This window comes from Galbitalea sp. SE-J8, assembly GCF_030345695.1.
Taxonomy (GTDB): Bacteria; Actinomycetota; Actinomycetes; order Actinomycetales; family Microbacteriaceae; genus JAUASV01.
Genome location: NZ_JAUASV010000008.1, coordinates 56,805 through 114,475, shown reverse-complemented (window position 1 = coordinate 114,475; position 57,671 = coordinate 56,805). Strand labels below are relative to the sequence as shown.

Sequence of the window (57,671 nt, the reverse complement as noted above, 5' to 3'; positions counted from 1 at the left end):
CGGTCGCATCCGCCCTCGTCCTCGGCGGCATCGCCGCGCCCGCGAGCGCCGCCACGGAACAGCCGATCGCCGGGTTCATCAACCCGGCGACCACCGCCGTCGCCGTTCCGGCACTCGGGGCGGCGACGCTGCCGTTCAGCACGAACGCGTTCGATCCGCGCTACGGCGGCGACCTCGACCTCACGATCGTCGCGAACGGGGCCACGTACGCCCGGCCCTACGCCGCCGACGTCGACACCGCCGGGAACGGCACCCTCGACATCATCAAGTCGCTCAGCTACGCGGTGTTCGACTACGGCAGCGTGCCCGCCGGCACATACACCCTCACGCTCACGAGTGCGGGCGAGCAGTACTACAACGACGACTACTCGGTGAAGACGATCGTGGGCGCGGCGCAGAGTGCGCCCGTCACGGTCACGGTCTCGAAGGTCACGACGACGATCACCGGCTGGAAGACCAAGGCCAAGTCGGCGAAGTACCGCAAGCGCATCCGGGTCAGTTCGCCGACGGTCCACGGTCTCGGACCGGACGCGAAGATCGTCATCCAGTACAGGAAGAAGGGCGCGAAGAAATGGAAGGCCGACGAGTCGTCCACGACGCCCTCCTACGCCCCGCTGACGTACAAGCTCCGAACGCAGCCCTTCAACGGCGTGCACGTCAAGGGCAAGATCAGGCCTCTCAAGCGCGGCACCTACTACTTCCGCATCCTGATCAAGCCGAGCCCGTATGTGACCGGCGCGGCTACGAAGCAGATCAAGCTCACCTGGAGGTGATGTCGCCGCCGCGTTCACTCCCCTGAAACATTCGTTCCGTAGAATGACCTTGCCGGAACAAATGACTCAGAGGATGCCGTGACCCCGTCGATCGCCGCCCTGCCCATCGACCCGCCCGCGCGCCTGCTCATGGGCCCGGGGCCGATCTCCGCCGACCCGCGCGTGCTGCGCGCGATGAGCGCCCGGCTCGTCGGCCAGTTCGATCCGTGGATGACGGATGCGATGAGCGAGACCCAGGCGCTCTACCGCGACGTCTTCCAGACCGCGAACGACGCCACGCTGCTCATCGACGGCACGAGCCGGGCCGGCATCGAGGCCGCGCTCGTGAGCCTCATCGAGCCGGGGGACCGCGTGCTCGTGCCCGTGTTCGGCCGCTTCGGGCACCTGCTGCGCGAGATCGCCGAGCGCTGCGGCGCCGACGTCCATGTCGTCGAGCGCGAGTGGGGCACGGTCTTCACCGCGAGCGAGATCGAGGCCGCGATACGCGAGACGACGCCGAAGATCCTCGCGATCGTGCACGGCGACACCTCGACGACGCTCGCACAGCCGCTCGACGAGCTCGGCGCGATCTGCGAGAGGCATGGCGTCATCCTGTACACGGATGTCACGGCGAGCCTCGGCGGCAACACCTTCCGCACCGACGCGTGGGGCGTCGACGTCGCGACCGCCGGTCTGCAGAAGTGCCTCGGCGGCCCCTCCGGGTCGAGCCCGATCACGATCTCGGACCGCGCCCGCGCCCTCATCGAGGCGCGCACGAGCATCGAGGCCGGCATCCGGGCGGACGGGGAGGAGACGCAGGAGCGCCGCATCCGCTCCAACTACTTCGACCTCGCGCAGATCCTCGAGTACTGGGGGCCGCGCCGGCTCAACCACCACACCGAGGCCACGACGATGCTCTACGGCGCGCGGGAGTGCGCGCGCCTGCTCGTCGAGGAGGGCATCGACGCGGCCGTCGCGCGGCACGCGCTGCACGGCTCCGCGATGGCCGCGGGGCTCACCGCGATGGGCCTCGAACTGTACGGCGACCGGAGCGTCAGGATGAACAACGTCGTCGGCGTCGTCGTGCCCGACGGCATCCCGGCCGACGGCGCCCGCACCGCGATGCTCGACGACTTCGCGATCGAGATCGGCACGTCGTTCGGTCCGCTGCACGGCAAGGTCTGGCGCATCGGCACGATGGGCTACAACGCGCGGAAGGATGCCGTGCTCACCACGCTCGCGGCCCTCGAGAACGTGCTCGCTCGCGGCGGGTTCGCGCTGACCGCGGGGGCGGGAGTCGCCGGCGCACTGGAGGTGTACGCCGCGTGAACCCTTCGACAGGCCCAGGGAGCTCGGCAGGCTCGGGGAGCGGGAGCGGGAGCGGGAGCGTCGGCTCGGGGAGCGGGAGTGTCGGCTCGGGGAGCGGCACGCCGGCGTTCGACGCCGACTGGATCATGGCCGCGGCCGACGAGCTCGCGACCCACTCGCGCAGCGCGACCGGCATCGACCGGCAGTACCTGACGCGCGAGCACGCCGCCGTGAACACGATCGCGGCCGGCTGGATGCGTGCGGCCGGCATGGAGACCTGGCAGGATGCCGCCGGCAACCAGTGCGGACGGCTCGAGGGCCGCGAGCCGGGCCTGCCCGCGCTCATCCTCGGCTCGCACCTCGACTCGGTGCCCGGCGCGGGGCGCTACGACGGCATCCTGGGCGTGCTCACCGCGATCGCCGCGGTCGCACGGCTGACCGCGGGCGAGCTGCCGTTCGCGGTCGAGGTCGTCGCGTTCGGCGACGAGGAGGGCACGCGCTACGGCCGCACCCTGCTCGGCTCGTTCGCGCTCGCCGGATCCTGGCAGCCGGCCTGGGCCGACGAGCTCGTCGACGCGACCGGCCTCGCGCTGCGCGCCGCGGCGACCGAGTTCGGCCTCGACCCCGACGCGATCGGCGAGGCGGCCCGCGAGCCTCACCAGGTGGTCGGCTACCTCGAGGTGCACATCGAGCAGGGTCCGATCCTCGAGCAGGAGGACCGGCGCCTCGCGGTCGTCACCTCGATCGCGGGCGCCCGCCGGATGATCTTCACGCTCACCGGCGACGCCCGGCACTGCGCGACGCCGTGGGCGCTGCGTCGCGACTCGCTCGTCGGCGCGTCCGAGGCGATCGTCGCGATCGAGCGCATCGGCAGGGAGCGCGACTCGCCCGTGACGGTCGGCCACATCCGCGTCGAACCGGATGCCGTCAACGTCATCCCGGGCGTCACCGAGTTCAGCCTCGACATCCGTGACGCCGAGGACGGGTCGCGCGACGCGACGCTCGCCGTCATCCGGGAGGAGATCGACCGGATCGCGGCCGCGCGCGGACTCGCCGTCGACGTGCGAGAGACCCACGCGGCATCCGCGACGCACTGCGCGCCGCACCTGCAGCGCGCGTTCGAGGCCGGCATCCGCGCGACCGGCGACGACGACCCGCGCTTCCTGTACAGCATCGCCGGCCACGACGCGATGGCCGTCGCGGCGCTCACGGACGTCGGGATGCTGTTCGTGCGCTGCGCGGGAGGCATCAGCCACAGCCCCGACGAGTCCGTACGCACGGATGACGTGGCCGCGGGGCTCGATGCGCTCGAGGTCGCGGTGCGCGCGCTCGCGGCCGAGCACGAGGGCGCGGGCGCGGCATCGTGACCGGGGCGACCGGGGTGCCGGGCGTCGGGGCGCCGGGGGTGCCCGGCGCTGGGGGGCCCGGGGTGCCGGGGGCCGCGGGCGCCGCGTCGGACCGCGTGGGCGCCGAGCCGGACGCGGGCGGGGACGGCGACGGCACGACCCGATCGCAGCTGAGCCTCGCGCAGCGGATCGACGCCGCATACCTCGACCTCACGCCGCAGGAGCAGCGCGCCGCCGACTTCATGCGCGTGCACCTGGCGGACCTCGCGGTGTACAACGCGACCGAGGTCGCTCGACTCTCGGGGGTGTCGAAGGCCACCGTGTCGCGGTTGTACCGCCGCCTGGGCTTCGAGAGCTCGGAGGACCTGCGCGAGCACGTGCGGTCCCTGCGCGCCGTGGGCACCCCCATCCCGAGCGAAGCGACCACGCCGCATGCGAGCCACCTGGAGCAGGAGGTCGCGAACCTGCGCGCCGCGCTCATCGGCATCGACGTCGTGGCGCCCGCGCGGACGATCGCGCGCGCCGGGCGAGTGCTCGTGATGGGGTTCCGCAACAGCTACCCGATGGCGCTGCACCTGCGGCAGCAGCTCGTGCAGGCGCGGCCCGCGGTCGAGATCCTGCCGCCGCCCGGGCAGAGCGTCGGCGAGGAGATCCCGGGACTGCAGGAGTCCGACGTCGTGTGCCTCATCGGGTTCCGTCGCCGGCCCGAGCCCTTCGGTCGGCTCGTCGCGGCGATCGCCGACAGTCCCGCGTCGCTTGTGCTGTTCACCGACCCGTCCGGGCGCAAGTACGCCCGCCTCGCCGAGCACCACATCGAGTGCCCGCTCGACACCGTCTCGGCGTTCGACTCGTACGCCGCGCCCGCGTCGATCATCGGGCTGCTCGCCTCGCACGTGCTCGCGGAGAACCTCCGCGACGGCGGACGGCGCATCGCGGCGATCAACGCCGTGTACCGGGAGATCGACGAGCTCGAAGGAGTCTGAGCGCGCGTCGGCCCGGGCCGCAGCTTTCGGGGCGTGGCGTTCGGGGTGTGCGGGGCGTGGTGTTCGGGGTGTGCGGGGCGTGGCGTTCGGGGTTGTGCGCGGCGCTGCGTTCGGGGTGTGCGGGGTGCTGGGTTCGCGGGTGCGCGGGGTGCTGCGTTCGGGGTTGTGCGCGGTGCTGGGTTCGGGGGTGCGCGGCGCTGCGTTCACGGAAATGCAGGATCGCGTGGGCTTCACCCGGGCGGGCATCCGCAGAATCACAGGGCTTCATTGCAGTGAGCAGGGCGGGGCTCCTGCATTTCCGTGGTCGGCGGGGTGTGCGGCGCTGGGTTCGGGGGTGTGTGGGGTGCTGGGTTCGGGGGTGCGCGGCGCTGCGTTCACGGAAATGCAGGATCGCGTGGGCTTCACCCGGGCGGGCATCCGCAGAATCACAGGGCTTTGTCGAAGCGAGCAGGGCGGGGCTCCTGCATTTCCGTGGTCCGCGGGGTGCGCGGCGCTGGGTTCGGGGTGTGCGGCGTGCCGCGTTCGGGGGTGTGCACAGCGCTGGGTTCGCGGGTGCGCGGCGCTGCGTTCACGGAAATGCAGGATCGCGTGGGCTTCACCCGGGCGGGCATCCGCAGAATCACAGGGCTTCGTCGAAGCGAGCAGGGCGGGGCTCCTGCATTTCCGTGGTCCGCGGGGTGTGTGATCGGCGGGGTGGGCTTCCGGTGGGATGTGTGGTCGGTGGGCGTGTGGTCGGTGGGGCGTGTGGTCGGTGGGCGTGTGGTCGGTGGGGCGTGGGGTCGGTGGGGGCTGCGGTCGGTGGGGTCCGCGTTACTCGGGACCGGCATCCGTGCGGATCAGGGGAAGCCGATCGATCATGATGCTGGCGGGCCGTCGTCGTCGCGGCCGTGCCAGAGGTCGCCGCATTCGACGCGCTCGGCGCCGTTCGCCTCGAGGTAGCGCTTCGCGCCGCGGTCGCCGCTCACCGTGTCTGCGATCGGGAGTCGGTGGTCGGCCCCGATGACGACCGGATGCCCGGGCCGCCCGCCGTAGACGGCCTGCACGAGAGCGGCCCTCGGCATCCGCTCGCGCGCCGCCGCCGCGATGGCGCGCTCGATGACGGTGTGCGGCATGTCCGGGTAGTCGACGAGGGTGACGACGGTGGCGTCGCTCGGGCCGGCGTTCTCGGCGGTGAGGTCCGTGTTCTCGGCGGTGGGGCCGGCGTTCTCGGCGGTGAGGGCATCGCTCGCGGCGAGCGGTCTCGAGCTATCGATCTGGTCGACCGAGTGGTCCCAATGCGGAGCACTCGCGGCCGCGGCGCGCAGGCCCGCGCGCAGGGACGCCGCCAGTCCCTCCGACCAGTCGTCGGCGACGACGATCCGGGCGCCGGCGGGCACGAGCGGGCGGGCCGCGTCGGCGGAGGCGCCGAGCACGACGATGACGTCGCGGCATCCGCTCTCGCGCAGCAGGGCGACCGTACGGGCGAGCACACCGGGGCGCAGCGCCTTCGGACCGCCCGCGCGCGTGCCCGCGCCGGCCGCGAGGATGAGGCCCGAGAAGCGCACGTCTAGAGTGAATCACGTGAGCCCAGACCCGATCGCGATCACCCCGGAGCGGGCGCGCGTCGCGCTCGCCGTCGAGCGCTGGGTCGCCGATGTCGAGGGGGAGTACCCCTCGCTCGACGCCGCGCTCCTCGCGGCCCGCAGCGCAGCGCCGCTGACCGAGTCCGAGATCGACGAGGCCGTCGCGCACCATCCGCGGATCGGCGAGAAGCCCACCGGTGCGGGCGCGTCCGCCCAGTTCAGCCGCCGTGAGCAGGCCTCCGCCGCGGACGCCGACGACGCGATCGTCAACGCCGCGATCGCCGCCGGCAACCGTGTCTACGAGGAGCGCTTCGGACGCGTGTTCATCATCCGAGCGGCCGGACGCAGCCGCGCCGAGATCCTCGCCGAGCTCGAACGCCGCCTCGCCCTCGACCCCGCCGACGAGCTGCCGATCGTGGGGGAGCAGCTCGTCGAGATCGCGCTGCTGCGGCTCGAGAGCTCGCTCGCCGAGGCCGTCGCGAGCGGAGCGACGGCATGAGTCACGTCACGACGCACGTGCTCGATGCCGCATCCGGTCGCCCCGCGGCGGGAGTCGCGGTCGTGCTCGTCGACGACGCCGGACGGTCGCTCGCCCAGGGCGTGACGGATGCCGACGGTCGCGTCGCGCAGTTCGGTCCCGATCGGCTCGAACCCGGCGTGTACCGCGTGGTGTTCGACACGGACGGGTACTTCGGGGACACGCCGCACTTCCACCCGTACGTGGCCATCGACTTCCGCGTGAGAGGACCGGAGCATTACCACGTGCCGCTGCTGCTCAGCCCGTTCGCGTACTCCACGTACCGCGGCTCGTAGCCAGCGAGGTGCCGATGGCTGAGGAGGCGCGCCGGCGCCGTCTCGAAGCCTGACTCGGTGCCCGTCTCGATGCCCGTCTCGATGCCTGTCTCGGGGTGGGTTCGGTGCCTGTCTCGGTGCCTGTCTCGGTGCCTGTCTCGGGGTGGCTTCGAGGGGTGGCTTCGAGGCGTGGGTTCGAGGCGCGGCTTCGAGACGTGGCGCAGCGAACGGCCCGGCACCGCGCGGCGCGGCGCGGTCGAGCGCCGATGCGCGCGGCGCGGCACGGTCGAGCGCCGACATCACGGAAATGCAGGAGCGCGGCGCGGCGCACGCGCGCCCAGCCCCGGTATCACGCGAGCGTCTCTGCGGTGAGGCTCGGGTGCTCCTGCATTTCCGTGATCCAGGGACGGGTTTCCGCGCTGGGGCCGCGCAGGGCGGCACGCCCGGAGGAGCGGTGCCGGCGTCACACCCCGCTGGTCGAGGAGCGCCCGAGCGCAGCGAGGACGCGTCTCGAAACCACACGCCCGCCGGAACGATCCGTGGTGGTCTCGAGCGCCGACATCACGGAAATGCAGGAGCGCAGCGCGGCGCGCGCGCGCCCAGCCCCGGTATCACGCGAGCGTCTCTGCGGTGATGCTCGGATGCTCCGGCATTTCCGTGATCGCGGGAGGGGGTTCCGCGGTGGGGCGCCGCTGGGCGGCGCGCCCGGAGGAGCGGTGCCGGCGTCACGCCCCGCTGGTCGAGGAGCGCCCGAGCGCAGCGAACGGCCCGGCACCGCGCGGCCCGGCACCGCGCGGCCCGGCACCGCGCGGCGCGGCGCGGCGCAGCGAACGGCCCGGCACCGCGCGGCCCGGCACGGTCGAGCGCCGATACGGCGCGGCGGGGTCGAGCGCCGATACGCGCGGCGCGGCACGGTCGAGCGCCGACACGGTCGAGCGCCGACATCACGGAAATGCAGGAGCGCAGCGCGGCGCGCGCGAGCCCAGCCCCGGTATCACGCGAGCGTCTCTGCGGTGATGCTCGGATGCTCCTGCATTTCCGTGATCGCGGGAAGGGGTTCCGCGATGGGGCTCGCTGTGCTCGCGCGCTCCTCGGCCAGCGGAGCAGCGGAGCAGCGGAGCCGCGGCGCCGCGCGTCAGGCGCGCACGCGGCCAGCCGCGAGCTCCTCGACGAGCGGCACGATGCCGGGCGCGCCCGGGAAGACGGCGATCTCGCGGGCGATGCGCTGCGCGTTCGAGCGGTAGGAGGCATCCGTCAGCACCTCGTCCACGGCGACGCGCACCCGCTCGGGCGTCGCGACCTGCGTCCTGAGGTTCACCCCGACGCCGGACCAGGCGATGCGGGCGCTCACCTCGACCTTGTCCTCGGTCTGCCCGGCGACGACGAGCGGCACACCCTGCTCGAGCGCGTAGTGCACGCCGCCGTACCCGCCGTTCGTCACCATCACGTCGACGCGCGGCAACAGCCGGTCGTAGGGCAGGAACTCGGTGATGCGCAGGTTCGCGGGCACCGGCTCGAGCGCGTCGGTGACGAGGCGGATGTCGCGGCGTCCGGTCGAGGCGACCACGATCACGTCGTCCCGGTCGGCGAGCGCCTGCACGGTCGGGATGACGAGGTCGCCGAAGCTCGCGGTCGCGACGGTGCCCTGGGTGACGTGCACGACGGTCTTGCCGTCGAGGTCGCCCCACCACTCGGGCAGACCGGCGGTCGACGGCGCGACGCTGCGGGCGGTCGCGACCGGCCCGAGGAAGCGCACGCTGCGGCTCAGTGTCGGGCGGGGGTACTCGAAGCCCGGCACGGTGAACTGCGCGATCGCGTCGGCGGTCGATGACGCGTTCATGAAGAACGTGCCGGTGCCGTCGACGCCGACCGCGCGCATCGCGGCGTCGACGTCCCGCTGCAGGGCGCCGAACACGATCCGCTGCGCGATGACGCGCAGGACCGCGTTGCGGATGCGGCCGCCGACCCCCGGCCTCGGTGCGACACCGAGCCCGGCGGGCGCGACATCCGGGTCGTCGGCGTACAGCGGGAAGATGCCGAGCGAGACGACCGGCACGCGCTCGGCGCGCGGACGCCGGGCGTACGCGGTCGCGCCGAGGAACAGGATCTCGTTCGCGACGACGTCCACGTCGTGCTCGGCGATCGCGGCGTCGAGCGCGGCGAGCTGTGCCGGCACGGGCGGCAGGAACAGGTTCCGCACGTCGAACATGAACGCCTTCGGGCCGACGAGCCCGACACGGCCGGGGTGCAGCTCGTCGATGCGCTCGTCGTCGAAGTCGGCCCCGGCGGGCAGCGGCAGGAACTCGGCGCCGGCGGCGCGCACGGTGTCGGCGAACTTCGCTCCGGTGAGGAACAGCACGCGGTGGCCGGCATCCGTCAGGGCGCGAGCGACCTGGCCGAGCGGCGCGATGTGCGCGTGCACGGGCGTGCTCGCGATGAGGATGGTGCGGGCGGTGGGCATGGGGTCTTCCTAACGATGGGAACGGATGTCGAGGGCGCGTCGCCATTGGAGCGCACGCCACAGTATTCACCCGTATGGCATACTGGTCAACATGGAATCCGGAGCGGACCGATGAGCACCGACGACAAGCGGCCCTACCGGTCGGCCCTGCGCGAGGAGCACGCGGCCGCGACGCGCGCCCGCGTGCTCGACGCCGCGGCGGAGTGCTTCACCGAGACCGGATACCAGGGCACGTCGCTCGCCGCGATCGCCCGGCGGGCCGGCGTCTCGGTCGACACCGTGCAGGCGACCGGGGCCAAACGCGACCTGCTGCTCGGCGCGTTCGAGCGCACCTTCGTGGGCGTCGAGACCCGCGACATCACGCGGGGCGACACGCACGTCGCGCGACTCATCGGCATCGAGGACCCGCGGGAGATGCTCGCCGCGATGAACGCCGAGACGGTCGCGGCCACCGGACGGGTGCGCGCGCTGTGGTGGGCGTTCCGCGGCGCGGCGGCCTCCGACGAGGGCGTGCAGGAGATCCTCCACGGCCTGCTCGAGCGCCGGCACCGCGACTTCCGGGCGTTCGTCGACGTGCTGCGCGGCAAGGGCGTCGTTATCCCCGACGGCGAGCGCGTCGCGGTCGAGGCCGAGCTCGCGCTCGCGCCCGAGACCTATGCCCACTTCGTCGACGACCACGGCTGGACCCAGGAGCGCTACCGCGACTGGGCCGTCGAGCGGGTCGCCGCGCTCGTGTTCGCGCCCGGCTCCTAGCGCAGGGTCCAGAGCGGGGCGACGCCGAGGCCCGCCGCGACGCGCGCCGTCAGGGCGGCGGCGACCGCCGCATCCGCGTCCGCGCGCACCGGGTCGCCGAGCGCCGCCGCGAGCCGCGACGTGAGCGCGGCGGTCGGTCCGAGCACGACCGTTCCGGTGCCGAGGATCGAGATCGCGTCGCGCTGGCTGGCGAGCAGCTCGTCGATGCGCGCGTGAAACGGCAGGTCGAGGGCCAGGGCGACCTCGGCGGCCGAGACCCACTCCCACTCGCTCGCCCAGTGCCGCTGCGGGAACGCGACGGAGAGCCCCCAGCGCGCGATCGCCGCTCGCGCGCCGCGCTCGTCCCCGGACTCGGCGAGGGCGGATGCCGCCGCCCACCGCAGCAGGTGCTGCGAGTCCCGCTCGGCGCGGTCCACGAGCGCGCCGACCATCGTGTCGACGCGTCCGGTGAGCCGCGCGATCTGCAGGCTCTGCGTGAGCCAGGTGATCTCGGTGCCCCACAGCGTCGTTCGGCGGAACTCCGCCGCCGCACGCTCGCCGAGGTCCGTGGCGGCGTCGAGGTCGCCGCGCACGATCGCCATCGCGGCGCGCACGGAGTGCACCTGCGCGGTCAGCTCCGGGTAGCCCAGGCGCGGCGCGATCCACCAGGCGCGCGCGATGTCCTCGTCGCAGCGCTCCACGTCGCCGTGCCGCAGCGAGAGGTAGGCGCGCTGGATGAGCGCGATCGTCTCCTCGTGCGGCGGCAGCCCCGGCACGGCGAGGGTCTGCTCCGCGGCCTCGAGGCGCTCGGGCTCGTGGCCGGGGAAGAACGACGCGACCATGCGGTTGTTGAGCGTGCGGGAGAGCAGCGCGGGATCTCCCGTGCCGCGCGCGAGCTCGACCGCCCTCGCGGAGACCTCGAGGCACTGGTCGGCATCGCCCGTGAAGAACAGCTCGACGGCGAGCGTGCCCAGCAGCCGGGCGCGCTGGGCATCGGACAGCTCGCCGGCGAGGAAGCCCCGGATCTCGCCGATCGTCTCCGGGTCGACGTCGCCGTAGTGCCGCCAGTTCCACAGCGCGACGCTGCCCAGCAGGCTGATCGTGCGGCGCACGAGCTCGTCGTCGCCGATGCGCCGGGCGAGCGCGAGCGCCTGCTTCACCGCGGTCAGCGCGCCCTCGACGTCGCCCGACGACCGGCGCTCGGACGCGAGCCGCATGGTCACCTTCCAGCGCCGGCGCCGCAGCTCCTCGCCCGGGCGCAGGCAGGCGAGGGCACGGCCGCGGTGCACGGCGGCCGCCGCGAACGCGAGTCGCGCGATCGCCGCATCCGCCGCGTCCATGCACGCGCCGAACGCCTCGTCGGAGGGTTCGCCGGCGGCCGCCTCGAACAGGTGGTCGGCGAGCCGCTCGCGGTGCGGGTCGAGGTGCTCGGCGTGCACCCGGCGGATCGCGGCCGCGAGGTCGGCGTGCAGCCGTGGCCGGTCGCCGAACGGCACGGATGCCACGATCGCGTCCCGCACGAGGTCGTGCGCGAAGAACAGCGCCGCGGCGTCCGCGCGCAGGATGCCCTCGTCGAGCGCCGGCTGCAGGGCGGCGGCCGCGTCGACCGCGGTGAGCCCGGACGCCGCCGCGATGACCGCGACGTCGACGGCGCGCGCATCCGTGGCCGCGGCGCGCAGCAGCGTCGTCGTGACGGCTGGCATCGCCGCGAGGCGCTGGCCGACGAGGTCGGTGACGGTCGCGGGCACGCCGTCGCCCGCGGCGGCGATGAGTTCGGCGAGGTAGAACGGGTTGCCGCCGGAGCGCTCCAGCAGCTCGGCCGCGTCGCGCTCGCCCGCGCCCGACTCGGCCGCGATCGCGCTCACCGCGTCGAGGCCGAGGGGCAGCAGCAGGCGGCGGTCGACGACATCCTCCCGCGCCATTCCGGCGAGCAGCGAGTCGATCGAGGCCCGCCGCGCGTGTCCGGTGCGCACGGTCACGATGACCGCGATGCGCCGTGCACGGATGTTCTGCACGAGCAGCGCGAGCGTCTCCAGCGCGCCCTCGTCGGCCCACTGCAGGTCGTCGACGACGAGCAGGAGCGGCTCGCGCCGGGTCGCCTCGAGCACGGCCGCGACGATCGCCTCGTGCAGCCGGAAGCGCCGCGTCGCGTCGTCGGCGTCGCCCGCGAGCGAGCGGATGATCGCGGCGCCCGCGCGCGGCTCGGCGTCGTGTGCGCGGGACAGGTCGGCGAGCGCGAGCTCCCACACCCAGAGCGGCGGCGTGCCCGGGCCGTCGCTCGCGCGGGCCCAGACCACGCGGATGCCGCGATCCCGCGCGAGGTCGGCCGCGTACTCGGCGACCCGCGTCTTGCCGATGCCGGGCTCGCCCTCCAGCACGACCGCGCGGCCGAGCTGGGCGATCGCAGCGCGCACGAGGGCCACCTCGCCGTCGCGGCCGATCGGCGCCGGGTGCTCGAGCGCCGGGTCGTCGAGCGCGATGAGCTCGGAGCGCAGCGCCTGCAGGTCCGGGCCCGGGTCGAGGCCGAGCTCGTGTCGCACGGCCCGACGCGCGTCGTCGAGAGCGGCGAGCGCCTCGTCCCGGCGTCGCGCGGCGGCGAGCGCGCGGGCCAGCACGAGCACGGATGCCTCGTCGAGCGGCTGCTCGTCGACGAGCTCCCGCGCCGCCTCCGCGGCCTCCACGACCCGGCCGATGCCGAGCAGGGCCGCGGCGCGCAGGGATCGCGCCCGACGGTGCATCCGGGTGAGGCGCTCGGCCTCGCGGTCGAGGAGCGGGGTGTCCGCGGCGCCCTCGAACGGGGAGCCGCGCCACAGCGCGAGCGCGGCCCGGGCGCTGCCGACCGCGGCGATCCAGCGGGCGTCCGCGGCATCCGTCTCGGCGGTCGCGACGAGCGCCTCGAAGCGGGAGGCGTCCGTGCGTGCGCCCGCGAGCAGGTAGCCGGGCGCGCGGGCGACGACCGCTGCGGCGCCCGCGCCGAGCGCCTTGCGCAGCCGGGAGACGAGCACGTAGACCGCGCCGAGGCCCGTGGCAGGCGGCTCGTGGGGCCACAGCTCGTCGAGCAGCCGGTCGGCGCTCACGACGAGTCCGTCGCCGAGGGCGAGCACGGCGAGCAGTGCGGCCACCCGGCCGGACTGCACGGGGACGCCGCCGACCTCGACCGGGCCGAGCAGGCGCACGTCGAGCGGCACGACATCGGTGTCGGCCACGCAGCCCCCTTTCACGCACCTTGCACGGATCGATCGGCCGGGCGCTCGCCCGTGAAAGGGCGGTGGAAGGCGCCCCTGGGAGAACTGTTCCGCACGAACCGTGCACCCATTGTGCAAGACCCGCACCCGTATCGAGAAAGCGAACCTCATGTCCTCCCCCGTCTTCCCCGACACCACGACCGGCGCCGTCGCCCACGACCGCCTCCGCGCGCTCGGCGTCGCGTCGCTGCTCGTCCCCGGCGACGCCGGATACCCGGCCGCGATCGCCGGCTTCAACCTGCGTGTCGCGCACCGCCCCGACCTCGTCGTCGCCGCGTCGAGCGCCGCCGACATCGCCCACGCCGTGCGGGTTGCGGGCGAGCTCGACCTGTCCGTCACGGTGCTCGGCCTCGGCCACGGCATCCAGCGCGTCGTCGACGGCGGCATCCTGATCACCACGACCGGCCTCGCGAGCGTCACGGTCGACCCGGGGCAGCGCACGGCGCGCGTCGGCGCCGGCACGCAGTGGCAGGCGGTGCTCGACGCCGCGACCCCGCACGGGCTCGCGCCGCTGTGCGGCTCGTCACCCCTCGTCGGCGTCGTCGGCTACCTGCTCGGCGGCGGCGTCGGGCCGGTCGCCCGCAGCTACGGCTTCGCGGCCGACCACGTGCGCGAGCTCGAGGTCGTGACCGGCACGGGCGACATCGTGCGCGCCGACCCCACGACCGATCCGGAGCTGTTCTGGGCGCTCCGCGGCGGCAAGCACGGACTCGGCATCGTGACCGAGGTCGTGCTCGACCTCGTGCCGCTCGCGACGGTGTTCGCGGGCGGGCTGTTCTTCCCCGCCTCGCAGGCCCGCGCCGTGCTGCAGACCTGGGCGGAGTGGTCGGCGACCGTGTCGGACTCGGTCACGACATCCGTCGCCGTGCTGCGCCTGCCGCCGCTGCCGCACCTGCCCGAGCCGCTGCGCGGACAGACCGTCGTGCACGTGCGCGTCGCCATCGTGACGGATGACGCGGACGCCGCCGAGCGCATCGTCGCCCCGCTGCGCGCCGTCGGCCCGCGCCTCATCGACGCGGTCACCGAGCTGCCCTACGCGCAGATCGCGATGGTGCACCAGGACCCGACCGAGCCCATGCCGATCGTCGAGGGCGGAGCGCTGCTCTCGGACCTCGACGCGGATGCCGTGGACGCTCTGCTCGCGGCCGCCGGCCCGCAGGCGGACGTGCCGCTCGTGATGGTCGAGCTGCGCCGGCTCGGCGGTGCGCTCGGTCGCGAGCCGCGGCATCCGAACGCCGTTCCCGGACGCGACGCCGCGTACAGCGTGTTCGTCATCGGCGCGCCGGTTCCCGAGCTGTTCCCGGTGCTGCCGGGCATCATCCGCGGCGTGCTCGCGGCGCTCACCCCGTGGCGCTCCCCGCGTTCGCTGCCGAACTTCCTCGGTTCGGCGAACGTCGCCGCCGACTACCGGGGCGCGTGGGACCCGGAGACCCGGGCTCGTCTCGACGCGGTGCGCGCGGCCGTCGACCCGCGCGGCGTGTTCGGATTCGACCCCGAGGGGGTGAACTGATGACCCACGACCTCACGACGTTCGCCTCGCCGGACGACTTCGAGTACCTCGCGCTCCTGGAGTTCGAGCGCGCCGAGGCGCGCCGCATCGCCCGTCGCGTGCAGTTCGCACGACAGCTCGCGCGGGAGAGCGTCCGGCAGCAGGTCGCGTACTCGGGCCTCGAACGCGGCCCGCTCGCGATCCGCTGAGCCGCCGCTCGCGATCCGCTGAGCCGCCGCTCGGGCTCCGCCGAGGCGCCGCTCGGGCTCATGCCCGAAGGGAGCGTCGCGTCTCGAGACCGCTGCCTCCTTCGCTGGTCGAGGAGCGCCGCGACCTTCGCGAGACCGCTGCCTCTTTCGCTGGTCGAGGAGCGCCGCGACCGAAGGGAGCGTCGCGTCTCGAGACCACGGTTCGCCGAAGGATCCGGGGGCGGACTCGCCGCGCCCCCCGACCCGCTCCGGGAGCGGCCCTCAGTAGTCGGTGCGGGCGCCGTGCGCGTTCCAGGCCTCGAACGGGGCCGCGGCATTGGCGGGCCGCACGCCCTCGATCGGCAGGTGCCAGGTCTCGCGCGGGGCGGCGAACAGGTCGTAGAACGCGCGGTCGTCGAAGCCGCCGACCGCGGCGTCGTGCCGGTCGGCGGCGTACACCACGCGGTCCAGGCGGGCCCAGAGCGACGCCGCCATGCACAGCGGGCACGGCTCGCACGACGTGTAGAGCGTGTAGCCCGCGAGCGAGAAGTCGCCGATCGCCTGGCACGCGGCGCGGATCGCCATGACCTCCGCGTGCGCGGTCGGGTCGAGGTTCGGCGTGACGCGGTTCTGGCCCTCGGCGACGAGCACGCCGTCCTTCACGATGACCGCGCCGAACGGGCCGCCGCCCTGCGCGACGTTCTCGACCGCGAGCTCGATGGCGCGGGCGAGCCAGCGCGCGTCCCGCTCGTCGGCTGAGCCGGTCGCTGCCGGGCGTGCGCCGTCCGCAGCGGATGCGGCGGCATCCGTCGTCATCACGCCGCTCCGAGCGAGGGCGTCCAGGCCGCGCCGGCATCCGGGGCGTCGTCGCGCGACACGGTCGCCTCGATGAGTCCGTACGGGCGGTCGTCGGCGTGGAACACCTCGTTGACGCTGTCGATGCCCCAGCGGCCGAGGTTGTAGTCGAAGTGGTGCTTGTTGGGCGCCTGGAACCGGATCTCGACGATCTCCGGCACCGCCTCGAGCACCGCGGTGCCCATGTGGAACAGCGTCTGCTGCAGCGCGAGCGACTGGAGCGTCGCGAACTGCTTCACGAGCTCGCGCTTGACGATCGGGTAGACCGCCTCCCAGTCCACGTCGACCGTGCCGAAGCGCCACTTCGCGATGAGCGAGGTCGCCATCACGCGGTCGTCCGTCGGCTGGAGCGTCGTGTACTCGTCGACGAGGAAGTCGTGGAACTCGCTGCCCGTGGACTTGAGCAGCACGAGGTCCTTGAGGCCCCCGATGACGTACTCGCCCGTCGCGTCGACGGTGATCGCGGCGGTGCGCACCTCCTGGCCCTTGCGCAGGAAGGTGTGATCGTGCTCGGAGCCGTCGACGATCGCGCGCTCCCAGGCGTACTCCTCGATCTCGATGCGGGCGCCCTCGACGGGCTCGACGTCGTGCACGAAGTGCCGGGCGAGCGCGAGTCCGTAGGCCTCCGGCGAGTCGATGCCGACCGTCTTCGCGTAGATGTAGGCGGTGTTCTTCTGCGTGTCGGTCGGCAGCACCATCGACTGGTCGCCCTCGAGGTAGGCGGGGTCGAACGGTCCGCGCAGCGCCGTGGTCACGTTGAGGTCGCGGATCTCGTGCCGCGGGGTGTCGCGGTAGATGCGCACGACCCGGTTCTCGCCTTTGCCGTACTGGTTGCCGCTGAGGATGATCGCCATGCCGCCATCGTCGCACCGGCGCGTGACGCGGATGTTTCAGACCACGCCCGCGGACGACGGATGCCGCCGGCGCGAGGTCTCCCGTCGCGCCGGCGGCCCGTGGCCCACGTGAGGACGATCTGCGCGCATGAGGACGGTCCGCGTCGTCCTCACGCGCGCAGATCGTCCTCACACGCGGAAATGGGGGCGGGCGGGCGGGGCTACCTCACCCGCTTCGACGCGCTCGTCCTCGACGCCGTGGCGTACCCCAGCCGTTTGCCGGTCACGGTGACCGTGAGCTTCCGGTGGCGGTCGGCCTTCGTGAGGGTGTAGCCCGCGCGGGTGGCCTTCGCGATGGCGACGCCGTTGCGGTACCAGCGGTAGCTCAGCGTCACCTTCGCGCCCCAGCTTCCGGTCTTCACCGTGAGCTTCTTGCCGACCTTCGCGGTGCCCGCGATCTTCGGCTTCGGCGTCCTGGGCAGCGCCTTGAGCAGCGTCACCGCCGGGCTCACGACGGACGCGGCGGGCAGCCCCGCGGCAGTGCCGGTCACGCGCACGGAGATCGATCGTCCGGCGTCGGCGGCCTTCAGCCGGTAGCTCGCGCCGACGGCGCCCGCGATCGGCTTCCCGCCGCGGAGCCACTGGTAGGCGAGCGTCACGGTCGCGGTGCCCCAGGAGCCGGTGCGGGCCGTGAGCGTCGAACCGACCTTCGGGGTGCCGCTGACCGCGACCGGCGACGGCGTGATCGTGACGCCCGTCGCCGCGGCGCTGCCGACCGACGACACGTTGCCCGCGGCATCCGTCGCCCGGAAGCTCACGACGGCACTGCCCGCGGGCACGGCGACGGGCCCGCTGTACGCGGTCCACGCGCCCGAGCCGACGGCGTATTCGATCGAGGCGAGACCGGAGGTGGCGTCGGTCGCGCTCACCGACACGGCGGCGGATGCGGTGTTCGCGCCGCTCACGGACGCCGTGACCTGCGGCGCGGTGCCGTCGACCCGGCCCGACCAGGACACGATCGCCGAGTCGTTGCCCGAGTCGTCGGTCGCCCGCACGTCGAGCGTGTGCTCGCCGTCGGAGAGCACGATGGGAGCGGAGGAGGCCGTCCAGGCGCCGCCGTCGAGGCGGTAGCGCACCGAGGGGGCGGGCCGGAAGTCGTCCGTCGCGCCGGGCGTGACGGTGACGCCCCGGTACCAGCCGTTCGGGCCGTCGGGCGCGGGCTTCGACGCGGTGATCGTCGCGGTCGGCGCCGTCGTGTCCACCGGGGCGTAGGCGATGAGCTGCTGGGCCGCGCCGGAGACCGTCGCCGCCGCGCCCTGGTCGTTGACGATGTGACGGATGCCGCCGTCGCCGTTGAGCAGGACCGAGCTGATCGACTGGAACCGCACCCTCCTCGAGACGGGAGCCTGCACACCGCTCTCGGCGAAGATGTCCACGCCCTCGTTGAAGAACGAGTAGACGCCGAGGCCGATGGCCCGGTGATCGGTGACCGAGTCGGCCACCCGGTACGACGCGTAGCCTGCGCGGTCGCCGTCGTTCCAGCTCGCCTGGTCGGGAACGTCGTAGGGGATCTCGCTCTGGTAGAACACGGTGCGGCCGCGTTCGCCGTTCCAGATCACCTGGTTCTTCTGGTAGTGCTCGACGAACAGCCCGAGGGCCGTGACGTCGTCGCCGTTGACCACGACGCCGGTGTCGGCGGTGTTCTGCGCCCAGCCGACGCCCGTGCCGTGGTCGGCGCGCCAGGCCCAGATGTCGTCGAGGATGACGTGGTCGCTGTTGATCTCGAAGCTCACACTCGCGCGCCCGGCGTGCGGTCCGCCGATGCGCACGAACATGTCGGTGAGCGTCGTCGGATTCGTGGCGTGCGACGCCGCGGAACCCACCTCGCCGATCTGCACGAGGTTCGGCGAGGTCACCGCTCCGGCGTCGATCGTGAGACCGGACAGCTGCACCCCCGAGACGTCGTCGACCGTGATGGCCGAGGTGCCGGCGGTCGGCACGAGGGTGGCCATGCCGAGGCCGAGCACGACCGTGTTCGGCTCGGTCACGCGGATCGGCGCGTCGAGGGAGTACACGCCCGGCGTGACGAGCAGGTTCTTGCCGATGGCGAGCGCGTGGTTGATGGTCGCCGCGGTGTCGCCCGGGTGCGCGAGGTAGAACTCGTCGATCGGGATGCTGCGGCCGTCAGCACTCCAGTCGGCACCGCGCGCGCCGGTGCGCAACGCCGGCGCGAACACCGAGTACGCGCCCGTGCCGTCGACGGTGAGGAACGGTGCCGAACGGCTCACGTCGGTGGAGCCGACCGTGGTGATCCGGCCGGTGCCGCCTGTGACGGGCTGTCCGAAGTCGGTGGCGCGAGCGCCCTCGACGCCGGAGAACACCTCGTTCCACACGCCGTTGTCCGACGAGCCGATGCTGCTGTCGCGCGTGAACCACTGCTGCTGCGAGCCGAAGGTGAGCGCGTCGTCGACCACCGAGTCGCCGAGGTAGCCGCCGCTCGAGTATCCGCCGAAGCGCGGCATGAGGGTGAGGCTGCCGGCGACGTGCACGCGGCGCAGGGGCGAGGCTTGGGAGACGGCCCAGCGCAGGGTGTTCGGGTCGGTCGTGCCCTCGGGCTCCATGATGCCGTCGGGGTCCGACTCGCTCGGATAGCAGACGCCCGCGACGCCGGTGTCCCCGGGGACCGGGCGCTGGATCGGGTTGATGGCGAGGTTGCTCATCGAGCGCCAGAAGTTGGTGAGCGCGGTGTCGGCCTCGCCGCCGCCGTCCCAGGGGCACGACGTCGCAGGCGGACGGCCCTCGGCGTGGATCGCGCCGTTGATGACGACGTCGTCGGGCGACGAGCCGAGACCGGCGATCTGCGTGTAGTAGCCGACCTGCGCGTTGATGATGCCCGTCGCGGTGGACGGATCGGCGGCGCCCGCGGCACTGCCGTAGACGCCGGGCGAGAACAGGAATGCGTGCCGGTTCATGCTGAACTCGCTCTCGTTCGAGGCGGCGGCGAGCGCGGCGTTGATGTCGTCGACCGACTGGTCGGGGGTGAAGATCACGACGTTGGGGCCGAAGTCCGGTTCCGGATCGGCGGCGAGGGCCGGGGACATCCCCGAGCCGACGAGAGCTGCGGCGACGGCCGCGGCGGATACTGCGATCGCTCGCGACCGGGCGGCCGGGCGACGTGCGTCTCGATGCACGAGTTCTCCTTCGAACATGGATCGACGACGCCTCATCGTCGAGACGCCGTGGCCGCACTGTAGCCGACTTTCTTACTGGACAGTAAGTAATTTCGAGCAGACCGCATCCGCCGGCACGGTCGTGGCCCGTGTGAGGACGATCTGCGCGCGTGAGGACGGTCCGCGTCGTCCTCACGCGCGCAGATCGTCCTCACACGGGGAAATGGGGGCGGGGCGGGGCGGGGTCAGGCCAGCGGCGACGGCCGCGGCGCGAGCACGGCCGAGACGATCGCCTCGATCGCGAACTCGCTCGCCGCGCCGAGGTCGACCGCGGTCGGGTCGAGCAGCCACTGCACCTGCAGGCCGTCCATGACCGCGAGGATGCTCGCCGAGCCGTGCGCGATGAGCGCGGTCTCGGTCACGCCGCGCTCCGCGCACACCTCGGCGAACGCGGCCGCGACGTCGGCGCGCAGCTGGCGGTAGCGGTTCTCGAAGTAGGCGCGGGCCGGGTGGCCGTCGGTGACCGATTCGCCCGAGAGCACGGCGTAGGCCTGCACGATGCCCGCGCGCTGGGCGTTCGCGAACGCGGTGCGCACGAGGTGCCGGAAGAGCTCGATGCCGCCCGGGATGTGCTGGTCGATGAGGTCCTGCACGTCGGTCTCGTCGCGGTAGGTCAGCACCTCGAGCAACAGTGCGTCCTTCGAGCCGAAGTGGTGCAGCACGCCCGCGTGGGTCATGTCGACCTGCTCGGCGATCTCGGCGAGCGGCCCGTTCTTGTAGCCCTTGCTGCCGAAGATCTCCATCGCGGCCTGCAGGATCTCGCGACGACGCGCGAGCGTCTCGGGACGCGATCGCGGCTGTCGTCTCGTGGTGCTCATGAGCGGCCATCCCTGGGTCGGCGGGTGGAGGGGCTGCAGCGGCGGGCGGGCGGGCCGTGCGGCGGGCGGAAAACGGCATGAGTCTACGCGGGCGCCGTCGCCGCCTCGACGGCTCCGGTTCGCGACGGTCGATCCGCGGCGCGCGGATCGGGTCTCCCGAATCGGACCGGACGGGCGGGTGGACCGCGGATGGCGGATGGTGGTTGATTTACTTACTGACAAGACGGTAACCTTCCCACGTCCGCTCGACGATGAGGAGCTCCGTGACCATCCAGTCCGCCCCCGCCGGCCTCGGCGCGTCGGGTCGCGAAGCCCTCGACGGCTACCGTGACCTCGCCCGCAGCCTGCCGATCGAGGACCGCGTGCGCCTGCTCACGGGTCGCACGATGTGGGAGCTGCACGCCCTGCCGCAGCTCGGGCTGCGCGCGATCGTCGTCTCCGACGGACCGGTCGGCGTGCGCGGCACCGGGGAGGATGCGGATGAGACCTCCGCGCTGTTCCCGACGCCGAGCGCGATCGCCGCGACGTGGGACCGCCGTCTCGCGATCGAGACCGGGCGGGCGTTCGCCCACGAGGCGCGGTCGCACGGCGTCGACGTCGTGCTCGCGCCGCAGCTCAACCTGCAGCGCACGCCCGTCGGCGGCCGCCACTTCGAGTGCTACTCCGAGGACCCGTTCCTCACCGGCGAGATCGGCACCGGCGTCGTCGAGGGCCTGCAGCGCTCCGGGGTCGCCGCGTGCGTCAAGCATTTCATCGCCAACGACTCCGAGACGGATCGCACGAGCTACATCTCCGAGGTCGACGCCCGCACGCTGCGCGAAGTCTACCTCGCCCCGTTCGAGCGCGCGATCGGGGTGGGGGCGTGGTCGTTCATGGCCGCCTACAACCGGGTCGACGACGGGGTCGAGACGGGCACGATGACCGCCCACCGGCACCTGCTCGTCGACCTGCTCAAGCACGAGCTCGGCTTCGACGGCGTCGTGGTCTCCGACTGGGCGGCGACCCGCCTCACCGAGGAGTCCGCGCTCGGCGGCCTCGACCTCGTGATGCCCGGCCCCCGGGGTCCGTGGGGCGACCGGCTGCTCGACGCCGTGCGCGCCGGTCGCGTGCCCGAGGGCGAGATCGACGACAAGGTGGCGCGCATTCTGCTGCTCGCGAGCCGGGTCGGCGCCCTCGGCGCCGCGCCGCTGCCGCTCGAGCCGGCCGGCGCGGCTCGCGACCTCATCCGTTCGCTCGCCGCCCGCGCGACCGTCGTGCTGCGCCGCGACGAGCGCGATCCGGTCTGGGACCGTCCGGCGCCCGCGCGCATCGCGCTCATCGGCGCGAACGCCGTGCGCCCGCACGTGCTCGGCGGGGGCAGCTCGACCGTGCACCCCGCGCATGTCGTGACGCCCGCCGAGGGGCTCGCGGCCCGCTGGCCCGACGCCGAGCTCACCGTGCACCGCGGGGGCGACACCCGCGCGCTCGCCCCGCTCCTCGACCTCGCCGGCCGCAGCACGGGTCGCCCCGCCGTGCGCGTGCGCCGGCTCGACGCCGCCGGCCGCGAGCTCGGCGTCGACGAGCTCGCCGACTGGGACGGCTGGCTGCGCGACCTGCCCGACGAGGTCGACGCCGTCGAGCTCGAGTTCGTCGCCCGCCTGCACGAGCCGGGCGACCACACCCTCGCCGTCGGCACCGTCGCGGGGCACCGGGTCGAGATCGACGGACGCGTGGTCGCCGAGGACGACGGCCGCGCCGGAGTCGAGGTCGTGCTCGACTCCTCGGTCAACAACCCCGCCGGGGTGCCTGTCGTCGTGCACGTCGACGAACCGCGCGACGTCGTCATCCGCAGCGCGCACCGCGTGACGCGGGCCGGCGGCTACGGGAACCTCGTGCGGGCCGCCGTGCGGCACGCCGTGCCCGGGCCCGGCGCCGAGCGCGAGATCGCGGATGCCGTGGCCGCCGCGCGAGCGGCCGACCTCGTCGTCGTCGTCGTCGGCACGAACGAGGAGAGCGAGAGCGAGGGCTGGGATCGCGAGACGCTCGCGCTGCCCGGCCGTCAGGACGAGCTCGTCGAGCGCGTGCTCGACGCCGTTCCGGATGCCGTGATCGTCGTCAACGCCGGCGCTCCCGTGCTGCTGCCGTGGCTCGACCGCGCACGCACCGTGCTCTGGGCGTGGTTCCCCGGCCAGGAGGCCGGGCACGCGCTCGCCGACGTGCTCGCGGGAGCGGTCGAGGCATCCGGCCGGCTGCCGTGGACGCTGCCGGCGCGCGCCGAGGACGTGCCGGTGCCCGACGCCGTGCCCGTCGACGGCCGCGTCGTCTACCGCGACGGCGTGCACGTCGGCTACCGCGCGTACGAGCGCGACGCGATCGAGCCCGCCGCGGCGTTCGGCGCCGGCCTCGGTTGGACCGACTGGCGCTACGACGCCGTGCTCGGCGTCGAGACGCACGACGGCGGCGGCCACGGCGGCGGCCACGGCGGCGGCGTCGTCGTCGAGGGCGACGTCGACGTCGACGTGCTCGTCACGAACACCGGCCAGCGCGACGGCCGCGAGGTCGTGCAGCTCTACCTCGAGGCGCCGCACCCCGTGCCGGGCGACCTCGACCGGCCCGCGCGCTGGCTCGGCGGCTTCGCCGTCGTGGACGTCGCCGCGGGCGAGTCCCGGCGCGTGACCGTCCGCGTGGCGCGCCGCCGGTTCGAGGTGTGGGACCCGCGCCTCGACGACTGGGCCCTGCCGGCCGGCTCGTACGGCATCCGACTGGGCCGATCCGTTCGCGACCTCCGACTGGGCACCGCGGTCCGGCTCGGGCTGGACGCCGTCGAGGAAGGGTGACGAGAGCACAGCACGCGGGGGACACTCGTAGCGGGGTGTCCGCATTCACATCCGAATCCACGTGCCCGGGGCAATCCGGGTGCGACCCTCAAAGGAGAGAGTTATGAGGATCCGATCCTCCCTGATCGCCGTGGGCGTCGTCGCAGCCTTCGCGCTGGCGGGCTGCAGCCCGTCCACCCCCGGTTCCGATGCGAACGGGGCCGCCGGCACGCTCACCATCGCGAAGCCCGACGGCGCCATCGCCACCGAGTCGAACAACCCCTACATCTCCGACTCGTCGGCGATGAAGCTCGGCTACATCAACGCCATCCTCGAACCGCTCGCGTTCGTCAACCTGATCAACCCGTCCGACCCGGTCAAGCCCTGGCTCGCCTCCGAGATCAGCTGGGCCGACGACTACCGGTCGGTGACCCTGACGGCCCGCGACGGCGTGACGTGGAACGACGGCGAGGACTTCAGCGCCGACGACATCGCGTTCACGTTCCAGCTGCTCAAGGACAACCCCGCGCTCGACACCGCCGCCCTCGGCATCACCGATGTCAGCGAGGACGGCTCGACGGTCACCATCTCGTTCGACAGCTCGATGTACGTGAAGCAGGACAAGGTGCTGCACAAGTACATCGTCCCCAAGCACGTCTGGGAGAAGGTCGACGACCCGACCACGTTCGAGAACAAGGAGCCGGTCGGCACCGGGCCCTACGAGCTCAGCCAGTACACCTCGGAGAGCGTCGAGCTCACCGCCCGCGACGACTACTGGGGCGGCGACGTCGCCGTGCCGACGCTGTACTACGTGTCCTACAACGACAACACCGCCCTCACCACGGCGCTCGCGAACGGCGACGCGGACTGGGCGCAGGCCGCGCTGCCGAACGTGCAGTCGGCCTACGTCGACAAGGACCCCGACCACAACGTGTACTGGGCCGCGAGCGGCCTCGGCATCGACGCGATGTTCGTCAACACGACCGAGAAGCCGTTCGACGACGTCGCGTTCCGCAAGGCGATCAACCTGGTCGTCGACCGGTCGAAGCACGCCTCGATCGCACGAGAGGGCGGCGTGCCGACCCTCGAGTCGGTCACCGGGCTGCCGAGCCCGGCGGGCGACGCGTTCATCCCGTCCTCGCTGTCCGACGACTACGCGGTCGACACGGATGCCGCGAAGGCCGTGCTCAAGGACGCCGGCTACACCTGGGACGGCGACGCGCTCGTCGACCCCGACGGCGACCCGGTGAGCTTCGAGCTCACGGTGCCGCAGGGCTGGAGCGACTACGTCACGGGCATCAGCCTGATCGCCGACTCGGCGAAGGAGCTGGGCGTGGACGCCACGGTCAACACCCCGGATGCCGACACCTGGCTCGCGGACATCGCGAACGGCGACTTCCAGGCGATCCTGCACTGGACCGACACGGGCGCGACGCCGTACGACCTGTACAGCGACATGATGGACGGCCGCTGGCTGAAGCCCGAGGGCGAGGCGGCGTCGTACAACTTCGGCCGCTTCGACAACGCCGACGCCACCGCGGCGCTCGACGCCTACGCGAACGCGTCGGACGACTCGACGCGCCAGACCGCGCTCGAGAAGGTGCAGCAGATCTTCGTCGACCAGGTGCCGACGATGCCGATCGGCACGCGCCCGTTCATCTCGGAGTACAACACCCGCAACTGGGTGGGGTGGCCGAGCGAGGACGACCCGTACATCAACGCGGATCCGACCCAGCCCACCGCGGTGCTCATCCTGACGCAGCTCACGGCCGCGAACTGAGAACCGCAGGGACCGCGCCGGGTGCTCCGGCATCCGGCGCGGTCCCGCCCTACCGATCGAAAGGCACGACGGAGTGACCACCGAACCGGGCCACGCGCCCCCGCTGCTGACCGTCAGCGACTTCAGCGTCGTCTACGACGTCGAGCCGCCCGTGGCGGCCGTGCGCGACGTCTCGTTCGAACTGCGGCGCGGCGAGATCCTCGGCCTCGCCGGGGAGTCGGGCTGCGGCAAGACCACGCTCGCCTACGGCATCCAGCGCCTGCTGCGCCCGCCAGCGGTCATCACGTCGGGCTCGGCCGTGCTGCACGACGAGGACGGCGTCGACGTCGACATCGCGCGACTCGACCCGGAGGCGCTGCGGCGCTTCCGCTGGGACCGGGTCTCGATGGTGTTCCAGGGCGCGATGAACGCGCACAACCCGGTCATGACGATCGGCCGCCAGCTCGCCGACGTGTTCACGACCCACCGCCCGCGGATGTCGCGGTCCGAGCGCACCCGCGAGTGCGCCGAGCTGCTCGACCTCGTCGGGGTCGGCCGCGAGCGCCTGCGCTCCTACCCGCACGAGCTCTCCGGCGGCATGCGCCAGCGCGTCATGATCGCCATGGCGCTCGCGCTCAAGCCGCAGCTGATGATCATGGACGAGCCCACCACGGCGCTCGACGTGCTCGTGCAGCGCGAGATCCTGCAGCAGATCTCCGAGCTGCGCAAGCGGTTCGGGTTCTCGGTCATCTTCATCACGCACGACCTGCCGCTGCTGCTCGAGATCTCCGACCGGATCGCCGTGATGCGCGAGGGGCGCATCGTCGAGCTCGACGACGCCGAGACCATCTACCGCGGCGCCAGGCACGAGTACACCCGCACCCTGCTGTCGTCGTTCCCGAGCCTCACGGGCGAGCGCGGCGGATTCGTGCGCGCCCACGAGGGCCAGGCGAGCGCGCAGGCGAGGCCCCGGCCCGCGCTCGCGGGGGGTGCCCGATGACGACCCTCGAGTTCTCCGGGGTGAGCAAGCGCTACCGCGTCCGCGGCGCCGGCGACATGCTCGCCCTCGACGACGTGAGCTTCGAGCTCTCCTCCGGCCGCACGATCGCCCTCGTCGGCCAGAGCGGCAGCGGCAAGTCGACGATCGCGAAGATCCTCACGCAGCTCGAGCGCCCGACGTCGGGGCGCATCCTGCTCGACGGCCGGCCCATCCCGCGGCGCGGCGGCGGCCTGCGCCGCTACCGGCAGCAGGTGCGGATGGTGTTCCAGGACCCGTTCGCGTCGCTGAATCCGTACCACACCATCCGTCACCATGTGGAGCGCCCGCTGCGGCTCGATCGGATCGTGCCGGCCGGCCAGGTCGACGCCGAGACCCGCCGACTGCTCGAGCGCGTGCGGCTCGACGTGGACCGCGTGATCGACCGGCGCCCGCACGAGCTCTCCGGTGGCCAGCGGCAGCGCGTCGCGATCGCCCGCGCGCTCGCGTCGCGGCCGTCGCTGCTCGTCGCCGACGAGCCGGTCTCGATGCTCGACGTCTCGATCCGCCTCGGCGTGCTCAATCTGCTCGCCGACCTGCAGCGCGAGTCGAACCTCGGCGTGCTCTACATCACGCACGACCTCGCCACGGCGCGGCACTTCAGCGACGAGATCATGGTGCTGCACCACGGCGAGGTCGTCGAGCGCGGCGTGGCGGACGAGGTCATCCTGCGGCCGCAGCATCCGTACACCCGCGCGCTGCGCGACGCGTCGCCCGACCCCGACGCGCACTTCGCGGCATCCGTCACCACCGGGAGCCGATCGTGAGATTCCTGCTGCGCCGCGGCGCCTTCTACCTGTTCACCGCGTGGGCGGCGATCACCATCAACTTCATCCTGCCCCGGATGATGAAGGGCGACCCCGTGTCGGCCTACCTCGCGAAGAACCAGGGCCGCATCAGCCCCGAGGCCGCCGACTCGATCCGCACCCTGTTCGGGCTCGACACCGGCCGGAACGTCGTGCAGCAGTATCTCGACTACTGGGTGCTGCTGTTCCGCGGCGACCTCGGCCGGTCGTTCTCGAAGGGGCTCGCGCCCGTGACCGACATCATCGCGCTCGCCCTGCCGTGGACGATCGGGCTCGTCGGCATCGCCACCGTCCTGTCGTTCTTCATCGGCACGAGCATCGGCGCCGTGATCGGCTGGCGGCGCGGCAGCCGCGCCGACTTCGTCGTGCCGTTCGCGACGTTCTTCTCGACCGTGCCGTACTTCTGGATGGGCCTCATCGCGATCGCCGTGTTCTCCACCTCGCTCGGCTGGTTCCCGGCCTCGCACGCGTTCGACAAGGGCGCGCGCCCCGGCCTCACGCTCGACTTCATCGGGCAGGTCGTGCAGCACGGCACGCTGCCCGCGATCACGATCGTCATCGCGTCCCTCGGCGGCTGGATCCTCGGCATGCGCAACATGACCGTCACCGTGCTCGACGAGGACTACATCACGGTCGCGCAGGCGAAGGGGCTGCGCCCGCGCCGCGTGCTCGTGAACTACGCCGCGCGCAACGCCGTGCTGCCGCAGCTGTCGAGCTTCGCGCTCTCGCTCGGCTTCATCGTCGGCGGCACGCTCGTCATGGAGCTCGTGTTCTCCTACCCGGGCGTCGGCAAGCTGCTGCTCGACGCGACGAGCGCGAAGGACTACCCGCTCATGCAGGGGCTGTTCCTCGTCATCACGCTCGCCGTGCTCGTCGCGAACATCATCGCCGACGTGGCGTACTCGATCCTCGACCCGCGCACGCGCCAGCTGGAGGCCTGACGATGGCATACCCCGACACCGCCCTGCAGGCCGTCGCCCCGCCGGTGCGCAGCCCCCGCCGCCGCACCGTGCTGTCGCGGGTCGCGAACGCGTTCGCGATGTTCCGCAACGGGAAGTCGATCACCGGGCTCGTCATCCTGGGCTTCTTCTGCCTCGTCGCGCTGTTCGGCGACCTCATCGCGCCCTACGGACCGCTCGACAAGGACTACACGGCGCTCAAGCAGCCGCCGTCGCTCACGCACCTGCTCGGCACGACCCACATGGGCGAGGACGTGCTCAGCCAGCTCATCTACGGCACGCGCGGGGTGCTCATCGTCGGGTTCATGGCGGGGGTCATCGCGACCGCGATCGCGATCGTCGTCGGCGTCACCGCGGGGTACGTGACCGGATGGCGCAGCGAGTCGCTCTCCGCGCTCACGAACGTGTTCCTCGTGCTGCCGGGACTGCCGCTCGTCATCATCGTGGCGTCGCAGTACGACGACCCCAACATCCTGCTCATCTCGACCGTGCTCGCGATCACGGGGTGGGCGTGGGGCGCGCGCGTGCTGCGGGCGCAGACCATGTCGCTGCGCAACCGCGACTTCGTGCAGGCGGCGCGCGCGAACGGCGAGCCGCTGCGGCGCATCATCGCCGTCGAGATGCTGCCGAACCTCATGGCCGTCATCGCGTCGAGCTTCGTCGGCACGGTGACCGCCGCCGTGCTCGGCCTCACGACGCTCGCGTTCATCGGCGTCATCCCGATCACGAACCTGAACTGGGGCACGATCCTGTTCTGGGCGCAGCAGAACGGCGCGTTCCCCGACTACTGGTGGTGGTACGTCCCGGCCGGCCTGTGCATCGCACTGCTCGGCACGGCCCTGTCGCTCATCAATTTCGGCATCGACGAGTACGTCAACCCGCGCCTGCGTTCGGCGGGGGAGCGCGCGCGGGCGATGCGCCGCGCGGGCGTCGCGGGCGTCGCGGCGTCGAGCGGTGTCACGGCGGTGCGGGCCGGGGCGGGTGCTGCCGGGGGTGCGGGTGCTGGTGCCGCGGGCAGGGCGGCGGCGACGGCCGAGGCGGCGGCGACGGCCGAGTCGGCGGCGGCGGCGGCGACGGCCGAGTCGGAGCGCTGACGCCGCCCGGGCAGCTCGGCGCGGTCAGTGCCGGGCGCGGTCAGTGCCGGGCGCGCTCGGTCTCGGCGGCGCGGGTCGGCACGAGCGGCACGGCGACGAGCGCGCACACCGCCGAGGCGACGAACGCGACCGGGTAGCCGGCGACGCCGATGAGCGCGCCGACCGCGGGTCCGACGACGGATGCCGCGACGAACTGCCCGGTGTTCTGCGCACCGAGAGCGCGGCCCGACCAGAACGGACCGGCGACCTCGGCGACCGAGGTGAACGCGAGCCCGTTGTCGGCGACCGAGATCGTCGTCGCCACGACGAACAGCGCGCACGCCGCGACGATCGCGGGCGGCCCGAGCGATCCGGCGAGGGCCGCCGCGCCCGCGAGCAGCCCCATCGCGGCGATGCCCGCGAGCGCCACCCAGCGCAGCGGGCGCACGCGCGAGCCGACCCGGTCGCTCAGCTGGCCGACGAGGATGCGCCCGATCGCCCCGACGAACTGGCTCGCGCCCACGATCAGCCCGGCGAGCGGCCCCGCGAGACCGAGCCCGACCGTCATCCAGACGAGCCCGAACGTGGACAGCGTGAACTGCGGCACGACGAGCAGCGCGCTCACCCCGTGCACGCGCCACAGGTAGCCGGAGGCGCGGTACGGGTTCGGGGTGGTCGCGGCATCCGTTCTCGGCGGTCGCGCCGGGTCGCGGATCACGACGGCGGATGCGGCCGCGAGGAGCGCGGTGAGCGCGAGCGGCAGCGCGATCGCCGCCGCGATCGAGAACCCGGCGAGCGGCGGGATCGCGAGCGCCGCGATCGTGACGCCGAGCGGCTGCGACATCTGCCGGATGCCCATCGCGAGGCCCCGGCGCCGCCTCGGGAACCAGCCCACGATGAGCCGGCCGGATGCCGCGTTCGTCGATCCGGATGCCGCGCCGCCGACGAGCAGGAACGCGCCGAGCGCCCCGTAGCCGGGGGCGAGCGCCGCGCCGAGGGCCGCGACGGCGACGAGCGCGAGGCCGCCGGCGATGACCCAGCGCTCGCCGACCCGGTCGACGAGCGCGCCCCACGCGATGAGGGTGAGCACGAGGCCGAACGTCGGCGCGGCGGCGAGCGTCCCGGCCTCGGCGAGCGAGAGCCCGCGCTCGGTGTGCAGCAGCGGGATGAGGAACGCCGGCGTGCTGACGAACACGGTGCCGGCCGCCTGTGCGGCGACCGCGACGGCGAGCATCGCCCACGCCCGTGCGGCGGGGCGGGGTGCGTCGGTCACCCCACCAAGCTATCGGGGCCCCTGTCGCTGAGGGGACGCATCCGGTCGCTCTGGGGTCCCGCATTCCGACCGGATGCGTCCCCTCAGTGGTGGGTGCAGGTGGTGGGTGGTGCGGGTGGTGGGTGCAGGTGGTGGGTGCAGGTGGTGGGTGTAGGTGGGTGGTGCAGGTGGTGGGCGGTGCAGGTGGTGGGCGTTACAGCTCCTGGGCGCGCGAGAGGAGCCCGCCGCGCGGGGTCGCGTCGGCGTCGAGCGGCTCGCCCGCGAGCCACACCCGGCGGGCGACGCCGTGCAGGTGGCGGCCGTCGAACGCGCTCACCTTGTTCTTGTGCCGCAGCTCGGCCGCGTGCACGTCGAACGCGTCGTCGGGTGCGAGGGCGACGAGGTCCGCATCCGCTCCGACCGCGATGCGGCCCTTGGCGGTGAGCCCGACGAGATCGGCGGTGCCGCGCGACATCCACTGCAGCACGCGGTCGAGCGGGAGGCCGCGGCGGCGCGCCTCGGTCCACACCGCGCTGAACCCGGTCTGCAGGCCGGCGATGCCGCCCCAGGCGCGCTGGAAGTCTCCGCCGTGCGCGAACTTGAGCTCGGCGGTCGACGGGGAGTGGTCGGTGACGACGACGTCGATGACGCCGTCGTCGAGCGCCTGCCAGAGCGCGTCACGGTTGGCGTCGTCGCGGATGGGCGGGCAGCACTTGAACTGCGTCGCGCCCGCCGGCACGTCCTCCTCGGCGATCGTGAGGTAGTGCGGGCAGGTCTCGACCGTGATCGGCAGCCCCTCCGCCTTCGCCGCCGCGAGCATCGGCACGGCGGCCGCGCTCGACAGGTGCAGGATGTGGGCGCGGGCGCCGGTGCGCCGCACCCCGTCGATGACGCGCTGGATCGCGGTCGTCTCCGCGGCATCCGGTCGGGACTCGACGAACGACCGGTAGTCGGTGCCGCCGTCGCGCACGTTCGCGTCGAGCACCCCCGGGTCCTCGGCGTGCACGATGAGCAGCGCCTCGAGGTCGGCGATCTCGTCGAGCGCGGCGTTCAGCTGGTCGGGGTCGAGGTGGCCGAACTCGTCGATGCCGGACGGCGCGAGGAAGCACTTGAAGCCGTAGACGCCGGCGTCCCACAGCTCGGCGAGGCTGCCGAGGTTCTCGGGCACCGCGCCGCCCCAGAACCCGACGTCGACGACCGCCTGGTCGGCCGCGACCTCGCGCTTGATGTGCAGCGCCTCGAGCGTGATCGTGGTGGGCACGCTGTTGAGCGGCATGTCGATGATCGTCGTGACGCCCGTCGCGGCCGCCGCGCGGGTCGCCGACAGGAAGCCCTCCCACTCGGTGCGCCCGGGCTCGTTGACGTGCACGTGCGTGTCGACGATCCCCGGGATGAGCACCTCGTCGGCGCCGAGCTCGGTCGTCGGGCCGTCGAGCGGCGTCGCGCTGACCGCGGCGATGACGCCGTCCCGGATGCCGACCCACGCCTCGGCGGGACCCTCCGGCAGGTACACGGATGCCGCATGCAGCACGGCGTCGAAGGCGCGGGCGTCGTCGCCACGGCCGCGCGGGGCGGGCTCAGTGCTCATGCGCGCCACGCTACGCCCGGCGCGTTACGCGCCCGTGTCGCGTCCGTCAGGTCGGAGAGCGCCGGCGCGCCATTCGGTAGCGCGAAGCGTTGCTCCAGCCTGGGCGCATCGCGCTCGGCGGTGGATCCGTGCTGGGCCGGAGCATGAGGGTGACGCCGTCGACGTCCATCGGCGTCCAGTCGTGCCGGTGCACGCGGAAGGCCAATCGCTGCTCGCCCTGTGCGGAGTGAACGAGGATTGCACGGCCGTCCTTGACGAGTTCCAGCACGCGGCCCCACAGCAGGTCCCGCACGCGCGCCGTGACGACGCCGACGAAGATGCCAGGGGCAATCTCGAGCAGCCAGCGGGTGAGATGACCGCGCAGTCCCGCTGGACAAGCGGTGAGCACGAAGACGACCATCTCACTCTCCTGTTCCATAGGAGCGACCGGACGCGACATGGCGACCTTGGCCATCCCACAGCTCGACGACGTTGTCGAGGAGGTTCGCCTCGGTCTCGTCGGTCGGGAGCAGGAGCGTGCGGATGTCCCGCGAGCAGCGCGAGAGCACTCCGTTGGCGACAATCGCATCCCGTACCGCGTGGCGCGTGGCCGACTCGATGTCCTCGGGTCCGGCGGCGACCGCGTCGAAAGCGATCGGGATGGTGATCTCGGCCTTGTACAGGTCGGCGATGTCGAAGACGAAGGAGCGGGCGTGCCCGGTGTGCACGAATCCGAGGCCCGGGGTGCCACCGAGGGCAACGACGACAGCGTGCACTACGCCGTACAGGCACTGATGTGCCGAGGTGAGTGCCGTGTTGATGACGTCACCGCCCGCGAAATCGTCGGGGTCGTAGGTGCGGCCCGTCCAGGGCACTCCCGTACGGCGCGACTCATTGCGATAGATCGCTCGCACCCGCGCCCCCTCGCGTCCGCGCAACTGCTGCATAGTGAGAGTGCCGACCTCTTCGTCGGCGAAACGCATGCCGTACATGGCACGCGCGACCGCGAGACGCGAGCTCTGATTCGACACGAGCCGCGCCTGAGCGTCCAGCAGTCGGCTGCGACGAGCCAGACTTCGGCCGTGCGCGTAGTAGCGAACCCCTTGCTCGCCCACCCAGACCGCCGTCGAACCACTTTCCGCGAGCAGCACGATCGCCTGGTGGGTGACCGACGTGCCCGGGCCGAGCAGGAGAGCGCCGAGCGACGCGGCCGGGATATGAACCGTGCCGCGTGCATCTGTTGCGGTGATCGCGTTCTGGTCGCGGTGGATGACCGCGTGCTCGAGGCAGATGAACGAGATCCGATCTTCCGCGCGCACGAGTTCGGGCAGCTCGGGCGGCGGCGGACCGGGGCGTTTAGCCACCTGTCCGTTCCGCGGCGGACAGCGGCGCGAGCGTCAGCAAGCCGCATCCGTACCCCTTCGCTCGGCCGATGCCTGCGACGAGCGCATGGCGCAAAGCTGCCGCATCCGTGACCACGAGCTGACCGTCGAACTGGGCGACGTCGAGCGTGACGGTCGCCTCCCCTCGCCGGAAACGCACGCGTTCGCGCCGACTGACGAGCAGGTCCGCGTTCGGGTCGCCGACCACCTCGAACCCCGACGTGCCGGCCCGATCGCGCAGCCAGGTCTCCTGCTGCGCGACGGTTACGTGACCGAGCCGCTTGACGCGGCCGTCGTCGAGCCGAGCAGTATGCACGGGATTCGCCGCGAGGCGGAACAGCCAGCGCTGACCGTCGTTGAGTCGCGCGAGCAGGGCGTCGTACTCCCGAGTCTCCCACGCGCTCGTAGTCGGCCATCCGGCCTGCTCGACGAGGTGGGTGAGATCGGGTCGTTCCGGGCTGACGATGTACAACGTGGTGCGGCGGTCCGCTCCTGCGTCGACGCGCCAGAGCACGCGCTCGTCCTCGAAGCCGCTGCCCGGCGCGAACCCCGAGAGCACGGCCGCGTGCATGGCCTGACGTGACGTGAGAAGCAGGCGCGCCTGGCGGCGGGCAGCGTTGATCGGCATCCGCGTGAGGTAGCTCATCGGCCGCTCACCGCTGCGAAGGGGTCGTGCTCGGGTGGGGTGGACCGGTTCGCGTTGACGGATGCGGGGGCGCGGAAGTCGGGATTGAGAACGCTCGTGTGCTCGCGCACGACTGTGCGCCATCCGTAGTTCCGATGCTCCTCGGCGAAGCTCAGCGGCTCGTCGGCGACGCTCTCGCCGCTCTCTCCAGCGTGCGCGTCGCGCGCGATCTCGAGGTCGACGGAGTCGGACCGGGTGTTGCGGCGGTGCCAACGAGCCGCGACCCACTCGGCGGATCGCAGCGTCTCATCGAGGCCCGCGTCGACGATCCGATGCACGATCGGGTGGGTCGGCGGGCACGAACGCCGTCCAAGGTAGAGCGGGAACTCCGGACCGCGGATGGCGTCGGCGATTCCTTCGAGCAGTGATCGGTCGCCCTCGATGCCGGCGAGAAAGCACGCATCGCCCAGGTAGAACCGGTAGGAGAGCTTGGAGTTCGCGTCACCGGGCGCGCGCGCAGTGTGGAAGTCGCGCACGAGTCGCCCCGGCTGGTCCGCGCGCACGCCGAAACGCAGTGCGACGAGATCCTCGATCGGGTCGCTGCGCCGCCGCCCCTGCGCCGCCGCGATGAGCCCGACGATCCCGCTCTTGGTGGGCTCGTGACGCGTCTGGCGGCGGGAGAACCGGCTCGCGTCGCCCCAGGACTGCAGAGGGCCCGCGAGCCGCAGCAGGAGGACGCCCACCTCAGACTCCCGCGACGTGGTCGCCGACCCGCTGCACGAGTTCGTCGAAGGTCACCTCTTCGCCGATCGCCGAGACGCCGCCCGTCGCCTCGCCGACGCGCACGACAAAGGAGGAGGTCGCTCCGGGTCCGTAGGCGCGGCTGATTTCGGCCGCGTAGTCGGCGAGACGTGCCGACGCCTCGGCGAGTCGCCCGCGCGCCGACGTCGCAGTGACGGCCTCTTCGAACGCGCCCGAGAAGTTCACCGGCTGGTCGCTGCGCACGAGCGCGACGACGACGTCGGGCAGCGTGCGGTTCGCGAAGGTGTTCTGCTTTCCGGTCGGCATGCTCGTGACGAACGCACGGATGAAGGCGCGCACGGCCTCGACGGTCGGGGCCGCGTCATCCGGGTCGAGAGTCGAGCGCAGAGCGGTCGCGTTGATGGTCGCGTAGCGGTACAACGTGGACGAATTGAACTCGACGGTGCCGATCATGGCGGCGCCCGCATCCTCGTCGTCGCCCTTGAGATCGTCGACGGCGGTGAAGTAGTCGAACTCGTTCTCGACGGCGTGCACGCTGATCGCGTGAGCCACCTGCACGGTCGCATCCACGGAGAGATCGGTCGCGTCGGCGACCATCCGCCCGAAGAGGGCAACATCGACACTGTGGGCGGTGTCGGCGGCGGCCTTGGCGGTCTTCTTGTCGATCGCGCCATCGGACTCGATCGCGAGTGTCGCGAGCCGCGCAACCTGGGCTCGGCTCAGGAAGAGTAGGTAGCCGCTCTCGCTGAGCTGGTCCTCACCCTTCTTCGGCTTCGTGAGCTTGATGCCCGCTGCGTCGAGCACGGCCCACGCCAGTTCGGCGGCGCTCTCGCTGAGAGCGGGTCGCTGCCGTTCGATCTCGGCGGCTACGAGCTCGACGACGCGCTTGGTGCGCACGCCGAGCTTCGAAGCGTCGATCAACTTCGGGAACGCATCTCGCGCTGCCTTCTTCTGCGCCTGGCTCGAGATGCGGGCGCGAGTGACACCGCCGTACACGGCGCTCTTCGGGCTCCCCGTGTCGTCACGGTTGATGTTGCTCGGCGGGACGGTCTGCAGCACGTGCAGATCGATGAAAGTCGGGCTCACTGGTCGGTTCCGTTCTCGAGGCTCGTGTCGGCGCTCGTCGTGGTGCTGCTGTGTTCATCGGTCGGGGTCGTGGGGTCGGGTCGGGTGTAGTACTCGCGACCCCATCGCCGAAGCACGGCACTCCGGCGTTCGGGGTTCTGCAGCTGGATCAGGTCGCTCGCGAGGAGGCCGTAATCGAGCGGGATGCGGCGCGCGCTCATCTGCGTCACGAGTCCCCGAGCATGGTGGAGCACCTCGCGTAGGTCGACGGCGGTCGCGACCGCCTCGAATCGTCGACGGACGGCAGCGTCACTGCCCGAGTCCGTGGCGAGGCGTTGTGCCGCACGGCCGAAACCGACGCCGCGTCGGTGCATGGACTCGCTGCGACTTTGCTGATGCACGGCGAAGAGCCCGAGCGTCGCGTGCACCGCGCTTTCGGCGGGTGATGCAGCGTCGCCCCGACCCAGGAACGCGGGGGGAAAGTCGGTATACACAATCCGCCAGACCCGCGGGTCACTCGCGGCGTCACTGCCGACCGAGGTGCGCAGATGCGCGAGATCGGCGGCAGCACCCGTCGAAGAGTGGGCCAGACCTCGGTGGAGGGCGCCGACGCGCCGCCACACGAAGTCGATCAGGTCCGCATACGGTCCACTCGCGGGCGAGGGAGTGTCATCCGTCATGCTGTGGCCTCTTCCATCTGCTCGTCGATCCGGTCGTCATGAGCGTTCTGTGCGCGCGGGAGCGCCTTCGCGAGCCCACCGAGGAACCAGCGGTGCGCGATCGCGGCGTTCACGAGTCGCTCGGTGCCACCGAGACCCTTCACGTCCCGGCCGCGCCAGGCGGGTGCGCCCGCCGCCTCGACGAGATTGTCGGCGTGGGCGAGGAGGATCGTTCGCGCGGCGTCGACCCACGCTCGCGTCGCCGTGTCCCGGTCCGTGTCGGCGTTCAACTCGCGCAGCCATGCCCGGTACGGCTGGTCGAGGGCGTCGTAGGCGAGCTCCGTCGATCGATCCCTGGCGCCGTCGCTCGAGCCTCCGGCTGCCAGTTCGAGATTCCTCGCGAGGTCGCCGAGCGCGCGCACCCCGAGCTCGGCGGCGGCCGCCATGTCGATCGCCTTCTGTGCGACCGTCGCAGCATCGCGGCCCAGCATGGAGAGGCGGATGTCGACGCGATCGGCGAGTACGTCGACGATCACCGAGTCCTGGGTGCCGTACTCAATACCGATCGTGCGGGTGCGCACGATCGCGTCGTCGGTCAGCGCGCCCGCGGCGCGCATCTCGGCGAGCCAGGTGAGGGTACGTGGTGCGTCCGTGTCTTCTCGGGCGGCTTCGATGTGCGGCAGCAGAGAGCCCAGCCCTCGCCATGCGGCCCGATCGGGACGATGCCGCACGGGCAGCTTCACGACTGTGCCCTGCTGTTTCGAATAGGCCTCGCTGCGGCGCCACGCGGTCATGAACTCGTAGGACTGGCCGTTCTGCAGCGGCGGACGATCGCCGTAGCAGACGACTGCCCCGCTCGCCCCGGACTCGTCGTACACGAGGCGGATGCGACGCGACTGCCAGGTGTAGAACTCGGCGGGTCCACGCGGAGCGGGGGAGGAGCGGCCTTCTTCGGCAGGTCCGAGCGGGCTCCGCTCCCACGCGGGTTCATCGTCGGGATCGAGCGGATAACCCTCGCGGTCGCCGAGCACCAGATTGAGTACGAGTGTCTCAGCGAGCGTCTCGCCTTCGATGACCACCCCGCCGAGCGATCCAGCGCCGCCCGTTCCGAGCGGATACACCTTGCCGCCTTTTGCCCGAGGATCGCCCAGAGCACTGCCATGAATACCGGCCAGCCCATAGCTGTGTGAGTGCAGCACGAATCGCGCTGCCTCAGCGAACGAGATCCGGGCGACGCCGGCACCGCGCCGCATGCTGAACAGGCCCCCGCCCGATGCATCCGGCAGCAGCCGATCGAGCGTGGCATCTGCATCCGGCTTGCCCGTGGTCAAGTTGGCCGTCTGAAAGAAGGGAGCCGCGTCGTCGAGCAGGTCGAAGCGGTGCCGCCAGTGCTCGAGGTAGTCGAGGACGCGCTGGGTCGGCAACCCGTCGCGTCGCAACGACGCCCAGGTGCTGATCGGGTCGTCGAACTCGCCGAGCGCGCGCTCGAGGATCGCGAGCAGCACGCGCAGGATCGCGAAATCGACGGTCGGCAGCTCCGTGGCGAGGCCCCGGATGTCGTCCGCGCGCCGGAAGACATCCGCGAGCGAGAGCTCCGCGGTCGCGCCGTCGCGCGTGGCCACCGGAATCCACGGCTCGTCGATCAATGAATAAGTGGTCATGCGGCACCCCCTGTTCGCTGAGTCAATCGCAAGCCCCAGACATTCGCTCGGGCTCGGCGGCGGTGCCGACGAGTAGCCCCAGATCGGCGTCGTAGCGGATCGGTATGCCGTCGATCTCGCCGCACAGGCGCTCGTCGAGTTCGAGCACGAGTTGCCCTGCGAGGAAGCGTGACCTCTGCCAGCCCGGGTACACGGTCTTCTCGAGCGCGTTGATCGTGCGCTCGATCGCCCACGACCGACTGAATCGCGGGGGCAGTCGGATCGTGCATCCCGCGAGCGCGAGCGCGAGGGAGAAAGCGGGCTCGTCGTGCTCGGGCACGCGCGCGTCGCCGTACTGCTCGAGGTCGTCGAGCATTCGTAGCTCGCCGTCGACCCGGCGCAGCACGATGACCTCGATGCTCGCGTCGCTGTCGCGGACCTGCTGCTGACCGAGGACGGAGTCCTCGTCGAGTCGACCGACGCCAGCGGCGAGGAGTCCGACGAGCGTCCGCGTCGGTGCCGAGGGGGCGGGTAGAAGGTATGTGCCGGCCCGACGTCGTTGATCGGCGCGTGCGCGTCGCGTCGCCGCATCCGCCTCGACCCAGGCGCTGACCCAGTCCGCCGGCATGGGCGGCGCGGCGCTCGCCGCGGTCGCGACGAGGCCGGGGACGTCGTCCGGCAGCGTGAGCGGCCGGCCAGCGAGGTGGGGGGCGAGGCCTGCGAGGCTCGCGAGCGTCGCCGCCGACTCGTAGATCGTGTCGACGCCGGCCACGAGCGTCGGTGGGCTGGTCGACCAGTCCACTCCCGTCACGACAAGCCGCGGTGCGGTGACCGCCGTCGGGCGATCGTCCCTATCGTGGCGGTGCAGGCGTCCGACGCGCTGCAAGATCAGATCGATGGGCGCGAGGTCGCTCACCATGAGGTCGACGTCGATGTCGAGACTCTGCTCGAGCACCTGGGTGCCGACGACGATGAACGGTCGCTCGTCGTCCGCGCGGGTGGGGCGACCGGGTCCGAGGCGTGTCCGGAGTGCTGCCTCTCGGCGCATCCGGTGCGCCGCGACGAGCCGGGCGTGCACGATCTCGACATCGGCGTGCGGCATGCGCTCGCGCAGCATCCGGGCCGTGTCCTGCGCGCGACGGACGGTGTTGCGGATGACGGCGGCGCTCCCGCCACGCTCGAGCGCCTCGGTGAGAAGCGTGACGAGCGTGTCGTCGTCATCCTGGACGGCCTCGACCTGCATGACCGAGGAGCGGCCGGAGGCAGCGGGCCTCACGACCTGTGGCACCCCGTTCGCGGTCACGGACGTGATCAGGGGATAGGCGGCCTCCTCGAGCATCTCGGGGAACCGAACGGTCGCTCGCCTGCCGTTCCGGCCCGGCGGTGTGCCAGCATAAGCGGCCGCGAGGCTCTCCCGCAGAGCCGGGTCGAGCGTCGCAGAGAGCAGGATCGTCGGCACACGATATGCGCCGAGCCATGCGACCAGGCGATGGGCGTATTCGAGCATGTAGCTGTCGCTGGCGTGGACCTCGTCGATGACCACGACCTTGGACGCGAGCGCGAGCTGACGCAGGGCGACGTGCTTCACCTTGAGGGCTCCGAAGAGGTCCTGGTCGATGGTGCCCACGAGGATGCTCGCGAGGGCGCCCTTCTTGCGACCGCTCATCCAGGCGTGCGTCACGAGACCCCGAGTGGTCCCGTCACCGCGCGTCATGACCGCCGGGTCGTCGTACAGGTCGATGACGTCCCCGAGGTGCACGAGCCCGCGGAAGTCGTCGTTCAGGAAGGCCTTGCCGTGAGCGAGGTGGCTGGTCTGGATACCATCGCTCGCGCGGCCCAGCCAGTCGCGCACGCGGCCGAACATCCCGTCGCTCGTCGCCATCGTCGGTAGCGCGACGCCCACGCCACCGCATCCGGCGCGTGCGGCGAGGATCTCCGCGACGAGGAGAGCGAGCTCGGTCTTGCCCTCGCCCATCGGAGCTTCCACGATGAGCAGACGGTGCGGATCTCCCGAGCGCGCGAGTTCGATCGCTGCGCGCTGCACGGGACGGAGCGTCACTCCGTGTGGGAGATCGAATCGCGCGTGGAACAGTTCGTCCGCATCACCCGCCGGCTCGGTGGGCGTCCACGGCGCGACGAGACCGAGGCGCTGCCATGCCGCATCGACGCGGTTGTCAAGCTGGTGATTGTCCGGTGCGAGGGGGAAATGATCGGCGGAGCTCGCAATCCAGTCCGCCATGATCACGAGGCCCGTGACGATCATCTGAACCGTCTTCGGCAGTGGACGGTCGCGCGCGCGATCGAGTGCGCGCGCGGCATCCGTTATCTCCGTGGCGAAGTCGAGCAACTCGTCCTGGGCGACCACCCATGGTCCTTCCCCGACGTGGTCCGTGCGGAGTGCGACCTCCTGCAGCGCGTGATCGTCCGGCGGGGCACCGTGGTGGCCGCCGGGGACGATCGCGTAGCTGGTCGCCGTCGTGGGGTTCCAGCCGCGCGCTACGAGCCAGCGCTCGAGCACGAGGTGACTGACGATCGAGTGCGGTGCTCGCCGCGAATCGACGGGGTCGGGGAAGGTCAGTCCGGCTGTGCGGATGCGCTCCTTGAGGAGAGGCACCTGGCTGACGAACGCCGGGCTTGCTTTGCCGATGTCGTGCACGGCTGCGAGCCAGATCACGACGGTTCGCGCGTCCTCCGGATCGCCGATCGCCTCGGCGACAAGGCCGCGCAGGTGCGGGGAGAGCCAGTGATCCCAGAGCCTCTCGGCGACGCCTCCGCTGTCTGCCATGTGCACGGCGAGCGGGAGACTCGCATCGTTCGCCTCGCGCGCGTATTTTGCCCACATGGCGGCTGCGCGTCGGCCGAGCGCGGCGACCGAGTCTGAGATTGCTGGTTGAGCGACGATAAATCAAACGTACAACTCTGACGGTTTACCCGCACGGCCCCATTGCGAGTGACACTCAGCGGGCCGGCCAAGGCGGGTCTGACCATGTCCGATCTCATCGACGAACTGCACGGACAGCGCGTCGGAACTCCGAGCTCGCCCGCTTGGTGCGCCCGGACCCCTACGGCACGATCGGCATGCTGGCCCGGTACGGCCGCGATGTCGCTGGAGCCATCCAGATCTGGGACCCCGACCATCCCCGACAGCCGCGCGAGCCGCGCCTCCAGCCGCTGACCCACGACGAGATCGTCGCAGGACGCGGATGGTGACGCCCGTCGCCGAATGTGTAGTGGGGAGGGGCGACCCGCTCCGGTCGACGCTCGAGTCGTGGGGTGATCCGGGCGGGGCTTCGAGACGCGGGCTCGCTGCGCTCGCTCGCTCCTCAGCCAGCAGGCCCGCGTCCTCAGCCAGCGGGAGTCTCCCCGGCCAGCGCGAGCCTCCTCAGCCAGCGGGCGGCCTCCTCGGCCGGCGCGAGCCTCCCCGGCCGGCGCGAGCCTGCGCCAGCGGTCCGCCGCCGCGGGCCGCCACACCGGCTCGGTCACAGCATCCGTCGCTCCGTAGACTGGAAGGCATGCCCGCGGGAGATCCCTTCTACATCACGACGCCGATCTTCTACGTCAACGATGTGCCGCACATCGGCCACGCGTACACGGAGGTCGCGGCGGACGTGCTCGCGCGCTGGCACCGTCAGGCCGGCGACGACACCTGGCTGCTGACCGGCACGGACGAGCACGGCCAGAAGATCCTGCGTACCGCGGTCGCGAACGACACGACCCCGAAGGAGTGGGCCGACAAGCTCGTCGCCGACGCCTGGATCCCGCTGCTCGAGACCGTCGGCATCGCCAACGACGACTTCATCCGCACCACCGACGCGCGTCACGAGAACGGCGTGCTCGTCTTCCTGAACAAGCTCTACGACGACGGCTTCATCTACTCGGGCGAGTACGAGGGCTACTACTGCGTCGGCTGCGAGGAGTACAAGCAGCTCGACGACCTGCTCGAGACGCCCGACGGCGACTTCGCCGGGCAGCTGGTCTGCAAGATCCACGGCCGCCCGATCGAGGTGCTGCAGGAGACGAACTACTTCTTCCGGATGAGCCAGTTCGAGCAGAAGCTGCTCGACCTCTACGAGTCGCAGCCCGACTTCATCCAGCCGGAGAGCGTGCGCAACGAGATCATCCAGTTCGTCAAGCAGGGTCTGCAGGATCTGTCGATCTCGCGCTCGAGCTTCGACTGGGGCATCCAGATCCCGTGGGACGAGCGCCACGTGCTGTACGTGTGGTTCGACGCGCTGCTCAATTACGCGACCGCCGCGGGCTACGGGTCGGATGCCGCCCAGTTCGCCCGCCGCTGGCCGGCCGTGCACATCGTCGGCAAGGACATCGCCCGCTTCCACGCCGTGATCTGGCCCGCCATGCTCATGGCCGCGGGCCTGCCGGTGCCGCGCCGCGTGTTCGGCCACGGCTGGCTGCTCGTCGGCGGCGAGAAGATGTCGAAGTCGAAGCTCACGGGCATCGCGCCGCACCAGATCACCGACACGTTCGGGTCGGACGCGTTCCGCTACTACTTCATGCGCGCGATCTCGTTCGGCCAGGACGGCTCCTTCTCGTGGGAGGACCTCTCCGCCCGCTACCAGGCCGAGCTCGCGAACGGCTTCGGCAACCTCGCGAGCCGCGTCACCGCGATGATCGGCCGCTATTTCGACGGCGTGCTGCCGGGCCCGAGCGAGTACACGGATGCCGACCTCGCGATCCAGCGCACGGTCGCGACCGCGGCGGAGGACGCCGACGTCGCGATCGAGCGTTTCGCCATCCACGAGTCGATCGCCGCGATCTGGACCATCGTCGACGACCTCAACGGGTACATCACCACGCAGGAGCCGTGGGTGCTCGCGAAGGACGACGCGAAGCGCGAGCGCCTCGCGACCGTGCTCTACACGGCCGCCGAGGGGCTGCGCGCGCTCGCCGTGCTGCTGAGCCCCGTGGTCCCGCTGGCGACCGCGAAGCTGTGGACCGCGCTCGGCCAGGAGGCCGCGCTCGGCGACCAGCGCATCCGTTCCGCCGGCGAGTGGGGCGTGCTGCGGCCCGGCACCGCGATCACGAAGCTCGAGGCGCTCTTCCCGCGCATCGAGACCACCGAGGACGCCGGCGCCGCGTGACCGACTCCGGCGCCCACATCCGTTCCCGGGAGGCGACCCCCGGCGACGGACGGCCGCGCCGCGACCTGACCCCGCCGCCGGCGCCGTCGCCGCTCACGGTCGGGGTCTACGACAACCACACGCACCTCGAGTACGCCGACCCTTCGACGGGCTCCCGCGGCGACAACCCGCTCGACTACCGCGAGGCGCTCGACCTCGCGAGCTCGGTGGGCGTGCGCGGCGTCGTGCAGGTCGGCACCGACGTCGAGACCTCGCGCTGGTCGGCCGAGATCGCCGCCGTCGAGCCGCGCGTCCTCGCCGCGGTCGCGATCCACCCGAACGACACCCCGGAGCTCGCCGCCCGGGGCGAGCTCGAGGCGGCCCTCGCCGTCATCGACGAGCTCGCTGTGCAGCCCCGTGTGCGCGCGATCGGCGAGACCGGGCTCGATTTCTACCGCACGGATGAGGCCGGTCGCCCGGCGCAGATCGCGGCGTTCGAGGCGCACATCGCGATCGCGAAGCGGCACGGCCTCGCGCTGCAGATCCACGACCGCGACGCGCACGGCACCGTGGTCTCGACCCTCGACCGGGTCGGCGCGCCCGATCGCACCGTGTTCCACTGCTTCTCGGGCGACGTCGCGCTCGCGCGGCTCGCGGTCGAGCGCGGCTGGTACCTCTCGTTCGCCGGCACCGTGACGTTCAAGAACGCGCAGAACCTGCGCGACGCGCTCGAGATCGTGCCACCGCACCTCATCCTCGTCGAGACGGATGCGCCCTTCCTCACCCCGGTGCCCTACCGCGGGCGGCCGAACTCGTCGTACCTCATCCCGTACACCGTGCGGGCGATGGCCGAGGTGCGCGGCACCGACCCGTCGATGCTCGCGGCGCTCATCGCCTCCAACACGGAGGCGGTCTACGGCACCTGGGACGCGCATCCGATCACCGAGCCGATCAGCGTGTTCGACCCGGTGCGATTCGACCACCGCGGATTCGACGAGCGCGGATTCGACCGGTGAGACTGCTCGGGCCGGCGGAGATCCGCGACCTCGCCGAGCTGCTCGGGGTGACTCCCACCAAGAAGTGGGGACAGAACTTCGTGCACGACGCGAACACGGTGCGGCGCATCGTGCAGCTCGCGCGCGTGACGGATGCCGACACCGTGCTCGAGGTCGGCCCCGGTCTCGGCTCGCTCACCCTCGGTCTGCTCGAGACGGGCGCGCCCGTCGTCGCGATCGAGATCGACCGGCGCCTCGCGGAGCAGCTACCGCGCACCGTCGCCGCGCAGGCCGCCGACGAACCTCGGTCGCAGGCCCCCTCGGCGCTGGCGTCGCCGCAACCCTGGCGCGTTGCTCATGGCTCCAGCGCGCGCCTCACTGTCATCAACGCCGACGCCCTGCAGGTCACCGAGCTCCCCGTCGCCCCGACGGTGCTCGTCGCGAACCTGCCGTACAACGTGAGCGTGCCCGTGCTCATCCACCTGCTCGAGCGGGTGCCGAGCCTCGAGCGCGGGGTCGTCATGGTGCAGGCCGAGGTCGGCCAGCGGCTCGCCGCCGCACCCGGGTCGAGGGTGTACGGGGCACCGAGTGCGAAGGTCGCCTGGTGGGCGCACTGGCGCGTCGCCGGCCAGGTGAGCCGTCAGGTGTTCTGGCCGGTGCCGAACGTCGACTCCGTGCTCGTCGCGTTCGAGAGGCACGACCCGCCCGGTTCCGACGACGAGCGCGTCACGACCTTCGCGGTCATCGACGCGGCGTTCGGCCAGCGGCGCAAGATGCTGCGCGGCGCTCTCGCGAGCCTCGCGGGCGACCCGGCCACGGCATCCGCGAAGCTCGAGGCGGCCGGTGTCGCGCCGACGGCGCGCGGCGAGGAACTGGCGCTCGTGGACTTCCTGCGCATCGCCCGCGCCTGATCCCCGCGCCTCCACAGCCTGTCCGGAGCCGTCGCGGCGAGACAGTAGGTTGATCGCATGACGACCGCCCCCGATTCGAGGGTCGTGCACGTGCGGGCGCCGGGCAAGATCAACGTCTTCCTCGCCGTGGGTGCGCAAGCAGACGACGGCTACCACGACGTGGCCATCGCCTACCAGGCCGTCAGCCTCTACGAGGATGTTCGCGTCTCGGACGCGCCCGACTTCTCGGTCGCGCTGAGCGGCTCGGTCGACCTCGCGCGCGTGCCGACCGACGGGTCGAACATCGCCATCCGCGCCGCCCGACTGCTCGCGGCCCGCACCGGCTACCGGCGCGGAGCGCACATCGACATCGAGAAGCACGTGCCCGTCACGGGCGGCATGGGCGGCGGGAGCGCGGATGCCGCGGCCGCCCTCGTCGCGTGCGACACCCTGTGGGGCACCGACGTGGGTCGCGACGAGCTGCTCGTGCTCGCGGCCGAGCTCGGGGCCGACGTGCCGTTCGCGCTCACCGGCGGCACGGCGATCGGCACGGGGCGCGGCGACCAGCTGAGCCCGGCTCTCGCGAAGGGCAGCTTCGAGTGGGTGCTCGTGCTCAGCGACGCCGGGCTCTCGACGCCCGAGGTGTACCGCGAGCTCGACGAGCACCGGGCGCGGCACGCGCAGGACATCTTCCCGGCGCGCGTCGCCCCGACCGTCGACGTCGACGTGCTGCAGGCGCTGCGCGCGGGGGAGCCGCGCATGCTCGCCGAGGTGCTGTCGAACGACCTGCAGGCCGCGGCGCTCAACCTCGAGCCGTCGCTCGCCGGGGTGCTCGAGCTGGGGGAGTCGCACGGGGCGCTCGCGGGCATCGTCTCGGGATCGGGTCCGACGGTGGCCTTCCTCGCGGCCGACGTCAACGCCGCCCTGCAGCTGCAGATCGCGCTCAGCGCGACCCGGCACACGGTGGTGCGCGCGACCGGCCCGGTGCACGGGGCGCGCGTCATCTCCGGCTGACCGGCCGCGCCCGGGCCGGTCGGCGTACGCTCACGGGGTGACCGAGCTGGGCCCGCCGCCGTCCACGGCACCGACCGACACCGCACCGACGGCCGCCGGGCCGGCAGCCGCCGGGCCGGCGGGCGGCGAGCCGCACCTCGCCGCGCCTGCGCGCGGGGCGTTCGCCGCGGCATCCGGTCTCGCGGCCGCGATCGTCGGCGCCGCGACGGCGGAGGTCGTGTCGCTCGTCGTCGGCGGGGCGGGCGAACCGTTCGCCGCCGTCGGATCGCTCGCGATCGACCTCGCGCCGCCGTGGCTCAAGACGGCGGTGATCGGCGCGTTCGGCACGGGCGACAAGGCTTTCCTCGCCGTCGTGCTCGTGGTGCTCGTCGTCGTGCTCGCGGCGGTCGCCGGCGTGCTGCAGGCCCGCCGCCCGCCGTTCGGCGTCGCGGTCGTCGTCGCGCTCGGCGCGCTCGCCGAGGCGGCCGTGCTCACGCGGGCGGATGCCGCGCTCCTCTCGTTCCTGCCGGTCGCGGCGGGTGCGCTGCTCGCCGCCGCGCTCCTGCGCACCCTCGCCGCGCGGCTCACCGCGTGGGCCGCGCCCCTGTCGCGTTCGGAGGGGCTGTCGCGTTCGGAGCGGCTGTCGCGTTCGGAGGGGCTGGCGCGTTCGGAGCGGCTCGCGCCGCGTCCGCGGTCGTTCGAGCGGCGCCGCTTCCTGCAGCTGCTCGTCGCCTCGGCCGGGGTCGGCGCGGTCGTCGGCGTCGTCGGACGGGCCGCGGCATCCGTCACGCAGGTCGCGCGCGGCGCCCGCGCCGCGCTCACCCTGCCCGCCCCCGCGACCACGGCGCCGCCGGTGCCTGCCGGTGCGGACCTCGCGACGGGCGACCTCGCGGCCGAGGGCCTCTCGCCGTGGGTCACGCCGAACGCGGACTTCTATCGCATCGACACGGCGCTGAGCGTGCCGCAGCTCGCACCCGAGGACTGGTCGCTCACGATCACCGGGCTCGTCGACACCGAGGTGACGCTCGGCTGGCAGGACCTCGTGGCGCTGCCGCTCGTCGAGCGCTACACGACGCTCGCCTGCGTCTCGAACGAGGTGGGCGGCGATCTCATCGGCAACGCGCTGTGGCTCGGCTACCCGATCCGCGAGCTGCTCGCGCGGGCGGCGCCGCACGCCGACGCCGACATGGTGCTCTCGCGCAGCGTCGACGGGTTCACGGCCGGCACGCCGCTCGCGGTGTTGCAGGACGAGGGCACGGATGCGCTGCTCGCGATCGGCATGAACGGCGAGCCCCTGCCGATCGAGCACGGCTTCCCGGCCCGGCTCGTCGTTCCGGGACTCTACGGCTACGTGTCCGCGACGAAGTGGGTCACCGAGCTGAGGGTCACCCGGTTCGCGGACGACGAGGGCTACTGGACGCCGCGCGGCTGGTCGGCGCGGGGCCCGGTCAAGACCGGATCGCGCATCGACGTGCCGCGGGCCGGTCGCAGGGTCGCGGCCGGCACGGTCGCGGTCGCCGGCGTCGCCTGGGCGCAGCACACGGGCATCGCGAAGGTCGAGGTGCAGGTCGACGACGGCGAGTGGCGCGAGGCGACCCTGGCATCCGTCGTCACGGTCGACAGCTGGCTGCAGTGGTCGATCGCGTGGCGCGCGACGCCCGGCGCTCACACCATCCGCGTGCGCGCGACGGATGCCACGGGCGCCACCCAGCCCGAGTCCCCGGCGCCGCCCGCGCCCGACGGCGCGACCGGGTGGCACGGGATCGACGTGACGGTGAGCTGATCCAGCCCGGCTCTGATCCATCCCGCCGTGAGGTTGAGTCCCTGGGGGAGATCGACCCGCCGGGCATCGACACGCGTACCTCGGCTCGAAAGGCTCGCTGACGTGCAGCGTCATGGCGCGTCCCCTGCGCCTGGACGGGCAGCTCTGCCGACGCGGCCGTCATGCTCGGACTGTCGGTGCAGCGAGTTCATCGGCTCGACGGGGCGTCCTGACCCGTCGGCCCCGCTGACGATCTCGTGTCTCGCGGCGTCTCGCGGCGTCTCGTGTCTCGTGTCTCGCGGCGCGCGTCGCGCGGCGAGGCGAGGCGAGGCGCGGCACGGCGCGGCTAGAACGGCGGCGGCGGCTCGTCGTCGGGCGGTGGCTCGGACCCCGCGTCGGTGATCGACCGCCCGACGAGGAACGCGTCGACCTCGGCGGCGGTGCAGGCTCCCGGTGTCGGTTCGGGGCGATCGACGTAGACGAGCCCCTCGGGCGAGGTCCAGACGAGCACCCCGCCCTCGTGCTGCTCGACCTTCCAGCCGGTGCGGTGCTTGAGGTGGTGGTGTCCGCGGCACAGGAACGCCAAATTGTCGAGCGCGGTCTGGCCGGTGCCCGCGAAGTCGTCGGTGTGATCCGCCTCGGCGTGGGCGACGGAGGCGTCGCACGTGACGTAGCGGCAGCGCTGGTCGCGAGCGCGCAGGGCGCGCCGCAGATCGGCGGGCACCGCGTAGGCGTCCTTGCCGTACGAGAGCACGGCGCTCGTCTCCGGATGCGTGAGCAGCCGGGTGAACGACGGCGCGTCCGCGGCGAGGCGGCGTGCGGTCTCGGCGTCGATCGGGCCGTGCCCCTCGAGCTGGGCCGGAGCATCCGCACCGAGCAGGGTCAGCACGGGCACCGTGACGAGAACGGACGGCCGGATGCCGGCCGGCACGCCCGAGCACTCGCCGTCGATGAGCAGGTGGGCGAGGAGGTCGGCGCGCAGCTGTGCGATCGTGCGCTCCTCGCCCTCGACGCGGCCGGCGCGTGCCGCGGCGGTCAGGCGCGTATCGATCGCGACGGCCTCCTCGGCGGGCAGGTGCGCGGTGAGCCACGCCATCCCGTCGCGGGCGGGCTCGATGCCGACGTGACGCTTCTCGAGCGCCTCCACGGCGCGCGTCGCCATCGACTCGGGGTGCATCCGCTCGCGCAGCGCGCGCGCGAGGCGCGTGAACCGGCCGATCGGGACCGAGGCGCGCTCGAGCACGGCTGCTTCGTACTCGGGCACCGCCTCGGCGGGCAGCGATCCGGCCTCATCGACGACGACGTGCGCGTGCCGCACGGTGATCGTGCCGCGTTCGAGCGCCTGCAGCGTGTGCGGCAGGGTGCGCACGAGGCTGCACGAGCGCTCGATGAGGGCGCGAGCGGCGGAGTCGGAGATGCCGAGGCGGCAGCCGAGCTCGCTCGACAGCTCGCGCATCGCGACGACCTCGGCCGTCCAGCCGTCGGCCGTCGCCGCCTGCGTGCACTCGACGCCGATCATCTTGAGCCGCACGGCGTTCTCGATGAACTGCGCCTGCCAGGCGTCGAGCGTCGCCGCCATCTCGCGCGTGCGCGCGGCGGCGTCGAACAGGTCGGTCACCGAGTGGCCGATGCGGATGCCGAGGGGCGCGTCGGCGTTCGGCGACGCCGTGTCGCCGGAACCGTCCGTCGGGACGAATCGCACCCCATCCGCTGCTGCCATGCAAGAAGACAACCACCCACCACCGACATTCGAACCCCCCGAACGGGGGTCGCCCCCGGTCGCGCGCTACGCTCGAGGCACCCATGGCGCATCTTCTCGGGGCTGAGGCCCTCCACCTCGAATACCCGACCAAGGTCGTCTTCGACTCCGTGACCGTCGGCCTGAACGAGGGCGACCGGATCGGCATCGTGGGCCGCAACGGCGATGGCAAGTCCACGCTGCTCGGACTGCTGACCGGTCGCATCCAGCAGGATGCGGGACGCATCACCGTGCGCCGCGGGGTCACCATCGGCGTCCTCGATCAGAGCGACACCCTCGACGACTCGGAGACCATCGGTCACGCCGTCGTGGGCGACACCGCCGAGCACGAGTGGGCGGGCGACCCGAAGGTGCGCGACGTGATCGCCGGTCTGCTCTCCGACCTGCCCTGGGACGGTCCGATCGGCACCCTCTCCGGCGGTCAGCGCCGTCGGGTCCAGCTCGCCCGGCTGCTCGTCGGGGACTGGACCGTGATGTGCCTCGACGAGCCGACGAACCACCTCGACGTCGAGGGCATCGCGTGGCTCGCCGGCCACCTCAGGAAGCGCTGGCCCGCGGGCCAGGGCGGCCTGGTCGTCGTGACCCACGACCGGTGGTTCCTCGACGAGGTGTGCACCGAGACGTGGGAGGTGCACGACCGGATCGTCGAGTCGTTCGAGGGCGGGTACGCCGCCTACATCCTGCAGCGCGTCGAGCGTGACCGGATGGCGGCGGCATCCGAGCAGAAGCGGCTCAACCTGGCTCGCAAGGAGCTCGCCTGGCTGCGCAGGGGTGCCCCGGCACGCACGGCGAAGCCGAAGTTCCGCATCGACGCGGCCAACCAGCTCATCGAGGACGTGCCCGAGATCCGCGACACGACCCGGCTGCAGTCCCACGCCGTGTCCCGCCTCGGCAAGGACGTGGTCGACCTGCTCGACGCCTCCGTCGCCTACGGGAGCACGACCGTGCTGCGCGACGTGGAATGGCGGATCGCACCGGGCGAGCGCACGGGGATCCTGGGCGTGAACGGTGCGGGCAAGTCGACGCTGCTCGGACTCATCGACGGAGACGTCGAGCCGACATCCGGGCGGGTCAAGCGCGGCACGACCGTGAGGGTCGCCACGCTGACCCAGCGCCTCGACGAGCTCGAGGAGCACCTGAGCGATCCGGTCCGCGTCGTCATCGCGGGCCTTCGCACGAGCTACACGATCGGCTCCGGCTCCAAGGCGCGGGACCTCACGCCTTCGCAGCTGCTCGAGCAGCTCGGCTTCTCGGCAGCCCAGCTCTCGACCCCGGTGAAAGACCTCTCCGGCGGGCAGAGACGACGCCTGCAGCTGCTGCTCATCCTGCTCGACCAGCCCAACCTCCTGGTGCTCGACGAGCCGACGAACGACCTCGACACGGACATGCTCGCCGCGATGGAGGACCTGCTCGACTCCTGGCCGGGAACGCTCATCGTCGTCAGCCATGACCGCTACTTCCTGGAGCGTGTCACCGACCAGCAGTACGCGATCCTCGACGGGCGGCTTCGGCACCTGCCCGGTGGCGTGGACGAGTACCTGCGACTTCGAGCCGTTCAGGAGCGCACGGCGGAGACTGGCGCAACCGCCTCCGTGCCCTCGAAGAACCACCCAGGAGAATCGGTACCCGCGCTCGGCGGCGCGGGGCTCCGGGCCGCGCAGAAGGAGTTCGCTTCGTTGGAGCGCCGGATCGAGAAGCTGCAGCTGCAGATCGACACGGCACGCACGGCGCTCGCCGACCATGACCAGTCGGACTACCTCGGCCTGGGGGCGGAGATGCAGCGGATCGGCGGGCTCGAGTCCGAGCAGCAGGAGCTGGAGGGTCGCTGGTACGAGCTCAGCGAGCTATTGGGGTGACCGCGAGCCCCGATTCCGACTCCGCCGCGCCACGGCGATCAGCATCCGGCAGCGGCGCGATGCGACGCCCGACATCGTCGAGCCACCCTCGCGCCTCGGCAGGGAGTTCGGATGCGGCTGTCATGACGGCGGTCCGGTCGACGATGTCACGCAGAGCGTCCGAGCTCACAGGCTGAACCGGGCGAGGCCCACGCACCGACCGGCGTTCCTATGCTCGGAAGCGCGGGTGACCCCGGAAGCGCAGGTCACCTCGCAAGCGCAGATCAGGCAGGAGGCTCCCATGAGCACGATCTATGTCGCGAACCACATCACCCTCGACGGCGTCATGCAGTCCCCGGGCCGGCCGGACGAGGACACCCGGGACGGGTTCTCTCTCGGCGGCTGGGCGACGGCCGGATCGAACGACGAGGTCACGGCCGCGCTCGGCCGGCGGGCGACGGATGCCGGCGGCATGCGTCTGCTCCTCGGGCACCGCAGCTACGACGAGATGCTCTCGCACTGGAACACGGTGGGCGGCCCGTTCAAGGACGGGCTCAACGGCGCACAGAAGTTCGTGGTGAGCCGATCGGCGTCGACGACGCTGCCCTGGCCGAACTCGACCCTCGTGTCCGGCGGAGCACCGGCCATCGCCGACCTCAGGGCGCAGGACGGTCCGGACCTGTGCGTCATGGGCAGCGGCGTGCTGATCCGGACCCTGCTCGAGCATCGCCTCGTCGACGAACTGCTGCTGTTCATCCACCCGCTCGTGCTGGGCGCGGGCCGACGGCTGTTCCCCGACGCCGGTGCCGCCACGGAGTGGGAGCTCGTGTCCAGCTCGGCCGCGAGCACCGGCGTGCTGATCGGGCACTATCGACCGGCCCCGCCTCGCTGACGTCCAGCGCCAACCCGTGCCGCGCCCACCTGACCGCGCCCACCTGACAGATGTCACCGGCATCTCGTGATGGATGTGTGCGGCACTGCCGAGCGACCGGCTCAGGCTGGAGCCTGACGCCCAGCCCTCGCGGGCACCGCGGGCGACACGAGAGGAAGCACGATCATGGGCATTCGCGCACGTATGAAGGAACGCGACCAGCAGGCGGCGGACAAGGCCTTCGCCGCCGCGCGCCACGCCGGCGCGACAGAGGAGCAGGCCGAGGCGGCGGCCGCCAAGGCCGTGCGTCGTCGTCGCCGGCGCCGTCGCCTCATCCTGATCCTGGGGGCCGGCAATCGCTGACCGGCGGCGATCGCGGATGCCGGAACCCGCCCGCGGTCCCGCGACCACCGCGATCAGCGAGGACGCGTGCCGACTGGATGCCGTCAGCAGACGGTTCGGCCGGGACGGGGCGCACGTCACCGCGCTGGACCGCGTGAGCCTGCGACTGAAGCGCGGCACCTTCGCCGCGGTGATGGGCCCATCCGGGTCGGGCAAGAGCACCCTCCTGCACTGCGCGGCCGGACTGGACCGCCCAGACGCGGGCGAGGTGTACCTGGGCGACACCCGCTTGACGAACCTCAGCGAATCCGAGTCGGCACGACTGCGCCGGAATCGGATCGGGTTCGTGTTCCAGTCGTTCAACCTGCTGCCGACGCTGACCGTCCGGCAGAATGTCGCCCTCCCGTTCCGGCTGGCCGGCATCCGACCCGCTCGAGGCCGGATCGACGAGGTCCTCGACCGCGTGGGGCTCGCGGGGCGCGCCCGGCACCGTCCGGGCGAGCTGTCCGGCGGGCAGCAGCAGCGGGTCGCGATCGCACGTGCGCTTGCCCCGCAGCCCGATGTGATCTTCGCCGACGAGCCCACGGGGGCGCTGGACCTGCGGGCGGCCGGCGAGATCCTGCGGCTGCTGCGTCACGCCGTCGACGGCTCCGGACAGAGCGTGGTCATGGTCACGCACGACCCCTCCGCGGCGTCGTATGCCGATCGCGTGCTGATCCTCGCCGACGGCAGGATCGTCGACGATCTCGAACGGACGGATGCGGCCCGGATCTCGGCGCGACTCGCCCGGCTCGAGACGGACCGCTGATGCTCCGGCTGGCACTACACGCGCTCGCGCACCACTGGGCCGGGTCGGTCGCCGCCGGTGTCGCGGCGTTCACCGCCACCGCACTGCTCGCCGGATGCGGCCTGCTGCTGCAGACCGGGCTGGACGGCGCCGTCGCACCCGAGCGATACGCGGGAGCGCCGGTCAGCGTGTCGGGGGATCAGAACGCCCACGCGGTCGAGCACAAGCACGACAAGGTGAAGCGCACGTCGAAGCCGCTGGCCGAGCGGGTGTGGATGCCCGACCGCGTCATCGACACGGTGCGCGCGCTCGACACGGTGGACTCCGTGGTGCCCGAGCTGGACTTCCCGGCCTACCTCATCGTCGACGGACGGCCCGTCCCGGGGCCGCACGGTCTCGCCTCGCTGGGACACGATTGGTCGTCCGCGGCGCTGACCCCCTTCACCGTGGGCAGCGGCCGGGCGCCGAGCGCCGACGACGAGATCGTCATCGACGCGGCGCTCGCCGCTCGCGCGCGAGTCCGACCGGGCTCGACGGTGTCCGTGCAGACCTGCACCGGGCCGGGCCGGTACCGCGTGGTGGGCGTCGCGGCGCCCGGTGGCGATCGCGACGGCCTGCCCTCGCAGTCGACGCTGTTCTTCTCGTCGGCGCGGGCCGAATCGCTCACCGGGCGGCCGGGTCGGGTCGCCGCGCTCGGCGTGTGGCCGGCATCCGGGGTCGACCGGCGGGCGCTCGCCGCCGCGATCCGCACCGCGCTGGCCGACGTGCCCGTGCGCGTCTCGCTCGACGGCGATCGCGGTGCGGCGGAGTTCCCCGCGGCGCCGAACGCGACGGTGCGGCTGGTCAGCATCGCCGGGGTCATCGGCGTGACCTCGCTGCTGGTCGCGCTGCTCGTCGTGGCGGGCACCGTCTCGCTCGCGATCCAACGCCGCCGGACAGAGTTCGCGCTGCTGCGCACCATCGGCGCGACGCCCGGTCAGGTCCGCGCGATGGTCGGCCTCGAAGCGGCGACGGTGGGACTCGTCGCCGCCCTGCCCGGGGGAGCGTTCGGCCTCCTCGTCGCCGGCCGGCTGCACGACTACCTGGTTGCGGCGGGAGCGATCCCGGGAAATCTGGCGCTCGCGACCGGCCCCCTCCCGGTGCTCGCTGCCGCGCTGCTGACGACGGCGGGAGCCGGGGTCATCGGGCTGATCTGCGGACGCCGGGCGGCACGGATCCGCCCCACCGCCGCGGTCGCCGAGGCCGCCGCTCCGCCCGCGACCCTGGGCCGCGGCCGCGCGATCGCCGGCCTGCTGCTGCTCGCCGTCGGTGCCGCACTGCTGTTCGTGCTGCGGATGCTGCACACCGCGGCCGCTGCCGTCCCGGTCATGCTGGTCACGAGCCTGATCTGCGTCGGTGCCGTGACCCTGCTGGGCGTGCCCGTCATCCGGTTGATCGGAACGGCGATCTCCGTCCTCGTGCGCGGCCCGGGGGCAGCCCCGCTCCACCTGGCCGCCCTGAACCTCCGGACGGGCTCGCGGCGGTTCACCTCCGTCGCGATGCCGGTGCTGCTCGCGGTCGGGATGGCGTGCACCATCCTCTTCCAGCAGACCACGCTCGCCCACGCGGCCGACCGCGAGCTCGAAGCGGCCGTTCGCGCCGACTACGCGGTGAGCGGATCGGACCCCGGCCTGTCCCCGGCGATCGCCGTCGCGGCACGGCGCATCGCCGGCGTGACGACGGTGACGCAGATCATCCGCTCCGCTGCCCGCGATGCCGACCTGGCGGACTACTCCGTGCAGGGGGTCACCCCGGCGGGGCTCTCGCGCACGCTGGACCTCGGTGTCGAGGCGGGATCGCTGGCGGCGCTGGGGCCGGACGCGGTCGCGTTGAGCTCCTCGGCCGCGCAGCGCTCCGGGGCGGGAGTCGGCGATCGCCTCCGGCTGACCCTGGGGGACGGCACGCCGGTCACGCTCACGGTGGCCGCCGTCTACCGGCGTGGCCTGGGGTTCCCCGACATCACCATGGCGCACGATGTGGTGGCCGCTCACGTCGACGACCCGTTCGATGACCTCGTGCTCGTCGACGGCCGGCCCGGCCTGCGGCCCGCCATGCGCGCCGCGCTCGGTGCCGGTGCGCGCGTGGACGCTCACGCCGGTCAGCGGGCGCCCGCGCCGGCCGAGGGCGGCCCCACCGTCGGTGTGCCGTACCTGCTGCTGATCCTGATCGCGGGGTTCTCGGCCATCGGCGTGGTCAACACGCTCATCATGGCCACCGCGCACCGCGTGCACGAGTTCGCAACCCTCCGCCTGGCCGGCGCGACGCCCGCCCAGATCCGCGCCATGACGCAGTGGGAATCCGTGCTCCTGACGATCACCGGCGCGCTGCTCGGCACGGCGGTCAGCCTCGCCGCGCTCTGGGCGTTCAGCGCCGGGATGGGACTGCCCTCGCCGTTCGTCCCCGCAGCGCCGTACCTCGCGATCGTCGGCGGAACCGCGGCGCTCGTCAGCGTCGTCACCGTGGTCGCGACGCGCGCCGCGCTCGCGCTGAGCCGGGCACGGGATCGAGACCCGGCGGCCTGAGGTCGGCGAGGGACTCGCATCGCCCAGGCCACCGCATCCGGTCCCGGCCCCTGGCTCGCCGTGCGGGTTACTCGGTGACCCCGACGTACTCGGCGGCCTCGTCGGGCGTCTCGACGCCCGACTCGAGCGCGGCGCGCAGCGCCTGGCCGAGGTCGGCGTCGACGTTCGTCCAGTACTGGATGGCGCGCTCGCGGATCTCGGGGCTCTGCACGCCCCCGATCGCCCCCGTGAGCGTCTCCAGGAAGCGCTCCTTCGCCGCGAGGTCGAACACGTCGCGGTAGAGGGCTCCGGCCTGGCCGAAGTCGGAGTCCTCGGCGTGCAGCGTCGCCGCCGCGCGCACCAGGGCGCCGTCGGACTCCCACGAGCCCTCGCCCGCGCGGGCCGGGTCGGCCACCGGCCCGCCCTTCGAGTTCGGCGCGTAGACGGGCGAGGTCGCGGGCTTGAAGCCGTGGCGGCCCGCGCCGTCCTGCGTGTAGCTGTGCACCGGGGCGATGGGCGCGTTGACCGGGATCTCGTTGTAGTTCGTTCCGACGCGGTAGCGCTGGGCGTCCGGGTAGGAGAACACGCGGGCCATGAGCATCTTGTCGGGCGAGATGTCGATGCCGGGAACCGTGTTGGCAGGCGAGAACGCGGCCTGCTCGATCTGGGCGAAGAAGTTCTCCGGGTTCGTGTCGAGCGTGTGCACGCCGACCTCGATGAGCGGGTAGTCGCCGTGCGGCCACACCTTGGTGAGGTCGAACGGGTTGAACCGGTAGTCCTTGGCGTCCTCGTAGGGCATGACCTGCACCGAGACCTTCCACGACGGGAGCTCGCCGCGCTCGATCGCCTCGTAGAGGTCGCGACGGTAGTAGTCCGCATCCGCTCCGGCGATGGCCTCGGCCTCGGCGCCCTGGATCGACTCGTAGCCCTGCTGCGCCGCGAAGTGGTACTTGACCCAGAACCGCTCGCCGGCGGCGTTGATCCACTGGTAGGTGTGCGAGCCGTAGCCGGGCATGTGCCGCCAGGAGCGCGGGATGCCGCGGTCGCCCATCAGGTAGGTCACCTGGTGCGCCGACTCGGGCGAGAGCGTCCAGAAGTCCCACTGCATGTCGGCGTCGCGCAGGCCCGAGCCCGGAAGGCGCTTCTGCGAGTGGATGAAGTCGGGGAACTTGATGGCGTCGCGCACGAAGAACACCGGGGTGTTGTTGCCGACGATGTCGTAGTTGCCCTCGGTCGTGTAGAACTTCACCGAGAATCCGCGCACGTCGCGCCAGGTGTCGGGGGAGCCCTGCTCGCCGGCGACGGACGAGAACCGCTGCAGCGTCTGCGTCTCGGTGCCCGGCTGGAACACGGCCGCCTTCGTGTACGCGCTCACGTCGCCCGTGACCACGAACGTGCCGAACGCGCCACCGCCCTTCGCGTGCACGATCCGCTCCGGGATGCGCTCGCGGTTGAACTGCGCGAGCTTCTCGACGAGGTAGCGGTCGTGCAGCGCGGTGACCCCGTCGGGTCCCGTCGTCAGGGAATGGGCGTCGCTCGCGACGGGGCTGCCGGTCTGCGACGTGGTGTAGTTCTCTGACATGGATCTCCTTCGTTGTTCGCGCGGGTTCGGCTAGCGCGTCGCGGTCTGGCACTCCGGGCACAGGCCCCAGAACGTGACCTCCGCAGCCTGGATGGCGAACCCGGCCGCGGAGGACGGGGTCAGGCACGGAGCATGACCGACGACGCAGTCCACGTCCTGCACGGCACCGCATCCGCTGCAGATCACGTGGTGGTGGTTGTCGTCGACCCGCCGCTCGTAGAGCGCGGCGGATCCCGCCGGCTCGATGCGACGGATCAGCCCGA

Annotated in this window: 46 protein-coding genes (2 of these 46 cut by a window edge); 25 read left to right on the top strand and 21 right to left on the bottom strand. The window is 72.4% G+C overall.

Features of this window, described 5'->3' with window-relative positions; genetic code table 11:
- The 4 genes from QT381_RS07560 to QT381_RS07545 all read left to right on the top strand — a co-directional run.
- A protein-coding gene (locus QT381_RS07560; RefSeq protein WP_289248241.1) for a hypothetical protein crosses the window boundary here: on the top strand, positions 1 to 773 show its 3' portion. It extends 31 nt beyond the left edge of the window; 773 of the gene's 804 nt are visible here — the last part of the coding sequence; the start codon falls outside the window, past its left edge; the stop codon is at positions 771 to 773.
- Positions 774 to 851: 78 nt separating this feature from the next.
- Positions 852 to 2,081: a pyridoxal-phosphate-dependent aminotransferase family protein gene (locus QT381_RS07555; RefSeq protein WP_353889759.1), complete on the top strand. Its 1,230-nt coding sequence runs from the start codon at positions 852 to 854 to the stop codon at positions 2,079 to 2,081.
- A 125-nt stretch (positions 2,082 to 2,206) separates the two neighbouring features.
- On the top strand, positions 2,207 to 3,427 hold the full coding sequence (locus QT381_RS07550; protein ID WP_289248240.1) for an allantoate amidohydrolase: 1,221 nt from the start codon (positions 2,207 to 2,209) through the stop codon (positions 3,425 to 3,427).
- Complete coding sequence (locus QT381_RS07545; protein ID WP_289248239.1) at positions 3,424 to 4,389, top strand: MurR/RpiR family transcriptional regulator; 966 nt, start codon at positions 3,424 to 3,426, stop codon at positions 4,387 to 4,389. The genes QT381_RS07550 and QT381_RS07545 overlap by 4 nt, the downstream gene beginning before the upstream one ends.
- An 854-nt stretch (positions 4,390 to 5,243) precedes the next feature.
- Here the strand turns inward: QT381_RS07545 and QT381_RS07540 are convergent.
- Complete coding sequence (locus QT381_RS07540) at positions 5,244 to 5,933, bottom strand: nucleotidyltransferase family protein (protein ID WP_289248237.1); 690 nt, start codon at positions 5,931 to 5,933, stop codon at positions 5,244 to 5,246.
- Between the two features lie 16 nt (positions 5,934 to 5,949).
- Between QT381_RS07540 and QT381_RS07535 the strand changes: the two genes are divergently transcribed.
- Complete coding sequence (locus QT381_RS07535; protein ID WP_289248236.1) at positions 5,950 to 6,450, top strand: 2-oxo-4-hydroxy-4-carboxy-5-ureidoimidazoline decarboxylase; 501 nt, start codon at positions 5,950 to 5,952, stop codon at positions 6,448 to 6,450.
- Positions 6,447 to 6,764 carry a hydroxyisourate hydrolase gene (gene uraH, locus QT381_RS07530; RefSeq protein ID WP_289248235.1) on the top strand — a complete coding sequence of 106 codons (318 nt, stop codon included), beginning with the start codon at positions 6,447 to 6,449 and terminating at the stop codon, positions 6,762 to 6,764. The genes QT381_RS07535 and uraH overlap by 4 nt, the downstream gene beginning before the upstream one ends.
- A gap of 704 nt (positions 6,765 to 7,468) precedes the next feature.
- On the opposite strand, the gene QT381_RS07525 is transcribed toward uraH, so the two are convergent.
- Positions 7,469 to 7,672 (bottom strand): hypothetical protein, encoded by a 204-nt coding sequence (locus tag QT381_RS07525; RefSeq protein ID WP_289248234.1) that lies wholly within the window; start codon positions 7,670 to 7,672, stop codon positions 7,469 to 7,471.
- 206 nt (positions 7,673 to 7,878) lie between these two features.
- Positions 7,879 to 9,204 carry a glycosyltransferase gene (locus QT381_RS07520; RefSeq protein ID WP_289248233.1) on the bottom strand — a complete coding sequence of 442 codons (1,326 nt, stop codon included), beginning with the start codon at positions 9,202 to 9,204 and terminating at the stop codon, positions 7,879 to 7,881.
- A gap of 111 nt (positions 9,205 to 9,315) precedes the next feature.
- Here QT381_RS07520 and QT381_RS07515 point away from each other — a divergent pair, with 111 nt between their 5' ends.
- On the top strand, positions 9,316 to 9,957 hold the full coding sequence (locus QT381_RS07515) for a TetR/AcrR family transcriptional regulator (protein WP_289248232.1): 642 nt from the start codon (positions 9,316 to 9,318) through the stop codon (positions 9,955 to 9,957).
- On the opposite strand, the gene QT381_RS07510 is transcribed toward QT381_RS07515, so the two are convergent.
- The gene (locus tag QT381_RS07510) at positions 9,954 to 13,142 is read right to left on the bottom strand and encodes an ATP-binding protein (RefSeq protein ID WP_289248230.1); all 3,189 of its coding nucleotides are present in this window, start codon (positions 13,140 to 13,142) and stop codon (positions 9,954 to 9,956) included. The genes QT381_RS07515 and QT381_RS07510 overlap by 4 nt on opposite strands.
- 148 nt (positions 13,143 to 13,290) lie before the next feature.
- On the opposite strand from QT381_RS07510, the gene QT381_RS07505 reads away from it, so the two are divergent.
- Together QT381_RS07505 and QT381_RS07500 are read left to right on the top strand one after the other, a co-directional pair.
- The gene (locus QT381_RS07505) at positions 13,291 to 14,691 is read left to right on the top strand and encodes an FAD-binding oxidoreductase (RefSeq protein ID WP_289248229.1); all 1,401 of its coding nucleotides are present in this window, start codon (positions 13,291 to 13,293) and stop codon (positions 14,689 to 14,691) included.
- Positions 14,691 to 14,879: a hypothetical protein gene (locus tag QT381_RS07500; RefSeq protein ID WP_289248227.1), complete on the top strand. Its 189-nt coding sequence runs from the start codon at positions 14,691 to 14,693 to the stop codon at positions 14,877 to 14,879. Before QT381_RS07505 ends, QT381_RS07500 begins: the two co-directional genes overlap by 1 nt.
- Positions 14,880 to 15,140: 261 nt before the next feature.
- Here QT381_RS07500 and QT381_RS07495 read toward each other — a convergent pair whose 3' ends face one another.
- From QT381_RS07495 to QT381_RS07480, 4 genes are all read right to left on the bottom strand, one after another.
- Positions 15,141 to 15,674 carry a nucleoside deaminase gene (locus tag QT381_RS07495; protein WP_289248226.1) on the bottom strand — a complete coding sequence of 178 codons (534 nt, stop codon included), beginning with the start codon at positions 15,672 to 15,674 and terminating at the stop codon, positions 15,141 to 15,143.
- Positions 15,674 to 16,567, bottom strand: a complete 894-nt coding sequence (gene pucL / locus QT381_RS07490) for a factor-independent urate hydroxylase (RefSeq protein ID WP_289248225.1) — start codon at positions 16,565 to 16,567, stop codon at positions 15,674 to 15,676. Before pucL ends, QT381_RS07495 begins: the two co-directional genes overlap by 1 nt.
- A 200-nt stretch (positions 16,568 to 16,767) precedes the next feature.
- Positions 16,768 to 19,647 carry a pectate lyase-like domain-containing protein gene (locus tag QT381_RS07485; protein WP_289248224.1) on the bottom strand — a complete coding sequence of 960 codons (2,880 nt, stop codon included), beginning with the start codon at positions 19,645 to 19,647 and terminating at the stop codon, positions 16,768 to 16,770.
- Positions 19,648 to 19,961: 314 nt separating this feature from the next.
- Positions 19,962 to 20,594: a TetR/AcrR family transcriptional regulator gene (locus tag QT381_RS07480; RefSeq protein ID WP_289248223.1), complete on the bottom strand. Its 633-nt coding sequence runs from the start codon at positions 20,592 to 20,594 to the stop codon at positions 19,962 to 19,964.
- Between the two features lie 263 nt (positions 20,595 to 20,857).
- Here QT381_RS07480 and QT381_RS07475 point away from each other — a divergent pair, with 263 nt between their 5' ends.
- The 6 genes from QT381_RS07475 (at position 20,858) to QT381_RS07450 (ending at position 29,043) form a co-directional block, all read left to right on the top strand.
- Positions 20,858 to 23,410 (top strand): beta-glucosidase family protein, encoded by a 2,553-nt coding sequence (locus tag QT381_RS07475; RefSeq protein WP_289248222.1) that lies wholly within the window; start codon positions 20,858 to 20,860, stop codon positions 23,408 to 23,410.
- Positions 23,411 to 23,513: 103 nt separating this feature from the next.
- The gene (locus tag QT381_RS07470; RefSeq protein WP_289248221.1) at positions 23,514 to 25,169 is read left to right on the top strand and encodes an ABC transporter substrate-binding protein; all 1,656 of its coding nucleotides are present in this window, start codon (positions 23,514 to 23,516) and stop codon (positions 25,167 to 25,169) included.
- Between the two features lie 73 nt (positions 25,170 to 25,242).
- Positions 25,243 to 26,148 (top strand): ABC transporter ATP-binding protein, encoded by a 906-nt coding sequence (locus tag QT381_RS07465; RefSeq protein ID WP_289248220.1) that lies wholly within the window; start codon positions 25,243 to 25,245, stop codon positions 26,146 to 26,148.
- Entirely contained in the window at positions 26,145 to 26,951 is an 807-nt protein-coding gene (locus tag QT381_RS07460; RefSeq protein WP_289248219.1) for an ABC transporter ATP-binding protein, read from the top strand. The genes QT381_RS07465 and QT381_RS07460 overlap by 4 nt, the downstream gene beginning before the upstream one ends.
- On the top strand, positions 26,948 to 27,931 hold the full coding sequence (locus QT381_RS07455; protein WP_289248216.1) for an ABC transporter permease: 984 nt from the start codon (positions 26,948 to 26,950) through the stop codon (positions 27,929 to 27,931). The genes QT381_RS07460 and QT381_RS07455 overlap by 4 nt, the downstream gene beginning before the upstream one ends.
- 2 nt (positions 27,932 to 27,933) lie before the next feature.
- Positions 27,934 to 29,043 (top strand): ABC transporter permease, encoded by a 1,110-nt coding sequence (locus tag QT381_RS07450; protein WP_502877476.1) that lies wholly within the window; start codon positions 27,934 to 27,936, stop codon positions 29,041 to 29,043.
- A gap of 40 nt (positions 29,044 to 29,083) precedes the next feature.
- On the opposite strand, the gene QT381_RS07445 is transcribed toward QT381_RS07450, so the two are convergent.
- The 10 genes from QT381_RS07445 to cas3 all read right to left on the bottom strand — a co-directional run bounded on the left by QT381_RS07445 (position 29,084) and on the right by cas3 (position 40,816).
- Entirely contained in the window at positions 29,084 to 30,256 is a 1,173-nt protein-coding gene (locus QT381_RS07445; RefSeq protein ID WP_289248268.1) for an MFS transporter, read from the bottom strand.
- Positions 30,257 to 30,488: 232 nt separating this feature from the next.
- Entirely contained in the window at positions 30,489 to 31,862 is a 1,374-nt protein-coding gene (gene allB / locus QT381_RS07440) for an allantoinase AllB (protein ID WP_289248215.1), read from the bottom strand.
- 46 nt (positions 31,863 to 31,908) lie between these two features.
- Entirely contained in the window at positions 31,909 to 32,262 is a 354-nt protein-coding gene (gene cas2e / locus QT381_RS07435; protein WP_289248214.1) for a type I-E CRISPR-associated endoribonuclease Cas2e, read from the bottom strand.
- Position 32,263: 1 nt separating this feature from the next.
- Positions 32,264 to 33,205: a type I-E CRISPR-associated endonuclease Cas1e gene (cas1e, locus tag QT381_RS07430; protein WP_289248212.1), complete on the bottom strand. Its 942-nt coding sequence runs from the start codon at positions 33,203 to 33,205 to the stop codon at positions 32,264 to 32,266.
- Positions 33,198 to 33,869, bottom strand: coding sequence for a type I-E CRISPR-associated protein Cas6/Cse3/CasE (gene cas6e, locus QT381_RS07425; RefSeq protein WP_289248210.1), 672 nt, complete (start codon positions 33,867 to 33,869; stop codon positions 33,198 to 33,200). Before cas6e ends, cas1e begins: the two co-directional genes overlap by 8 nt.
- Positions 33,866 to 34,591, bottom strand: coding sequence for a type I-E CRISPR-associated protein Cas5/CasD (cas5e, locus tag QT381_RS07420; protein WP_289248209.1), 726 nt, complete (start codon positions 34,589 to 34,591; stop codon positions 33,866 to 33,868). Before cas5e ends, cas6e begins: the two co-directional genes overlap by 4 nt.
- Position 34,592: 1 nt before the next feature.
- Positions 34,593 to 35,696, bottom strand: coding sequence for a type I-E CRISPR-associated protein Cas7/Cse4/CasC (cas7e, locus tag QT381_RS07415; RefSeq protein WP_289248208.1), 1,104 nt, complete (start codon positions 35,694 to 35,696; stop codon positions 34,593 to 34,595).
- Positions 35,693 to 36,355 (bottom strand): type I-E CRISPR-associated protein Cse2/CasB, encoded by a 663-nt coding sequence (casB, locus tag QT381_RS07410; protein ID WP_289248207.1) that lies wholly within the window; start codon positions 36,353 to 36,355, stop codon positions 35,693 to 35,695. The genes cas7e and casB overlap by 4 nt, the downstream gene beginning before the upstream one ends.
- Positions 36,352 to 37,980, bottom strand: a complete 1,629-nt coding sequence (casA, locus tag QT381_RS07405) for a type I-E CRISPR-associated protein Cse1/CasA (RefSeq protein ID WP_289248206.1) — start codon at positions 37,978 to 37,980, stop codon at positions 36,352 to 36,354. Before casA ends, casB begins: the two co-directional genes overlap by 4 nt.
- A 37-nt stretch (positions 37,981 to 38,017) precedes the next feature.
- On the bottom strand, positions 38,018 to 40,816 hold the full coding sequence (gene cas3 / locus QT381_RS07400) for a CRISPR-associated helicase Cas3' (RefSeq protein ID WP_289248205.1): 2,799 nt from the start codon (positions 40,814 to 40,816) through the stop codon (positions 38,018 to 38,020).
- Positions 40,817 to 41,486: 670 nt separating this feature from the next.
- Between cas3 and metG the strand changes: the two genes are divergently transcribed.
- From metG to QT381_RS07375, 5 genes are read left to right on the top strand one after another with little or no spacing between them, the layout of a single operon-like run.
- Complete coding sequence (gene metG / locus QT381_RS07395; RefSeq protein ID WP_289248204.1) at positions 41,487 to 43,073, top strand: methionine--tRNA ligase; 1,587 nt, start codon at positions 41,487 to 41,489, stop codon at positions 43,071 to 43,073.
- Positions 43,070 to 44,068 (top strand): TatD family hydrolase, encoded by a 999-nt coding sequence (locus QT381_RS07390; RefSeq protein WP_502877475.1) that lies wholly within the window; start codon positions 43,070 to 43,072, stop codon positions 44,066 to 44,068. Before metG ends, QT381_RS07390 begins: the two co-directional genes overlap by 4 nt.
- Entirely contained in the window at positions 44,056 to 44,958 is a 903-nt protein-coding gene (gene rsmA / locus QT381_RS07385; RefSeq protein WP_289248266.1) for a 16S rRNA (adenine(1518)-N(6)/adenine(1519)-N(6))-dimethyltransferase RsmA, read from the top strand. Before QT381_RS07390 ends, rsmA begins: the two co-directional genes overlap by 13 nt.
- A gap of 57 nt (positions 44,959 to 45,015) precedes the next feature.
- Positions 45,016 to 45,951: a 4-(cytidine 5'-diphospho)-2-C-methyl-D-erythritol kinase gene (locus tag QT381_RS07380; protein ID WP_289248202.1), complete on the top strand. Its 936-nt coding sequence runs from the start codon at positions 45,016 to 45,018 to the stop codon at positions 45,949 to 45,951.
- Positions 45,952 to 45,988: 37 nt separating this feature from the next.
- On the top strand, positions 45,989 to 47,713 hold the full coding sequence (locus tag QT381_RS07375; protein ID WP_289248201.1) for a molybdopterin-dependent oxidoreductase: 1,725 nt from the start codon (positions 45,989 to 45,991) through the stop codon (positions 47,711 to 47,713).
- Between the two features lie 325 nt (positions 47,714 to 48,038).
- Here the strand turns inward: QT381_RS07375 and QT381_RS07370 are convergent, their stop codons facing one another.
- Positions 48,039 to 49,412: an HNH endonuclease signature motif containing protein gene (locus QT381_RS07370; protein ID WP_289248199.1), complete on the bottom strand. Its 1,374-nt coding sequence runs from the start codon at positions 49,410 to 49,412 to the stop codon at positions 48,039 to 48,041.
- A gap of 83 nt (positions 49,413 to 49,495) precedes the next feature.
- Between QT381_RS07370 and QT381_RS07365 the strand changes: the two genes are divergently transcribed.
- From QT381_RS07365 to QT381_RS07345, 5 genes are all read left to right on the top strand, one after another.
- Positions 49,496 to 51,307: an ABC-F family ATP-binding cassette domain-containing protein gene (locus QT381_RS07365; protein ID WP_289248198.1), complete on the top strand. Its 1,812-nt coding sequence runs from the start codon at positions 49,496 to 49,498 to the stop codon at positions 51,305 to 51,307.
- 280 nt (positions 51,308 to 51,587) lie between these two features.
- Positions 51,588 to 52,178: a dihydrofolate reductase family protein gene (locus QT381_RS07360; RefSeq protein ID WP_289248196.1), complete on the top strand. Its 591-nt coding sequence runs from the start codon at positions 51,588 to 51,590 to the stop codon at positions 52,176 to 52,178.
- Positions 52,179 to 52,343: 165 nt separating this feature from the next.
- Entirely contained in the window at positions 52,344 to 52,520 is a 177-nt protein-coding gene (locus QT381_RS07355; protein ID WP_289248195.1) for a hypothetical protein, read from the top strand.
- Positions 52,521 to 52,536: 16 nt separating this feature from the next.
- Positions 52,537 to 53,307, top strand: coding sequence for an ABC transporter ATP-binding protein (locus QT381_RS07350; RefSeq protein WP_289248194.1), 771 nt, complete (start codon positions 52,537 to 52,539; stop codon positions 53,305 to 53,307).
- Positions 53,307 to 55,847 carry an ABC transporter permease gene (locus tag QT381_RS07345; RefSeq protein ID WP_289248193.1) on the top strand — a complete coding sequence of 847 codons (2,541 nt, stop codon included), beginning with the start codon at positions 53,307 to 53,309 and terminating at the stop codon, positions 55,845 to 55,847. The genes QT381_RS07350 and QT381_RS07345 overlap by 1 nt, the downstream gene beginning before the upstream one ends.
- Before the next feature lie 67 nt (positions 55,848 to 55,914).
- On the opposite strand, the gene QT381_RS07340 is transcribed toward QT381_RS07345, so the two are convergent.
- Entirely contained in the window at positions 55,915 to 57,408 is a 1,494-nt protein-coding gene (locus QT381_RS07340) for a catalase (protein ID WP_289248192.1), read from the bottom strand.
- A gap of 30 nt (positions 57,409 to 57,438) precedes the next feature.
- Positions 57,439 to 57,671: the 3' portion of a Fur family transcriptional regulator gene (locus QT381_RS07335; protein ID WP_289248191.1), read on the bottom strand. It continues 190 nt past the right edge of the window; the window shows 233 of its 423 coding nt (coding positions 191-423); its start codon lies off the right edge, out of view; it ends in the stop codon at positions 57,439 to 57,441.

Coding starts and splice junctions, on each gene's coding strand:
- QT381_RS07550 (WP_289248240.1), top strand. CDS start 2,207: ATGGCCGCGGCCGACGAGCTCGCGACCCACTCGCGCAGCGCGACCGGC.
- uraH (WP_289248235.1), top strand. CDS start 6,447: ATGAGTCACGTCACGACGCACGTGCTCGATGCCGCATCCGGTCGCCCC.
- QT381_RS07520 (WP_289248233.1), bottom strand. CDS start 9,204: ATGCCCACCGCCCGCACCATCCTCATCGCGAGCACGCCCGTGCACGCG.
- QT381_RS07515 (WP_289248232.1), top strand. CDS start 9,316: ATGAGCACCGACGACAAGCGGCCCTACCGGTCGGCCCTGCGCGAGGAG.
- QT381_RS07505 (WP_289248229.1), top strand. CDS start 13,291: ATGTCCTCCCCCGTCTTCCCCGACACCACGACCGGCGCCGTCGCCCAC.
- QT381_RS07500 (WP_289248227.1), top strand. CDS start 14,691: ATGACCCACGACCTCACGACGTTCGCCTCGCCGGACGACTTCGAGTAC.
- QT381_RS07495 (WP_289248226.1), bottom strand. CDS start 15,674: ATGACGACGGATGCCGCCGCATCCGCTGCGGACGGCGCACGCCCGGCA.
- pucL (WP_289248225.1), bottom strand. CDS start 16,567: ATGGCGATCATCCTCAGCGGCAACCAGTACGGCAAAGGCGAGAACCGG.
- QT381_RS07485 (WP_289248224.1), bottom strand. CDS start 19,647: ATGTCCCCGGCCCTCGCCGCCGATCCGGAACCGGACTTCGGCCCCAAC.
- QT381_RS07480 (WP_289248223.1), bottom strand. CDS start 20,594: ATGAGCACCACGAGACGACAGCCGCGATCGCGTCCCGAGACGCTCGCG.
- QT381_RS07470 (WP_289248221.1), top strand. CDS start 23,514: ATGAGGATCCGATCCTCCCTGATCGCCGTGGGCGTCGTCGCAGCCTTC.
- QT381_RS07460 (WP_289248219.1), top strand. CDS start 26,145: ATGACGACCCTCGAGTTCTCCGGGGTGAGCAAGCGCTACCGCGTCCGC.
- QT381_RS07450 (WP_502877476.1), top strand. CDS start 27,934: ATGGCATACCCCGACACCGCCCTGCAGGCCGTCGCCCCGCCGGTGCGC.
- QT381_RS07445 (WP_289248268.1), bottom strand. CDS start 30,256: ATGCTCGCCGTCGCGGTCGCCGCACAGGCGGCCGGCACCGTGTTCGTC.
- allB (WP_289248215.1), bottom strand. CDS start 31,862: ATGAGCACTGAGCCCGCCCCGCGCGGCCGTGGCGACGACGCCCGCGCC.
- cas2e (WP_289248214.1), bottom strand. CDS start 32,262: ATGGTCGTCTTCGTGCTCACCGCTTGTCCAGCGGGACTGCGCGGTCAT.
- cas6e (WP_289248210.1), bottom strand. CDS start 33,869: ATGAGCTACCTCACGCGGATGCCGATCAACGCTGCCCGCCGCCAGGCG.
- casB (WP_289248207.1), bottom strand. CDS start 36,355: ATGACGGATGACACTCCCTCGCCCGCGAGTGGACCGTATGCGGACCTG.
- cas3 (WP_289248205.1), bottom strand. CDS start 40,816: ATGTGGGCAAAATACGCGCGCGAGGCGAACGATGCGAGTCTCCCGCTC.
- metG (WP_289248204.1), top strand. CDS start 41,487: ATGCCCGCGGGAGATCCCTTCTACATCACGACGCCGATCTTCTACGTC.
- QT381_RS07380 (WP_289248202.1), top strand. CDS start 45,016: ATGACGACCGCCCCCGATTCGAGGGTCGTGCACGTGCGGGCGCCGGGC.
- QT381_RS07370 (WP_289248199.1), bottom strand. CDS start 49,412: ATGGCAGCAGCGGATGGGGTGCGATTCGTCCCGACGGACGGTTCCGGC.
- QT381_RS07365 (WP_289248198.1), top strand. CDS start 49,496: ATGGCGCATCTTCTCGGGGCTGAGGCCCTCCACCTCGAATACCCGACC.
- QT381_RS07360 (WP_289248196.1), top strand. CDS start 51,588: ATGAGCACGATCTATGTCGCGAACCACATCACCCTCGACGGCGTCATG.
- QT381_RS07355 (WP_289248195.1), top strand. CDS start 52,344: ATGGGCATTCGCGCACGTATGAAGGAACGCGACCAGCAGGCGGCGGAC.
- QT381_RS07350 (WP_289248194.1), top strand. CDS start 52,537: ATGCCGGAACCCGCCCGCGGTCCCGCGACCACCGCGATCAGCGAGGAC.
- QT381_RS07345 (WP_289248193.1), top strand. CDS start 53,307: ATGCTCCGGCTGGCACTACACGCGCTCGCGCACCACTGGGCCGGGTCG.
- QT381_RS07340 (WP_289248192.1), bottom strand. CDS start 57,408: ATGTCAGAGAACTACACCACGTCGCAGACCGGCAGCCCCGTCGCGAGC.